40 protein-coding genes and 19 pseudogenes (2 of these 59 running past the window's edge) are annotated in these 56,976 nt (G+C 71.4%); 42 read left to right on the top strand and 17 right to left on the bottom strand.

The genetic code is table 11. From position 1 onward, the window contains the following. Both gltX and ABEB13_RS06865 read left to right on the top strand, forming a co-directional pair. Positions 1 to 1,110, top strand: partial view of a glutamate--tRNA ligase gene (gltX, locus tag ABEB13_RS06870; RefSeq protein WP_345704717.1) — the 3' portion only. 252 nt of this gene lie to the left of the window's left edge; only the last 1,110 of its 1,362 coding nucleotides appear in the window; its start codon lies off the left edge, out of view; its stop codon occupies positions 1,108 to 1,110. Between the two features lie 577 nt (positions 1,111 to 1,687). After that, positions 1,688 to 1,990 (top strand): annotated as a pseudogene (locus ABEB13_RS06865) (transposase); the annotation flags it as partial. 421 nt (positions 1,991 to 2,411) lie between these two features. Here the strand turns inward: ABEB13_RS06865 and ABEB13_RS06860 are convergent. Next, complete coding sequence (locus tag ABEB13_RS06860) at positions 2,412 to 2,555, bottom strand: hypothetical protein (RefSeq protein WP_345704716.1); 144 nt, start codon at positions 2,553 to 2,555, stop codon at positions 2,412 to 2,414. Positions 2,556 to 2,754: 199 nt separating this feature from the next. On the opposite strand from ABEB13_RS06860, the gene ABEB13_RS06855 reads away from it, so the two are divergent. The 3 genes and pseudogenes from ABEB13_RS06855 to ABEB13_RS06845 form a co-directional block, all read left to right on the top strand. After that, on the top strand, positions 2,755 to 3,540 hold the full coding sequence (locus ABEB13_RS06855; RefSeq protein ID WP_345704715.1) for a GNAT family N-acetyltransferase: 786 nt from the start codon (positions 2,755 to 2,757) through the stop codon (positions 3,538 to 3,540). 222 nt (positions 3,541 to 3,762) lie between these two features. Then, positions 3,763 to 4,712: pseudogene (locus ABEB13_RS06850) on the top strand (NAD(P)-dependent alcohol dehydrogenase). Positions 4,713 to 4,734: 22 nt separating this feature from the next. Then, positions 4,735 to 5,393, top strand: a pseudogene (locus tag ABEB13_RS06845) (transposase); the annotation flags it as partial. A gap of 157 nt (positions 5,394 to 5,550) precedes the next feature. Here ABEB13_RS06845 and ABEB13_RS06840 read toward each other — a convergent pair. Beyond that, the gene (locus ABEB13_RS06840; RefSeq protein ID WP_345704714.1) at positions 5,551 to 5,961 is read right to left on the bottom strand and encodes a winged helix-turn-helix transcriptional regulator; all 411 of its coding nucleotides are present in this window, start codon (positions 5,959 to 5,961) and stop codon (positions 5,551 to 5,553) included. 100 nt (positions 5,962 to 6,061) lie between these two features. Between ABEB13_RS06840 and ABEB13_RS06835 the strand changes: the two are divergent. Next, positions 6,062 to 6,918 (top strand): annotated as a pseudogene (locus tag ABEB13_RS06835) (alpha/beta fold hydrolase). 266 nt (positions 6,919 to 7,184) lie between these two features. On the opposite strand, the gene ABEB13_RS06825 reads toward ABEB13_RS06835, so the two are convergent. Beyond that, positions 7,185 to 7,643 carry a MarR family winged helix-turn-helix transcriptional regulator gene (locus tag ABEB13_RS06825; RefSeq protein ID WP_345704713.1) on the bottom strand — a complete coding sequence of 153 codons (459 nt, stop codon included), beginning with the start codon at positions 7,641 to 7,643 and terminating at the stop codon, positions 7,185 to 7,187. 61 nt (positions 7,644 to 7,704) lie between these two features. On the opposite strand from ABEB13_RS06825, the gene ABEB13_RS06820 reads away from it, so the two are divergent. The 7 genes and pseudogenes from ABEB13_RS06820 (at position 7,705) to ABEB13_RS06790 (ending at position 14,510) form a co-directional block, all read left to right on the top strand. Further along, entirely contained in the window at positions 7,705 to 8,073 is a 369-nt protein-coding gene (locus ABEB13_RS06820) for a VOC family protein (RefSeq protein WP_345704712.1), read from the top strand. After that, positions 8,060 to 8,923 carry an NAD(P)H-binding protein gene (locus tag ABEB13_RS06815; RefSeq protein WP_345704711.1) on the top strand — a complete coding sequence of 288 codons (864 nt, stop codon included), beginning with the start codon at positions 8,060 to 8,062 and terminating at the stop codon, positions 8,921 to 8,923. The genes ABEB13_RS06820 and ABEB13_RS06815 overlap by 14 nt, the downstream gene beginning before the upstream one ends. 168 nt (positions 8,924 to 9,091) lie before the next feature. Continuing rightward, a complete protein-coding gene (locus tag ABEB13_RS06810) occupies positions 9,092 to 10,447 on the top strand; it encodes a hypothetical protein (RefSeq protein ID WP_345704710.1) in 1,356 nt (451 codons plus the stop codon). Between the two features lie 232 nt (positions 10,448 to 10,679). Further along, the gene (locus ABEB13_RS06805; RefSeq protein WP_345704709.1) at positions 10,680 to 11,078 is read left to right on the top strand and encodes a hypothetical protein; all 399 of its coding nucleotides are present in this window, start codon (positions 10,680 to 10,682) and stop codon (positions 11,076 to 11,078) included. Between the two features lie 39 nt (positions 11,079 to 11,117). Continuing rightward, entirely contained in the window at positions 11,118 to 12,407 is a 1,290-nt protein-coding gene (locus ABEB13_RS06800) for an FAD-dependent oxidoreductase (RefSeq protein WP_345704708.1), read from the top strand. 93 nt (positions 12,408 to 12,500) lie between these two features. Further along, positions 12,501 to 12,846: pseudogene (locus ABEB13_RS06795) on the top strand (acyl-CoA thioesterase family protein). Between the two features lie 65 nt (positions 12,847 to 12,911). Next, positions 12,912 to 14,510, top strand: a complete 1,599-nt coding sequence (locus ABEB13_RS06790; protein ID WP_345704707.1) for an acetolactate synthase large subunit — start codon at positions 12,912 to 12,914, stop codon at positions 14,508 to 14,510. A gap of 180 nt (positions 14,511 to 14,690) precedes the next feature. Here the strand turns inward: ABEB13_RS06790 and ABEB13_RS06785 are convergent. Next, a pseudogene (locus ABEB13_RS06785) lies at positions 14,691 to 15,283 on the bottom strand (TetR/AcrR family transcriptional regulator C-terminal domain-containing protein). A gap of 244 nt (positions 15,284 to 15,527) precedes the next feature. Here ABEB13_RS06785 and ABEB13_RS06780 point away from each other — a divergent pair. Further along, on the top strand, positions 15,528 to 16,661 hold the full coding sequence (locus ABEB13_RS06780) for an FAD-dependent oxidoreductase (protein WP_345704706.1): 1,134 nt from the start codon (positions 15,528 to 15,530) through the stop codon (positions 16,659 to 16,661). 159 nt (positions 16,662 to 16,820) lie between these two features. Here ABEB13_RS06780 and ABEB13_RS06775 read toward each other — a convergent pair. After that, positions 16,821 to 17,728 (bottom strand): annotated as a pseudogene (locus ABEB13_RS06775) (LysR family transcriptional regulator). Positions 17,729 to 17,858: 130 nt separating this feature from the next. On the opposite strand from ABEB13_RS06775, the gene ABEB13_RS06770 reads away from it, so the two are divergent. Together ABEB13_RS06770 and ABEB13_RS06765 are read left to right on the top strand one after the other, a co-directional pair. Then, complete coding sequence (locus tag ABEB13_RS06770) at positions 17,859 to 18,677, top strand: 3'(2'),5'-bisphosphate nucleotidase CysQ (RefSeq protein WP_345704705.1); 819 nt, start codon at positions 17,859 to 17,861, stop codon at positions 18,675 to 18,677. Between the two features lie 41 nt (positions 18,678 to 18,718). After that, positions 18,719 to 19,315: an NADPH-dependent F420 reductase gene (locus tag ABEB13_RS06765; protein WP_345704704.1), complete on the top strand. Its 597-nt coding sequence runs from the start codon at positions 18,719 to 18,721 to the stop codon at positions 19,313 to 19,315. A 260-nt stretch (positions 19,316 to 19,575) separates the two neighbouring features. On the opposite strand, the gene ABEB13_RS06760 is transcribed toward ABEB13_RS06765, so the two are convergent. Next, on the bottom strand, positions 19,576 to 20,211 hold the full coding sequence (locus tag ABEB13_RS06760; protein WP_345704703.1) for a TetR/AcrR family transcriptional regulator: 636 nt from the start codon (positions 20,209 to 20,211) through the stop codon (positions 19,576 to 19,578). Between the two features lie 108 nt (positions 20,212 to 20,319). On the opposite strand from ABEB13_RS06760, the gene ABEB13_RS06755 reads away from it, so the two are divergent. Continuing rightward, on the top strand, positions 20,320 to 21,219 hold the full coding sequence (locus ABEB13_RS06755; protein ID WP_345704702.1) for an alpha/beta hydrolase: 900 nt from the start codon (positions 20,320 to 20,322) through the stop codon (positions 21,217 to 21,219). 234 nt (positions 21,220 to 21,453) lie between these two features. On the opposite strand, the pseudogene ABEB13_RS06750 reads toward ABEB13_RS06755, so the two are convergent. Further along, positions 21,454 to 21,597: pseudogene (locus ABEB13_RS06750) on the bottom strand (exodeoxyribonuclease III); the annotation flags it as partial. 364 nt (positions 21,598 to 21,961) lie between these two features. Between ABEB13_RS06750 and ABEB13_RS06745 the strand changes: the two are divergent. From ABEB13_RS06745 to ABEB13_RS06725, 5 genes are all read left to right on the top strand, one after another. Then, complete coding sequence (locus ABEB13_RS06745; RefSeq protein WP_345704701.1) at positions 21,962 to 22,474, top strand: hypothetical protein; 513 nt, start codon at positions 21,962 to 21,964, stop codon at positions 22,472 to 22,474. 1,175 nt (positions 22,475 to 23,649) lie between these two features. Beyond that, positions 23,650 to 24,375, top strand: coding sequence for a hypothetical protein (locus ABEB13_RS06740; protein ID WP_345704700.1), 726 nt, complete (start codon positions 23,650 to 23,652; stop codon positions 24,373 to 24,375). Positions 24,376 to 24,741: 366 nt separating this feature from the next. Continuing rightward, entirely contained in the window at positions 24,742 to 25,947 is a 1,206-nt protein-coding gene (locus ABEB13_RS06735) for an HD-GYP domain-containing protein (protein ID WP_345704699.1), read from the top strand. After that, complete coding sequence (locus ABEB13_RS06730; protein ID WP_345704698.1) at positions 25,944 to 26,315, top strand: response regulator transcription factor; 372 nt, start codon at positions 25,944 to 25,946, stop codon at positions 26,313 to 26,315. The genes ABEB13_RS06735 and ABEB13_RS06730 overlap by 4 nt, the downstream gene beginning before the upstream one ends. Before the next feature lie 108 nt (positions 26,316 to 26,423). Continuing rightward, a complete protein-coding gene (locus tag ABEB13_RS06725; RefSeq protein WP_345704697.1) occupies positions 26,424 to 27,110 on the top strand; it encodes a class I SAM-dependent methyltransferase in 687 nt (228 codons plus the stop codon). Between the two features lie 90 nt (positions 27,111 to 27,200). On the opposite strand, the pseudogene ABEB13_RS06720 reads toward ABEB13_RS06725, so the two are convergent. Then, positions 27,201 to 27,983: pseudogene (locus tag ABEB13_RS06720) on the bottom strand (exodeoxyribonuclease III); the annotation flags it as partial. Between the two features lie 181 nt (positions 27,984 to 28,164). On the opposite strand from ABEB13_RS06720, the gene ABEB13_RS06715 reads away from it, so the two are divergent. Next, positions 28,165 to 28,938, top strand: coding sequence for a GntR family transcriptional regulator (locus ABEB13_RS06715; RefSeq protein ID WP_345704696.1), 774 nt, complete (start codon positions 28,165 to 28,167; stop codon positions 28,936 to 28,938). 94 nt (positions 28,939 to 29,032) lie between these two features. Here ABEB13_RS06715 and ABEB13_RS06710 read toward each other — a convergent pair. Beyond that, positions 29,033 to 29,763 (bottom strand): annotated as a pseudogene (locus ABEB13_RS06710) (SDR family oxidoreductase). A 99-nt stretch (positions 29,764 to 29,862) separates the two neighbouring features. Between ABEB13_RS06710 and ABEB13_RS06705 the strand changes: the two are divergent. Next, positions 29,863 to 30,345 (top strand): RrF2 family transcriptional regulator, encoded by a 483-nt coding sequence (locus ABEB13_RS06705; RefSeq protein WP_345704695.1) that lies wholly within the window; start codon positions 29,863 to 29,865, stop codon positions 30,343 to 30,345. Positions 30,346 to 30,487: 142 nt separating this feature from the next. Here the strand turns inward: ABEB13_RS06705 and ABEB13_RS06700 are convergent, their stop codons facing one another. After that, positions 30,488 to 31,645: an ROK family protein gene (locus ABEB13_RS06700; RefSeq protein WP_345704694.1), complete on the bottom strand. Its 1,158-nt coding sequence runs from the start codon at positions 31,643 to 31,645 to the stop codon at positions 30,488 to 30,490. 402 nt (positions 31,646 to 32,047) lie between these two features. Between ABEB13_RS06700 and ABEB13_RS06695 the strand changes: the two genes are divergently transcribed. From ABEB13_RS06695 to ABEB13_RS06680, 4 genes and pseudogenes are all read left to right on the top strand, one after another. Then, the gene (locus tag ABEB13_RS06695; RefSeq protein ID WP_345704693.1) at positions 32,048 to 32,752 is read left to right on the top strand and encodes a class I SAM-dependent methyltransferase; all 705 of its coding nucleotides are present in this window, start codon (positions 32,048 to 32,050) and stop codon (positions 32,750 to 32,752) included. 107 nt (positions 32,753 to 32,859) lie between these two features. Further along, a pseudogene (locus ABEB13_RS06690) lies at positions 32,860 to 33,338 on the top strand (GNAT family N-acetyltransferase). Positions 33,339 to 33,363: 25 nt separating this feature from the next. After that, positions 33,364 to 33,684, top strand: coding sequence for an ArsR/SmtB family transcription factor (locus ABEB13_RS06685; protein WP_345704692.1), 321 nt, complete (start codon positions 33,364 to 33,366; stop codon positions 33,682 to 33,684). Further along, the gene (locus ABEB13_RS06680; protein ID WP_345704691.1) at positions 33,681 to 34,202 is read left to right on the top strand and encodes an SRPBCC family protein; all 522 of its coding nucleotides are present in this window, start codon (positions 33,681 to 33,683) and stop codon (positions 34,200 to 34,202) included. Before ABEB13_RS06685 ends, ABEB13_RS06680 begins: the two co-directional genes overlap by 4 nt. A 191-nt stretch (positions 34,203 to 34,393) precedes the next feature. Here ABEB13_RS06680 and bioD read toward each other — a convergent pair whose 3' ends face one another. Genes bioD through bioB form a run of 3 tightly spaced genes read right to left on the bottom strand, consistent with a single transcriptional unit; the run spans position 34,394 to position 37,715 of the window. After that, a complete protein-coding gene (gene bioD, locus ABEB13_RS06675) occupies positions 34,394 to 35,146 on the bottom strand; it encodes a dethiobiotin synthase (protein WP_345704690.1) in 753 nt (250 codons plus the stop codon). A 23-nt stretch (positions 35,147 to 35,169) separates the two neighbouring features. Continuing rightward, positions 35,170 to 36,462: an adenosylmethionine--8-amino-7-oxononanoate transaminase gene (locus ABEB13_RS06670; RefSeq protein ID WP_345704689.1), complete on the bottom strand. Its 1,293-nt coding sequence runs from the start codon at positions 36,460 to 36,462 to the stop codon at positions 35,170 to 35,172. Next, positions 36,462 to 37,715, bottom strand: coding sequence for a biotin synthase BioB (gene bioB / locus ABEB13_RS06665; RefSeq protein WP_345704688.1), 1,254 nt, complete (start codon positions 37,713 to 37,715; stop codon positions 36,462 to 36,464). Before bioB ends, ABEB13_RS06670 begins: the two co-directional genes overlap by 1 nt. Before the next feature lie 352 nt (positions 37,716 to 38,067). Between bioB and ABEB13_RS06660 the strand changes: the two genes are divergently transcribed. Beyond that, positions 38,068 to 38,742, top strand: a complete 675-nt coding sequence (locus tag ABEB13_RS06660) for a hypothetical protein (protein WP_345704687.1) — start codon at positions 38,068 to 38,070, stop codon at positions 38,740 to 38,742. 67 nt (positions 38,743 to 38,809) lie between these two features. On the opposite strand, the gene ABEB13_RS06655 is transcribed toward ABEB13_RS06660, so the two are convergent. Continuing rightward, positions 38,810 to 41,308, bottom strand: coding sequence for a DEAD/DEAH box helicase (locus tag ABEB13_RS06655; RefSeq protein WP_345709571.1), 2,499 nt, complete (start codon positions 41,306 to 41,308; stop codon positions 38,810 to 38,812). A 311-nt stretch (positions 41,309 to 41,619) separates the two neighbouring features. On the opposite strand from ABEB13_RS06655, the gene ABEB13_RS06650 reads away from it, so the two are divergent. The 5 genes and pseudogenes from ABEB13_RS06650 to ABEB13_RS06630 all read left to right on the top strand — a co-directional run bounded on the left by ABEB13_RS06650 (position 41,620) and on the right by ABEB13_RS06630 (position 46,807). Continuing rightward, positions 41,620 to 42,462 carry a nitrilase-related carbon-nitrogen hydrolase gene (locus tag ABEB13_RS06650; protein WP_345704686.1) on the top strand — a complete coding sequence of 281 codons (843 nt, stop codon included), beginning with the start codon at positions 41,620 to 41,622 and terminating at the stop codon, positions 42,460 to 42,462. 14 nt (positions 42,463 to 42,476) lie between these two features. Then, a pseudogene (gene hydA, locus ABEB13_RS06645) lies at positions 42,477 to 43,879 on the top strand (dihydropyrimidinase). 7 nt (positions 43,880 to 43,886) lie between these two features. Beyond that, positions 43,887 to 44,903, top strand: coding sequence for a TIGR03842 family LLM class F420-dependent oxidoreductase (locus ABEB13_RS06640; protein WP_345704685.1), 1,017 nt, complete (start codon positions 43,887 to 43,889; stop codon positions 44,901 to 44,903). Positions 44,904 to 44,971: 68 nt separating this feature from the next. Next, the gene (locus tag ABEB13_RS06635; RefSeq protein WP_345704684.1) at positions 44,972 to 45,196 is read left to right on the top strand and encodes a hypothetical protein; all 225 of its coding nucleotides are present in this window, start codon (positions 44,972 to 44,974) and stop codon (positions 45,194 to 45,196) included. 89 nt (positions 45,197 to 45,285) lie between these two features. Next, positions 45,286 to 46,807, top strand: a pseudogene (locus ABEB13_RS06630) (NCS1 family nucleobase:cation symporter-1). Positions 46,808 to 46,909: 102 nt separating this feature from the next. Here the strand turns inward: ABEB13_RS06630 and ABEB13_RS06625 are convergent. After that, on the bottom strand, positions 46,910 to 48,856 hold the full coding sequence (locus ABEB13_RS06625) for a potassium transporter Kup (protein ID WP_345704683.1): 1,947 nt from the start codon (positions 48,854 to 48,856) through the stop codon (positions 46,910 to 46,912). A 358-nt stretch (positions 48,857 to 49,214) separates the two neighbouring features. Between ABEB13_RS06625 and ABEB13_RS06620 the strand changes: the two genes are divergently transcribed. Next, a complete protein-coding gene (locus ABEB13_RS06620) occupies positions 49,215 to 50,159 on the top strand; it encodes an AEC family transporter (protein ID WP_345704682.1) in 945 nt (314 codons plus the stop codon). A gap of 73 nt (positions 50,160 to 50,232) precedes the next feature. Here ABEB13_RS06620 and ABEB13_RS06615 read toward each other — a convergent pair whose 3' ends face one another. Further along, positions 50,233 to 50,901 (bottom strand): hypothetical protein, encoded by a 669-nt coding sequence (locus tag ABEB13_RS06615; protein ID WP_345704681.1) that lies wholly within the window; start codon positions 50,899 to 50,901, stop codon positions 50,233 to 50,235. A gap of 157 nt (positions 50,902 to 51,058) precedes the next feature. After that, a pseudogene (locus ABEB13_RS06610) lies at positions 51,059 to 51,729 on the bottom strand (substrate-binding domain-containing protein). Between the two features lie 80 nt (positions 51,730 to 51,809). Here ABEB13_RS06610 and ABEB13_RS06605 point away from each other — a divergent pair. The 7 genes and pseudogenes from ABEB13_RS06605 to ligA form a co-directional block, all read left to right on the top strand. Beyond that, positions 51,810 to 51,944: pseudogene (locus ABEB13_RS06605) on the top strand (hypothetical protein); the annotation flags it as partial. Positions 51,945 to 52,084: 140 nt separating this feature from the next. Next, entirely contained in the window at positions 52,085 to 52,600 is a 516-nt protein-coding gene (locus ABEB13_RS06600; protein ID WP_345709570.1) for an IclR family transcriptional regulator, read from the top strand. Between the two features lie 54 nt (positions 52,601 to 52,654). Continuing rightward, a pseudogene (locus ABEB13_RS06595) lies at positions 52,655 to 53,749 on the top strand (4-hydroxybenzoate 3-monooxygenase); the annotation flags it as partial. Positions 53,750 to 53,989: 240 nt separating this feature from the next. Next, positions 53,990 to 55,013, top strand: a pseudogene (locus ABEB13_RS06590) (amidohydrolase family protein). A 16-nt stretch (positions 55,014 to 55,029) separates the two neighbouring features. Further along, a pseudogene (gene ligK / locus ABEB13_RS06585) lies at positions 55,030 to 55,748 on the top strand (4-carboxy-4-hydroxy-2-oxoadipate aldolase/oxaloacetate decarboxylase). After that, positions 55,745 to 56,680, top strand: coding sequence for an amidohydrolase family protein (locus tag ABEB13_RS06580; protein WP_345704680.1), 936 nt, complete (start codon positions 55,745 to 55,747; stop codon positions 56,678 to 56,680). Before ligK ends, ABEB13_RS06580 begins: the two are co-directional and overlap by 4 nt. A gap of 40 nt (positions 56,681 to 56,720) precedes the next feature. Then, a pseudogene (ligA, locus tag ABEB13_RS40340) lies at positions 56,721 to 56,976 on the top strand (protocatechuate 4,5-dioxygenase subunit alpha); it runs 1,050 nt beyond the window's last position.

Here is a 56,976-nt window from a genome sequence, read left to right as displayed (position 1 = left end):
GCCGCGTACTACTGCGACTGCACCCGGGAGCAGGTGGTCGAGCGCACCGGTTCGGAGCAGCGCGGCTACGACGGCCACTGCAGTGACCGTGGGCTGGAGTTCGAGCCGGGCCGGGCGCTCCGGTTCCGCACGCCCCGCGAGGGTGTGACCACGGTCGTGGACCTCGTCCGTGGCGAGCCCTCCTTTCCCAACGCGGCGATGGAGGACTTCGTCATCGCCCGTGGTGACGGCTCCCCGGTCTTCGTCCTCGCCAATGTCGTGGACGATGTGGACCAGCGTGTCTCCCACGTCATCCGGGGCGAGGAGCACCTGTCGAACACCCCCAAGCAGCAACTGCTCTGGGAGGCGCTCGGCGTCACTCCACCGGTGTGGGGCCATCTGCCGGTGATCGTGAACGAGAAGCGGCAGAAGCTCTCCAAGCGCCGGGACAAGGTCGCCCTCGAGTCCTATCTCGCCGAGGGCTACCTGCCCGACGCGATGGTCAACTATCTGATGCTGCTCGGGTGGGGCCCCAAGGACGACATCGAGATCCGGCCGTTCGCCGAGCTGGCGGGGCTCTTCCGGCTCGACGAGGTCACCTCCTCCCCGGCGTTCTTCGACGTCAAGAAGCTCTCGGCCATCAATGCCGAGTACATCCGCGCCCTCGGGACCGAGGAATTCGTCCGGGCCTGCGAGCCGTGGCTGAAGGCCCCGGTCGCACCGTGGCAGGACGAGGCGTTCGACCCGGCTGTTTTCGCCGAGGTCGCGGAGCTGGCCCGGACGCGGGTCACCGTCCTCGGCGACATCACCAAGAACGTCGATTTCCTCTTCCTGGACGAGCCCGCGATCGACGAGGCCGCTTGGGCGAAGACCATGGGGGAGACCGCCGCCGCGCTGCTCGTCGATGTCCGGAAGCGACTGCTGGACGTCGCGTGGGAGGCCGACGGGATCAAGGACGCCATCACCGAGGTCGGTACGGCGTACGGCCTCAAGCTGGGCAAGGCCCAGGCGCCCGTCCGGGTTGCGGTCACCGGGCGCACGGTCGGCCTCCCGCTCTTCGAGTCCCTGCAGGTGCTCGGTCGTGAGCGGGTGCTGGCCCGGATCGACGCGGCGCTGGCGAAGCTCGCCTGAGCCGCGGGTGGCCCTGGCCCGGGCCGCCCGTGCGTGGGTGCGGAGGCATTGGAGCCGACTCGTATGCCGTGAGCATGTTGGGGTGGCAGGACGGCCTTGGTCGGCGGATCGTGGACCGTGCGAAGGAGACCACGGGCCCATCAGCACGCGGCCGGGGCCCGCAAGCAGGGTGACCTGCAGAAGGAACCGCCGGCATTCTCACCGAGCCCGGTGACCATGGACCGCGGAGATCGCGCGGTGGGTTCACCACCAAGCTCAACCCGGCAGTTGAGCAGGGTCAGAAGCTCATGTCGAGCGTGGTGACTGCCGGGCAGCGCGGGGACTGACCGCAGTTCGAGGCCGTACTGGAGAGGTCCGGGTGCCCCGCATCGGCCCGGGCCGGCCGCGGGCCCGCCCTGATCGCGTGCGAGCGGACAGGGCCTACGCGTCCCGCAAGAACCACGACTACCTGCGTCGCCGCGGGATCCGCTGCACCGTCCCCGACAAGGCTGACCAAGCGCGCAACCGGCGAAAGCCCGGCTCCCGCGGAGACCGACCGCCGAAGGAGCGCGTGCCCCGTTACCTGGTGGTTTGTGACTTGGAGCGCGCCCGTGAGGACCTGCTGGCCTTCGCCGTCTTTCCGCAGACGGTCTGGAAGTCGATCTGCTCGAACAATCCGCAGGAACGGCTGAACAAGGAGATCGGGCGCCGCACCGATGTCGTCGGGATCTACCCCGACCGCGGCTCGGTCATCCGACTGGTCGGCGCAGTCCTGGCCGAGCGGAGCAACGAAGGGGCCGAACAGCGCCGCTACATCGGCTCCGAGGTTCTCGGCCGCTGCCGCCTTCACCCGATCGAGGGAGAACCCCACGAAACCGGCCCGACCGCACTCACCGCATAGCCTGAAGCCGGATCACCGAGTGGCCGTCGATACACCAGTCCAACGGACGTGACCGTTGTGCGGCTGCCTGGCCGTTCGCGATGCCGATCCGGCACCCGCACCCTGTTCGCCGTACTCGACCTCACCTTCCCGCACCCGGCGGCTCGCAGGAACGCGTGCCCCAGTCGCTGCACCTGTCCGTCAGTACCTACCGCGGCACCGGGACCTGGCGGTAACTCACATCACTGACCGGACGCGGGAGCGCGAAGTCTACGGCCACCAAGTGGACACCGCCTGACCTGTTCCTGGACACAAGTGCGCAACGAGCATTCGTCCTGTGCCGAACGAAAGTCGTCGGACCTGCGCACAACTACGCCCGTCCCGCCCGCTTGGCGGGGCTCCGCGTACCAAGAAGTCCAACCGACCGAGAGGATCCCTTGCCTCAGTCATGACCCATTACCCCGCCAGTCCTCCTGTGCTCGTCGTCCTTGCGGACATTGCCGGCGTCGTCGCCGGGATCCGGCCCGAGCAGATGGTCCTGCCGACTCCCTGTGACGACTTCAACGATGCTGCGCTCGAACAGCATCTGCTCGGCTGGCCGGACCTGTTCCGTTTGGCCTTTTTCGCCCCGACCGGGCAGGGACGTCCGGAGCCAATCACCTGTCGAGGGCCGACGGACCGGTCAGCCGCATTCACCGATCGCTCGCCAAGATCAGTACGCCAACCCAACCGAACAGCGGGGCCAAGCCCCCGGCCACATTGCCTGCGATCTTCAGGGTGGAATCATGAATGCTGCTGGATCGGAGGCAACTTCTCTGCATGAGATCTCCCTGCACATGGCCAATCTCCGGGCACACTGGCTCGCCTGGGGTGGATCCGACTCGATCCACGAGGATCTGATCGTTTACCGCAGCGGCCTCCAGCACGGACTGCTCAATGGTGTCCTGAGGCTCAGCGGTCGCAGTGTTCCCGAGGCCGCTCCTGAAGCCGAGCAGCAGCTCGCCGACTTGCCCTGGCGATGGTGGGTCGGCCCGGACAGCGACGCCGGCGTGGCAGGAGCATTGCTGGAACGCGGCTACAGCCGGATCGGCAGCATGCCAGTCATGGCGGTCCGGCTCGACCAGATGTCTGAACCGCCCCCGCCCGTCGGCCTCGTCATCGAATGCGTCGATGGACCGGACGGTGTGAGGGACTACGTCGTTGCCTACGCGTCATCTTTCGGCGTCGGCGCCACGCTTCAGAACTTGGTCGTGGATGCCGAATCCAGCCTGCGCACCGATCTCGGCCGCTTGATCCGCGTGGTCGGACGGATCGACGGTCGCGCGGTGGCAACATCGGCCGTGCTGATCAGCAGAGGTGTGGCAGGCATCTACTGGGTCGGGACCGATCCCACGTATCGTCGGCGGGGTATCGGCGCGGCGCTCACGGCGGCGGCCATGGCCATTGGACGCCAGCATGGAGCACTCGTCTGTACTCTGCAGGCCAGTGACATGGGCGCACCGGTCTACCGGCGGCTGGGATTCACCCCGGTGAGCGAAGTCGTCCTCTATTCGCCGCCATTGCGACCGTGACGACACCGCGCCGCGGGCCGGGTTCAGCGGGGCGCAGAAACTCCGCGAGTTCACGATGGGGGCTTCCCTCAAGGCGAGCAGGCCGTGGTCACTGCAGCAGTGTGACGCGGGCCGGGCCGACGAGGGTGGGTCTTCTGGACATAGGAAGAGGGGAACGGCCGTGATGTCGCGTCCGGGTTCCAGCATCAAAGGCACCATAGTCGGTCACGGAAGGATTGCGACATGAAGGCCGTTCAGATCATGAGTTACGGCGCGGCGGACGTCCTGCGCGTCAACGAGGTCGACCGTCCCGCTCCCGGTGCGGGCGAGGTACTGGTGTCGGTCGAGGCGACCAGCGTGAACGGCCACGATGTGATCTTCCGCACGGGGGAGTTGAAGATAGTGTCGGGACGTCGGTTCCCGATCGGCACGGGGCTGGACTTCGCGGGCACCGTCGCCGAGACCGGCGCCGACGTCCAGGGCTACCGGGCCGGCGACAGGGTCTGGGGCATCGTGCACCCCCGGCAGCGGCATGTCACCGCGGGTGCGGCCGAGTACGTCACGGTGGCAGCCAACCGTATCTCGCATGCTCCGGCGGGCCTCTCGTCGGTCGGCGCGGCTTCCTGGTCGTGGCGGGCGCCACGGCGCTGATCGCGCTGCGTGACAGCGTTCACGTCGCTGCCGGGGAACGGGTCCTGGTGCGGGGCGCGGCCGGCGGAGTCGGCACCGCCGCCGTGCAACTGGCCCACGCGATGGGCGGCCATGTCACCGCGCTGGCCCGCGACCATCATGCGGAACTTCTCACCGGACTCGGTGCCGACGAGGTCCTCGACTACCGCTCCACCACCTCGGACCGGATAGGCCCGTTCGACGTCATCGTCGACACCGTCGGCACGGAACTGCACCGCTACCGAGGCCGGTTGGCAAAAGGCGGCCGAATGGTCACGGTCGGACTGTCGCTGCCTGCGCTGGCTGCGATCGCCGCGTCGAGCGTGCACGGTCCCCGTCGCATCCGCACCTTCAGCGCCAACCCCGGCAGCGCCCTGTTGAGCGACGTGGCCGACCACGTCACCTCGGGTGCACTGCGTCCGGTGGTCGACAGCATGTACCCGCTCGCGGAAATCGCTGCGGCGCACGAGGCATTCGAGCGCGGTGGCGCCGTTGGCAAGCACGTGGTCACGCTGTCCGCATGACCTTGTCGTTCTCGCGGGACTTGTGATCGGCGAGCAATGCTCAAGACCTGTGGATCGACATCGGGGTGGAACGCTGCAGGCGTACCTTCCCGATCGATCCTGTGACGGTCACGGAGTAGGCCCACGTTGCAGCGCGGGTCGGGAAGGGACGCCCGCGCTCGACGTAGTCACCGACGACGGCTCCACCGAGTCCAGGGTCACCGCGCTGCGGGTCAACGACCGACGCGTCGACGAGGAGACCGGCGAGCGCAAGCGGTTCTCCTCCAAGATCCTCGCGCGGTGGTGCCACAAGTCCCCGAAAATCTCAGAAGCCTGCCGCTGCTCTACCTGTACGGCCTGTCCTCCGGCGACTTCGTCCCCGCCCTGGAGCAGTTCCTCGGCGGCACCGCCGGCCTGTCGGCCGCGACTGCTCACCCGGTGACGAAGCAGTGGACCGACGACCACGCTTCCTTCCAGGCCCGCGACCTGTCCGACCGCGACTTCGTCCACTTCTGGGCCGACGGGGTGCATCCCAAGGTCCGGCTCGGCCAGGCCCACTCATGCGTCCTGGTCCTGCTCGGCGTTCGCCTCGACGGCACCAAGGAGCTCATCGCCCTCGCCGAGGGCCTGCGGGAGTCCACCGAGTCGTGGGCCGACCTGTTGCGCGACTGCCGCCGACGTGGCATGCCCGACCCAGAGCTGGTCGACACTCCCGCAACGTCACCAACTGCCTGCCGAAGTCCGCCCAGCCCGAGGTGATGAAGGCGACGCAGGACACCAATCTCTACGTGGCACCAGACTGCGTCGCCGGCTGCATCGAGTACCCGAGTTACCAGTGCTGAGCGCGAAAGCGGCCTGCCTATCTCTCGTCGGCTTCCTGGTCGACGACTTCGTTGGCGCGGTCGATCTCGGCCATGTGCTCCTCGGCCCAGGTCCGAAGCCCTGCGAGCGCGGCTTCCAGGGACAGCCCGAGTCCGGTGATTCGGTAGAAGACCCGCGGCGGCACGGTCGGTTCGACCCGGCGCGACACCAGCCCGTCGCGGGTCAGGCTTCGCAACGTCACGGACAGCATCTTCTGAGAGACGCCAGGCATCCGGCGTCTGAGCTCCGCGAAGCCCACCTCGCCCGGTGTGGCCTCGGCGAGGGTCTTGACGGCCATGGATGTCCACTTCGTGCCGATGCGGTCCAGCAACTGCCGCGTCGGGCAATGGGGATCGAACAGATCGCCGCGTACCCCACGACCGGCGGCCCGAGCTCCTCGTGCGGTCACCTGTGGCTCACCACCTTCCCCGAAAGTGCCGTCTAGATGACAGGCAGACAGTTACCTATCGTTCTTAGGTAACCAATAGTAATCACATGAAGGAGTCGTCGTGCCCGCCACCACCGCACCGACACTGCACCGCGTCGCAACGAACGGCGTCGAACTCAACGTCGCAATCGCCGGCGAGGGACCTGCAGTTCTCCTCATGCACGGCTTCCCGCACACCTGGCAACTCTGGAGCGGCATCATTGATCGACTGGCCGGGCAGTACCGGGTCATCGCCCCGGACCTGCGAGGCTTCGGTGCCAGCGCGCGTCCCGTCGAGGGTTACGACGCAGGCACCCTGGCCGCCGACGCCGAAGGGCTCCTCGAAGCACTCGGCGAGCCGTCGGCGGCGGTGATCGGCATCGGTGCGGGCACCGCCCGGCCGTCCTGCTCGCGCTGCGCCGGCCTGGTCTGGTCCGGCGCCTGGTCGTGATGGAGGCACTGCTCGGCCGCCTGCCCGGAGCAGAACACGTCGTCGCGGGCGGCACCCCATGGTGGTTCGGCTTCCACGCTGTCCCCGGCCTCGCTGAGACAGTCCTGGCCGGCAACGAGGCCCCGTACATCGACTGGTTTCTCGACTCGGGGACGCTTGGGCGCGGAGTACCCGACGACATACGCGCGGCCTTCGTCCGCGCGTACACCGGAAGCGACGCGCTGCGCTGCGCGTTCTCCTACTACCGGGCCCTGCCCATCAGCGCGCAACAGATCCAAGACGCCGTCGCGACGGCACGGTTGACCATGCCCACCATGGCCGTCGGCTCTCACCCCGTCGGCACCGGGCTCGAACGCCAACTCCGTCCCATCGCAGATGACCTGGTCGGGCACCATCTCCAGGACTGCGGTCACATCATTCCCCTCGACCGCCCCGACACCTTGTTCGCGCTCCTTGCTCCCTTCCTCCGTGCCGATCTGCGGAAGTAACCAGAACGGAGCCGAAGGACCACGGCCGGCGGTTCGGGCGTAGGCCCAGCTGTGAGATGTCCCAGGACCGCCGGGTCAGACGACGCACGGCGATGGTTGTGTCGGCGAGGTCGAAGGAGGCATCAATGGTCAGCTTGAACTGGGCGAAATCGCCCAGCCGTATCCACTCGTGGCCGCGGCTGCAGATGGTGGTGGCCGACCTGGTCGTATCGGTGATTGCCTCATACTTGTGATCGCTGTGATCTGCGCCCCATCGGGAAGCCCGGTTATGTGCCGGTACTGCCATCGCGCAGGGAACGGATCATGCTCCGTAGTACTCGGAGTGCGTCCGACCGCTCGGCCTCGGTCAGGCCGGCCAGCATCCTGACTTCGACGGAGCGGACCGCCTTGCTCGCCTTCTCCAGGCTCTCTCGGCCGCTGAGCGTCAGTCGCGCAGGAAGAACCTTCCCGACTGGCGCCTCCGCGGGCCTGGTCACGTAGCCGTCTCGCTCCAGGGCCTGAAGCAGCACGTTCATCGACTGGCGTGTCACGAAGGCGCCTCGTGCGAGCTCGGAGTTCGACAAGCCCGGCCTCTGAGCCAGCAGTTCAAGGCACGAGTAGTGCGTGATCGTCATGCCGAGCGGCCGCAGCACCTCCTCCATGGCTGCGCGCAGGGCACTCGAAGCCTCCTTCAGTAGGTAGCCCAGTGACTTGTCCAGGTCGATGCCGTCGCCGCTTTGACTCATGTCAGTATTCTGACATACTCGCTCGTGTCAGTAAGCTGACACGAAGAACAAGGAGTCCGCCATGCCCGTCACCGGCCCCGATTTCATCTCGCTCCAGGTGCGCGACCTCGACGCCTCGCAGGCGTTCTACGAGCAGTACCTCGGCCTCGTCCGCTCGAAGGCGGGACCTCCGCACGCGGTCGTCTTCGAGACCAAGCCGATCGCGTTCGCGCTCCGCGACATCGTGCCCGGCACTGACCTCGACTCCGTGCCCCAGCCCGGTATCGGTGTCGCACTCTGGCTGCACGCCACCGACGCCCAGGCCATCCACGATGCTCTCGTCGCCGACGGCCACACCATCGTCTCCGCACCGATCGACGGCCCCTTCGGCCGCACCTTCACCTTTGCCGACCTCGACAGCTACCAGGTGACGATCCATGACCGTGCCTGAGAAGTCCCTCCTGGTCTTCGGAGCCACCGGCTCACTCGGCCACCACGTCCTGAACGCGCTGCTCGACCGGGGGACCGCTCCCGAGTCGATCACCGCGGTGGGCCGAAACCGGCTGCGCCTCGATGAGCTCGCGTCCGCGGGGTTCAACACTGTCGCCCTCGACCTGTCCGACGCGGCCGGCGTCGCCGAAGTGGTCGCCCGGCACACCGACGTGGTACTGATCTCCGGCAGCGACCCGAACCGCCTCGCGCAACACCGCTCTGTCATCGATGCCGCCAAGAGCGCGGATGTCCGGCACCTCTACTACACCAGTGGCGTTCGAGCCGACGATGACCGGTTCGAGGTCAACGCCGACCACAAGGCGACAGAGGATGCTCTGATCGCCTCAGGGCTGACGTACACGATCCTCCGCAACACCTGGTACATCGAGAACTACATCCATGCACTCGCGGGTTCTCGCCACACCGGAATCATGGCCGCGGCGGCCGGCGACGCCGTGGTCGCGGCAGCCAGCCGGATGGACCTAGCCGAGGCACTGGCCGTCGTTGCCACCACCGAGGGACACGACAACGTCACCTACAGCCTCTCCGGCGACACGGACTTCACCTACGCGGACATCGCGGAAGCGATGGCCGTCGTCCTGGAGCGAGACGTCATCTACAAGCCGGTCGCTCCGGACGAGCTGCGGGCGATGCTCACCGGCTCCGGGGTGAACGGGGAATTGGCGAGCTTCCTGGTGAATCTCGACGAGACCATCGCCGCAGGGACGTTCGCGCGTGTCGGTGACGATCTCTCCCGGCTCCTCGGCCGGCCGACGACCGGGCTCGTCGACGCACTGACAGCGCCGTGACGGGCAGGGGCGGCGGTCAGCCGAGGCGCCGCCCCTGCCGCGGATCCGCGCTTGAGGACCAACCCCGGCCGACGTGAGCACCGGAGTCCGGGCGCGGCCTGCCGCCCCTGTGGCAGTCGCCGCCAGGGCTGCGGGCACCTGCCGTTCGATGATGGGTAGTGTCGCGGTATGACGATCATCAAGCAGCGGCTGCGGGACCTACGGCGGCGAGCCTTCGTGGGGCGCAGCGGTGAGATCGAGCTGTTTCGGTCGATGCTGGGCGCCGGCGGTGTGCTGTTTCTTCATGGTCCTGGCGGCATCGGCAAGAGCGCGTTGCTGGATGTTCTGGCCGATGTCGCCGTGGCTGCGGGCGCTGATCCGATCACTGTCGACGGCCGCGATGTGCCGCCGGTCCCGGGTTCCCTCGAGGCGCACTCCATCGGCGGCGGGGCGGTGCTGCTGCTCGACACCTACGAGCTGCTCGCCCCGATCGACGACTGGGTGCGGGAGGAGTTCGTGCCAGGGCTGCCCGCCGATGCGGTCGTGGTGATCGCGGGGCGACGGCCGCCCTCGTCGGCGTGGCTGGCCGATCCCGCCTGGCGCGAGCTGGTCCGGGTCGTGGCGCTGCGCAACCTCGCGCCGCGTGACGGCCGGGCCTACCTGGCGGGGCAGGACGTTCCCGCCGAGTTCCACGAGCGTCTGCTCGAGATCAGCCACGGCCACCCGCTCACCCTGTCCATGCTCGTGGACGCGGTGCGGCGGGGCGGTGGCGTTCTGCCGCGCACGCTGGGGGATCTGCCCGACGTGGTGCGCGGTCTCCTGGCCCGCACCCTGGACGAGGTGCCGAGCCCGCGCCATCGGTTGGCGCTGGAAGTCTGCGCGCACGCCAACGTCATCACCGAGAACGTCCTACGGTCCGTGGTGGGCGACAGCGCAGGCGAGCTGTTCACGTGGCTGCGCACGCTGTCGTTCGTCGGGGAGGGTCCGTACGGCCTGTTCCTGCACGACACGGTCCGCGATGTCCTCGACGCCGACCTGCGGTGGCGTGACCCGGAGCGCTACGCCGAGATGCACGCCCACGTGCGGGCCGACCTGGTCGCGCGGATCCGCTCGGCGCCGGACCCACGCGAGCAGCAACGGCTACTGGCCGACGCCATCGTCGTGACCTGCCCGCGGACCAGGCTCGCGGCATACGTCGCGGCCGCACGGCCCGTCGATCACCACATCGATGTCCTGCGGCCGCAGGACGCGGCCGCGATCGTCGAGATGACGACCCGCGCTCAGGGGCGGAGCAGGCCGAGCTGGCGGCGCACTGGATACGGCGCCAGCCCGGAGCCTTCCGGGTCTTTCGCGGACCGGCCGGGGAGCCGCAGGGGTTCGCCGCATGCCTCGACCTGTGCACTGAGGATCTCGGGGTGGATCCGTGCGTCGACAGCATGTGGCAGTACATCCAGCAGCACGGCCCGGCACGCCCCGGTGAGCACGTACGGGCCTGGCGGTTCTTCCTCGACCGTGACCGGGGCCAGGCATCGTCACCGTCGCTGACTCTGTTCGCCGTGTGCCAGATCCTCGACATCCTCACACGCGACCACTTGGCCTGGACGTTGGTGGGGGCGTACGCGGATGCCGGACTGTGGGAGCCGACACTCGGCTACCTGGACTTCTGGCCGGCCGCCGAGGCGGCGTACACGATCGGGGGACCACCTACCCCGTCTTCGTCCACGACTGGCGGCGCACCGGCCTCACCGAGTGGCTCGAACTCACCGCGGCCCGCGAGGTGGGTGCCCCGGCCCGGCCGGCGCAGGAGCAGTCGGCCGAACTCGTCCTTTCCCAAGCCGAGTTCACCGATTCGGTCCGCGCGGCGCTGCGCGATCTGCATACGCCGCATGCACTGCGGCGCAATCCGCTGATGCGATCGCGGGTCGTGCGCTCCTCCGGCTCAGGGCTCGACGAGCTTCTCGCCATGGCCGCCGAGCCGTTGCGGGCCGACCGCCGCGGCCTGTTCGAACTCGTCGACCGCACCTTCCTGCACCCGGCCGGCTCGCAGGAGCACGTGGCCCAGTCGCTGCACCTGTCGTTCAGCACCTACCGCCGGCACCGGGACCTGGCGGTGGCTCACATCACGGACTGGATGTGGGAACGTGAGGTCTACGGACACCAGGTGGAAACCGTCTGACCTGTTTCTGGGCACGAGGAAGCGCCGAGCATTCATCCCGTGCCAAACGAAAACAACGAAAACGCAGTCGTCCTCGGTGCCGGCTTCGCTGGACTCCTCAGCGCCGCGGTGCTCACCAACTTCTACCGTCAGGTCACGGTCGTCGACCGCGATCCTGCCTCTGGCCAGTACCGCCGGGGCGTCCCTCACGGCCGGCACGCCCACAACCTCCTGCCGGCCGGGGCGCGAGTCGTCGACGAGGTCTTTCCCGGTCTGGTCGACGAGATGCGCGCCGACGGCGCGGTCGTAGCGGATGTGCTGTCGGACTACCGCTTCTACCTCTGCGGGAACGAACTGCCGCGGGTGCCGGTCGGTGCCCACTCCGTCCAGGCCACCCGGCCGTTCTACGAGCGCCACCTGCGCCGGCGGCTGGTCGAACAGGACGGCCTGCGGATGGTGCTCGGCGCCGACGTCGTCGGGCTGATCGGTGATGACCGGCGGATCACCGGCGTCCGTGTCCTGCGGCAGGAGCCCAGCAGCAGCGAAGAGACCTTGAACGCCGACCTGGTGGTCGACGCGATGGGCCGGGGCAGCCGTACGCCGGCCTGGCTCGAGCAACTCGGGCACGAACGTCCCGCCGAGCAACGCGTCAACATCGACGTCGCCTACGCCAGCCGGCTCGTCCGGCTCCCGCCCCAGCCCGGCCGGGCACTGCTCATCGGCGGCAACGTCAGAGCAGGCGGCCGCGGACTGCTGTTGCTGGCGGTCGAGGACGGCCGACACGTCCTGACCCTCACCGGGACCGGCCCTGCCTCGCGTCCGCCGACCGACGAGGCCGGCTTCGCGCAGTTCGTCGCCGCGGCGGCCCCGGACGACGTGGTCGCCGCACTGGAGAGTGCCGAGGCGCTCAGCGACATCGTCGCGTACCGCTTCCCCGCGACCCGCTGGCGCCGGTACGACCAACTCGCCGGCCTTCCGGACGGGCTGGTCGTCGTCGGGGACGCGCTGTGCTCGCTGAGCCCGGTCAACGCGCAGGGCCTGACGGTGGCGGCACTCGAGGCCCGCGCGCTGCGCGACACGCTCTCAGCCGGTCGGCGCGACGTCGCCGCCGACTTCTTCGCCCGGGCGACGAGCATTCTGACCGCGCCGTGGGGGATGGCCAACGAGCCGGGACACCCCGCGAACCTGACACAGAAGATGCAGGGCGCCATGATGAGCCGGCTGATGGCCGCGGCGGCCACCGACCCGACGGTCGCGGCCCAGCTCATCCGGGTCCTGGCCCTGCTCGATCCGCCGTCGAAGCTGTTGCGGCCGGCTGTGCTCGGGCGAGCGTTGCGCCGGGCGGCATGAGTCCGGAGCCCCTGGCCGCGGGCTTCGTCGGTCTGGTCCGCACCCGCATCCACCCCGTCAACTCGCCCAGGGTGGCGAATCGTGAGGAGAAACATGAACGATCAGCCGAGCACCGACATCGGGGTCCTGGTCCCCGTGGATGTCCACTTCGACGATCTGGACCTGATGGGGATGCTGCACAACAGCCGGTATCAGGTCCGGGTCGAGCGAGCGTGGGTGGAGTTCTGCCGTGGGCAGGGCTTCGGCCACCGCAGGCTTTCGGGTGTGTTCAGACGGGGGCAGGACCACGCACGCGCACGGTACTCGCACCGCCGTTCGTCTCGACAGCAGCACGTTGCGGCCCGCGCCGTGGTCCGACCGAGCTCGTGAGGTGTCCCGGGCGATCGAACTGCCGGAGAGCAGCGATCAGCCCCAGGCGAGGACGGGGCCCGTCTCTTGAGTGACAGGCCTCTACCAGCGAGAACAGCGCGGCTCAAAAGGATCAATGGAAGGTGATCGGCTTTTATGAACGGTGCCGAGACTCCCCTGCGCACCCTCCTCAACATTGGTGTGGACGTCTGCTTTGCCAATCCGGGTACGTCGGAGATGCAGTTCGTCGCGGCGCTCGACCGCCACCCGGCCATGCGCGGTGTGCTGTGTCTGTTCGAAGGAGTAGCCACCGGGGCTGCCGACGGCTACGCCCGCATGGCCGGCAGGCCGGCCGCGACCTTGCTCCACCTCGGCCCCGGCCTGGCCAACGGCCTGGCGAACCTCCACAACGCCCGCCGAGCGCACACCCCCGTCGTCAACGTCGTGGGCGACCACGCCCGCTCGCACAAGGAGCTCGACTCGCCCCTGGAATCCGACATCGATGCCGCAGCCGCGACCGTCTCCCACTGGGTGCGCCGACCACAGACCGCGGCGCACATCGGTCGCGACACCGCCGCAGCCGTGGCAGCAGCGATGAGCGCGGGGGTGCCCGGTGCCCCGGACCGGTCACACACCGGTACCTCCGGCGCGATCTCCACCCTCATCGTCGCCGCCGACCTCTCCTGGGAGGAGAGCGCCCCGCCCGTGCCACATCTGTCGGCACCGCCACGGCGTTGCGTCACCCGCGCAGACGTGGAAACCACGGCTGCACTGGTCGCCGGTGCTGAGCACGTCGCACTGCTGATCGACGGAGCCGGACTGGGCGAGCGCGGTCTGCAGGCTGCCGACCGAATACGGAAGGCCACCGGAACCGCCGCCTTCTGCCCGACCTGGCCCGCCCGGCTGCGGCGCGGCGTCGGCGTACCGGCGATCCAGTCCTTGGGCTACCGGGCTGAAACCGTCAACCAGCAGCTCGCAGGTATCAAGCACCTGGTCCTGGTCGGAGCACGCGAACCAGTGGCATCGTTCGCCTACCCGGGCCGTCCGGGCCTCCTCACTCCACCGGGGACGCGCGTGCACCGCTTCGTCCCCGACGAGGGCTTCGATGTCATCGACGCGCTGAGCGAACTGGCGGACACCGTCGCGCCGGACACCCTCGCAGTGCTGCCGGCGCAGGACACCCACCCTCCCGTCGCGGACGAGCCGTTGCGCACGGGCAACTGGGCCAAGGTCATCGGCGCCCTGCTCCCACCGGAAGCAATCGTCGTCGACGAGTCGATCACCGAGGGAATGAACACCCTCTTCTCGGCGACCGCCAACGCTGCACCACACGACGTGCTGGGCCTGACCGGACTGGCCATCGGGCAGGGCATTCCCGTGGCTGCAGGAGCAGCTATTGCATGTCCCGAACGGCCCGTCGTCTGCCTGCAGGCTGACGGCAGCGCGCTCTACACCATCTCCGGACTATGGACACAGGCGCGCGAGAAGCTCGACGTGACCACCGTCATCCTCAACAATCGCTCCTACGCAATCCTGCGCGCCGAACTTGACCGCGTCGGCGCCGGCCAGGCCGGACCGGCCGCCAACGCCCTCTTCGACCTCGGCCGACCGGACATCGACTTCACCGCCGTGGCCACCGGCATGGGCGTCCCCGCGACCCGGGCTGCCAGCACAGCCGAACTGGCCGAACAGTTCTCCACCGCGCTGGCCACGCCCGGGCCACACCTCATCGAGGCGATCCTCCAGCCGGCCTGAAGCATCCTCGTGACCAGCGACAGTCGAAGGCCTCGACGCGACTGCGACAACTGGCTTGGAGAGCGGTCGAAGAGGTGGTCAGCGCGGCGCCGTGGCCGTGTCGGGCGCTGACCGGGTGGTGGTCGCCGACTCGGGACAACCGGTGCCGTGGTGCGGAGCCCTGTCGGCGCTGCCGGATCGTCAGGGCCGGCCTGGGAGGTTGCTCTCCCACCCGTCGAGGAGCCGTTCGAGGCCCAGCTGGAATCCGCGCTCGGCGCTGTCGGCCGCGTGGGGGAGCTCGGCATCGCGAATGACGCGGGCGAGGTGTGGGTGGCGCCCGTTCTCGACGACCTGGTCGAGGTAGGGCTTGTGGGCGTCCATCCATTCCTGGTTGCCGACTCCGGAGCGTCGGACGGCCTCCTGCTGGGCGAGTTCGCCGATGGCGTAGCCGCGGACGAAGGCCTGCAGGGTGTCGACGACGGTGATCATGACGTCGATGTCGAAGCCGAGGGGATCGAGGGCGGCGAGTGCGTGTTCGGTGGCGTCGAGGAGTTCGGTCCGAGCGAGGGGCGCCCTGCCGCGAGGGAGGCCATCCAGGGATGCCGGTGGATGGTGGCCCGGGTTCGCTGGGCCAGGCTTCGCAGGTCGCTGCGCCAGTCGCCGGTGGGGGCGGGCTGGCCGCCGTCCTCGGCCGCCACGGCGTCGAGCATGAGGTCGATCAGGTCGTCCTTGGACGCCAGGTAGCGGTAGAGCGAGGCTGTGCCCGTTCCCAGGTCCTTGGCGACGCGCCGCATGGACAGTGCCTCGATGCCCTCGGCGTCGGCGATCGCGATGGCGGCGGCGGTGATCTCCGCTCGGGTGCGTGAGGGTGCGGGGCCCTTCGCGGCCCGCTCAGGCCGGTTCCAGATCACCGTGTGAGCGTCGTCCATCGGTTTCCTCCCCACTACTGCGTCCACTGTTCGCAGTAGTGCTATCGTGACGCCATTACTGCGAACACTGTACCCGAGTAGAGCGTGTCCAGCCGAAAGGAAAACCACCATGACCACTCCCGTCACGATCATCGGCGCCGGACTCGGCGGCCTGACCCTCGCCCGGGTCCTGCACCTGCACGGCATCCCCGCGACCATCCACGAAGCCGAGACATCGGCCCAGGCCCGCACCCAGGGCGGCCAGCTCGACCTCCACGAGTACAACGGCCAGCTCGCCCTCGAAGCGGCCGGCCTCACCGACGAGTTCCGCGCGATCATCCACGAAGGCGGCCAGGCCCTGCGCGTGCTCGACCAGGGCGGCGCGGTCCTGCTCGACCGGCCCGACGACGGCACGGGCGCGCGCCCCGAGGTGCTCCGCGGAGACCTGCGCCGGATCCTGCTCGACTCGCTGCCCGACGAGACGATCCGGTGGGGACACAAGCTCACCGGTGTCCGCCCCCTGGGAGACGGAAAGCACGAGCTGGCGTTCGCCGACGGGTCGATCGTGACGACCGACCTCCTCGTGGGCGCGGACGGCGCCTGGTCGAAGGTCCGGCCGCTGCTCTCCGATGCGCAGCCCGAGTACGTCGGCACCTCGTTCATCGAGACGTACCTGTACGACGCCGACCAACGCCACCCCGCAGCAGCCAAGGCCACCGGCGACGGTTCCCTGTTCGCCGTCACGGCCGGCAAGGGCATCCTCGGCCACCGCGAGACCGACGCCGTCCTGCACACCTACGTCGCTCTCACTAAGCCGCAGGAATGGATCACCGCCATCCTCGCCTGCCCCGAAACGGCGGCGGCCCGGATCGCGGCAGAATTCTCGGGATGGGCACCCGAGCTCACCGCACTCATCACCGACGGCGAAACCGCCCTCAACCCGCGCCCGATCAGCGCCCTGCCGATCGGCCACCGCTGGGACCGCGTTCCCGGAGTGACGCTGCTGGGCGACGCCGCCCACCTCATGTCACCCTTCGCCGGGGAGGGCGCCAACCTCGCCATGCTCGACGGCGCCGAACTCGGCAAAGCCATCGCCGCACACCCCCACGACATCGAAACCGCCCTCACGGAATACGAACACGCCCTCTTCCCCCGCAGCGCCCACTTCGCCGCCGAATCCGACAAGAACCACCGGCTCATCTTCGGCGACAACGCCCCCACCGCCCTGCTCAACCTCCTCAACGGCCACGAGCCGACCGAGTGAAGGGTTTACGGGACCGCCGTCGTGAGCGGCAGACGTCGGCCTGGCCGCCCCGCAGCGGTCGGCCGCTACGCCTGACGCCGGGCCCGGTGACCTGAGGGAAATCGCACAGTGACCGGCCGTGCGTCCAGGCGCACGGGTGGGGCGCCCGGACGGCGCCGACTACGACGGCGCTCCGCCTACGGTCAGCGCGATACGTGCCAGTCCGCGCAGCCAGGCGTGTCCGGGGTCGGTGTCGTAGCGCTGATGCCACGACAGGTAGACGGGTGCCGAAGGCAGTTCGAGCGGCAGGGGAAGCACCACCAGGCCGAGGTCGGTGACCGCGGAGCGCGTGGTGGCTCGGGGGACGCTGATCACCAGATCGGAGTCGCGCGCGAACGCCAGCGCGGCCGCTTCCGTGGGTGCGGTCGCCACCACGCGGCGGGTGAGGCCGAGGCGGGCCAGGGCGTCGTCGAGGGCATTGCTGAGGTTTCCGCGCCGCGAGACGGTGACGTGCTCGGCGGCGGCGTACTGCTGCGCGGTGACGGCCTTGACGCGGGTGAAGGGGTGCGCCGATCGCACGGCCATGACCAGAGGGGTCTCGCCCACGTTCTCGGCCCGGATGTCCGGTGCGCCGGGGCGGTTGGCGTTCGCCTCCAGGTCGACCTGGCCGCGCCGCAACTCGGGGGTGTCGGTGCTCGATTCGGCGACGAAGCGCAGGCGCACGCCCGGCGCCGCTTCACGCGCGGCCGCGAGCAGGGCGGGGCCGCTCATGGCGACCAGGGAGTCGTGCCAGCGCAGTGTGAAGGTGCGCTCCAGTGTGGCCAGATCGAGTTCGCGGCTCGGTGCCAGCACCCCTGGACCTGGTGCAGCAGCTCGTGCACCTGTGCCCGGACGGCGATCGCGTACGGCGTCGGCGTCATGGTGCGGCCGGTGCGCACCAGGATCTGATCCCCGGTCGTGTGCCGGATCCGGCCCAGGCTCCGGCTCATCGCCGGGGCGGTGACATGCAGGCGTGCAGCCGCCCCGGCCACGCTGCCCTCCTCCAGCAGTGCGTCGAGCGCGGCGAGCAAGTTCAAATCCAATTGCATGAGACTCATCCTAGCCGTGCTTGACATGCACTTGAGGTTAATCGGCCTGCCTTCTAATCTTCGAGAGCAGGCGCAAGAGCACGGATTCCGCCCGCACCACCTCATCCTTTACCGAGTCGGGAGCACCACCATGTCCACAATTCTTCAGACCGCCGGCGTCCCCGCCACCGACGCCGACCTGCTCGCCCGGACCGCGATCGCCGTCCGCGCAGCCGGCTCCGCGCTGCGCGAGCGTTTCGGCGACGTGGTCCGCTACCGGACCCGCGACGAGCTGATGCGGGCGCTCGCCGCCAACGACGACACGGCCCTGGCCATCCTGCGCCCCGCCCTGACGGAACTGCGCCCGCAGGCCGGCTGGGTGGAGGACGAGCTCGACGGCGGCGCGCTCCCGGCGGGCGAGTGGTGGGTCGTGGATCCGGCCGAAGGCAACGTCAACCACCTGCACGCCCTGCCGGATTGGGCGGTGACCGCCACCCTCGTGCGCGACAACCAGCCGGTGCTCACTGTGGTCCACCTTCCGTTGACCGGGGAGACCTACACCGCGCTCACCGGCGCCGGGGCCCACCTCGACGGCCGCCCGCTGCACGTCTCCGCGACCGCGGACCTCGGTCTGAGCATCGTGGCCACCAGCCAGGCCCGGCCGGACGAGGACGAGACGGTCGTGCGGCGCGTCGGCTCCTCGATCACCGCGATGCTTTTCGACGCGCTCGTGGTGCGCACCGCCGTGCCCGCCACCCTGCACCTGGTGAACGTGGCCGCCGGCCGGATCGACGCCTTCTGGCAGTTCGCCGGCGCCCGAGCCGACCTGCTGCCCGGGGTACTGCTGGTCACCGAGGCCGGCGGACAGATATCCGACACCCAGGGCCGCCCCTGGACCCCGCAGAGCGAGAGCCTGCTGGCCACCGCGCCCGGCATCCACGCCCACGCCGTCGCCACGCTCTCGCGCTGACCGCACGCCACGACTCACCCATACGGAAGGACCACCTCACCATGACCACGATCGCAGTTCTCGGAAACGGCCGCGTCGGCGGCAACCTGGCCACGGCCCTCACCCGGGCAGGTCACGAGGTGACGGTGGCGGACCGCGAGCCGGGCGCCGCCGCCGACGCCGCCCGCACGGCGGAGGTCGTCATCAACGCCACCCCGGGCGCAGGCTCCCTCGAGCGGCTCGTCGCCCTGCGTGCCGAACTGCAGGGCAAGATCCTCGTCGACGTCTCCAACGCCACCACCGACGGACCGGACGGACTGCCCGCCGACCTGCTCTACCCGGGCTCCAGCCTCGCCGAGCAGCTCCAGGAAGCGCTCCCCGGAACCAGTGTCGTCAAGACTCTCAACACCATGCTCTTCCCGGTGATGACCGCGCCGGCGATCCTCACCCAGGCCCCGACCGCGTTCCTCTCCGGTGAGGATCCGCAGGCCAAGCAGACCGTCCGCGACCTGCTCACCGGCCTCGGCTGGCGCACGGAGTGGATCACCGACCTCGGCGGAATCCGGACCGCCCGCGCCACGGAGGCCGCGATCCTGTTCGTCCCCCACGTGATCCGGTCCAGCGGGTTCACCCCCTTCGCGATCTCGATCGCCCGCTGATCAGAGCCCAGGACCGCGCCCCGGACGGACGCGGTTCCGGGGCTGATGTCCGCGCGCGTCGTGGCCGGGGTTCGCTTTCCGGGGTCGGGATTTCTGTCCAGGTCGTCCGATGCCTACCAACGCAGGGAGGCCAACGCGCCCCGCACGATGGTCACCTGGCGCGACCTCGCCATCAGAGCCCTCCTGGCCCGGGGCTTGTCCTTCGGATGCGGGGCCCTCGCCGGGCCAACCTCCATCCCGGAGGAGGTGGGCGTGTCCGGTTACGGAATGACGTAGCTCTCGATGTGGTCGATCACCGCCGAAACGGCATGCCGGTACGCGGTGCTCGACCGGCGGACCTGGGACAGCAGCATGCCGCCTTGGACGGCGGCCAGCAGGGCGGTGGCCAGTGCGGCGACATCGGCGCGCTCGCTCAGTTCGCCGCGAGCCTGCATGCGGGCGAGCCCCGACCTGATGGGTCGTTCCCATCGGTCGAAGGAAGCGGAGAGGTCCGTGCGGGCCGAGGGGTCGGTCTCGGCGAGTTCGCTGGCGAGTGAGCCGATCTCGCAGCCGCCCGCGCACCCCATGGCGTCCTGCCGGTCGGCCGCCGTGTCACACCAGGCCCGCAGCGCGTCGATGCTGTCCAGGTTGTCCAGTAGGGGGCGCTGCTGGTCGAGCTTGGTGTCGGTTTGGAAGTTGATCACCGCCAGGACCAAGCCCCGCTTGTCGCCGAAGTAGTGGTAGATCTGCGATGCGCTGACTGCAGCGGCCGCCTGGATGTCCGGGATGGTCGTGCCCCCGACGCCGTGGTGGAACATCAGCTCCGCGGCGGCCTCGATGATGCGCTCACGCGTCTTTCGGCCGGGCTTGGTGAGTCGACGCTGCTCTGGCTCCTCGAGCTCTGCGGACGCGTTCATGCGCGCACTCTACCCGGATTGGAATTGCTATTCCAGATCTGGAGGACATAGAACTTGGAACGCTGATTCCAATCTGCCGTTCCGGCGGCCTTCAGGAGGGTGCTCACCATGTCGCTCGACCCCCAGATCGACGCCCTGCTCGCACAGTTGGCCGAAGGAGGTGGACCCGCGCCGGAGAGCCTGACGGTCACCGAGAACCGTGCTTTCGCGCGCAGCCTCACCGCCCTCGCCGGTGACCCCGAACCGGTCGGCGGCGTGCACGACACCACGGCCGCCGCCGAAGGCATCGAGGTCCCGATCCGTATCTACGCCCCCGCCGGCGTGTCGCGCTCAGGGCCGCTGCCCGTGACGGTCTTCTTCCACGGCGGCGGATGGGTCCTCGGGGACCTGGACAGCCAGGACCACATTGCCCGCATCATCGCCAACCGCTCCGGCACGATCGTGGTCTCCGTCGACTACCGGCTGGCCCCGGAGCACCGCTTCCCGGCGGCGATCGAAGACGCCTACGCCGCCGTCAGCTGGGTCGCGGCCAACGCCGGCAGCTTCTGCGGCGACGGTCAGCACATCGCGGTGTTCGGTGAGAGCGCCGGCGGCAACCTCGCCGCCGCCGTAGCGCAGGAAGCCCAACGGCGTGGTGGCCCGCGGATCGCGCTCCAGGTGCTGGCGTATCCGGCGGTCGACCGGTTCGACGACAGTCCCTCGATGTACGAAAATGCGGCCGGACCGCTGCTGACCCGCTCATGGCTCGAATGGTTCTGGGGCCTCTACCTCTCCACTCCCGACGAAGGGCTCGACCCGCGAGTCTCGCCGGCGAGGACCGACGACCTGGCCGGGCTGCCCCCCGCCGTCATCCTCACCGCCGAGCTCGATCCGCTGCGGGACCAGGGGGTCGGTACGCGCAAAGGCTCGCCGACGCCGGCGTTCCGGTCACCTACGTCCCGGTCAAGGGTGCCACCCACGCCTTCTTGTCGTTCACCGGCTCGGTGCAACTCTCACGGGACGTCCTGAACCAGCTCGGAGGCACCGTGGCCGCGGCGTTCAACGACTGACCCTGCCCGCCGTCGCCACTTGCCGGGCCCCGCCGAGTATCTGCACCACCCGCGTCTGCCCTCTCTCGCGAACGGTGTGACCTTCGCCGGGTGGCGTGCGGTGCGGTGATGGGAGAGCGCCCAGGTTCTGCCCCGGCCCCGGAATCGGCTGTGACCGAGGAGTCTCACGGGCCCTCTCCATCTTCGATCAGCGCTAGCGGAGTTGGCCGATGTCGAACATCGCCATGACGGGTGCGTGTTCGGACCAGCGCTCGCCGTGGGAGGCGGCGCGTTCGACGGACGCATCGATGCAGCGGGCGGCCAGGCCCGGGGTGGCGATCGGATGGTCGATCCGCCAGCGGATGGGCGCCTGTTGGAAAAGGTCCATCCGTTCGAGCACAGCCGGTTCGACGGTGCCTGTCGGCCTGTCAGGACGGGCGGATTCGGGGAATCCTGAGCGCCGAACGACTCGAACGCGCGCGACCGGTGGATCCTGCCGTGACCCGCGTGCGGGTTCACCGTCGGACGTGCCGTCAGGCGGTCCGAGGGGCGTCGGCGAGGCGAGCCGGGCCTCGCTCCGGCTGGGATATCGCCATTCGTGTGGCGCAACGCGGCGCGCGTCGCCTTGTGCAAACAGGTCGGGCCGGATTGCCTGAGTCGCGTCAACCAGCATGTCCGCCGTCAGTCGGGATGTCCTCTGGCGGGCTACTCCGGGAGCCATCATGCGTACACGAAGCCTGTCTGTCGCGGCCGCAGCCGTCATTCTCGCCCTGGTCCAGCCGGGCATCGCCACCGCGGACGACCCCAGCACCACAGTCACGTTCACCGTCACGACCGGTGCATTGTCGATGTCGGTACCGGCCAGCGCCAGCCTCGGCTCGGGAGCGCCCGGCACCACGATCAGTGCACCGATCGGCCCCTGTACCGTCACCGACGACCGCGCCCTCCTCTCGGCCTCCTGGACGGTGACCGCGGCGGAGACGGACTTCGCGAACGGATCGTTGACCATTCCCGCCACCAGTGCCACCTACTCGCCCGGGACGGTGACGACGACCGGCACCATCACCGTCACCACGACGAACGTGACGCTGAGCAACTCCGCGCAGACGGTGGTCACCGGGAGCGCCGGTGTCGGGGACAACACCGCGAGCTGGGACCCGACGGTCGCCGTGGACGTGCCCGCCAGCGCCGTCGGCGGGGCCTACACCGGAACGCTGACCCAGTCCGTTGCCTGACGGATCGAAGGGTGTGCGCCGGTACGGGATTCTCCTGCTGATGCTGGCCTTCGTGCAGGCCGCCGGGGTGATGCCGGCGGCGGGGCACGCACCCGGGGCACCCTCCCCCAGGGCCCCGCTGCGGGCAGGTCCATCGCCATCAAGCTTCTCGACGCTCCGGAGGACCGCCGTGCCGATCCCAGGGCGCATGCCTACATCGTCGACCATCTCGCACCCGGCTCGACCATCGAACGGCGAGTGGAGATCACCAACGAGTCGTCCGCACCGATGCACGTCGACGTCTACGCCGCGGCGGCCACCATCGCGAAGGGTGAGTTCACCTTCGCACCGGAGCGCACCCCCGACGAGCTGACCGGCTGGACGTCATTCGATGCGGCGGACCTTGAGCTGGCGGCCTCCGAAACGGCGCGGGTGCGCACCAGCATCCGAGTGCCGGGTGACGCCGCCGCCGGGGAGCGGTACGGCGTCATCTGGGCGCAGACGAGCGCCCCTGCGGATCGCTCGCACACTCTGACGGTGTCGGGCCGGGTGGGCGTCCGCATGTACGTCGACGTCGGTCGCGGTGACGAGCCACCCTCGGACTTCACGATCGAACGGCTCTGGCCGGCCCGAGCCGGCGACGGGCGTGGAGAGGTTCACGCCCGGATCCACAACACGGGGGTCGCGCCCTGGACATCGGCGGGACACTGTCCCTCCTCTCCGGGCCGGCCGGACAGCACGCCGGACCGTTCTCGACTGCCAGGACGGGCGCCACACTGGCTCCGGGCGACAGCGGGGAGGTGGTCGTCCCACTGGACGCAACGCTGCCGAACGGCCCGTGGGCCGGGGAGCTCACGCTCAGTAGCGGCCTGGTCCAGCACAACGCCCGCGCCACCCTCACCTTCCCGTCGACTCCCGGCAGCGTCGGAGCGGACGTCGCGTCGGTCGCCCTGCAAGGGGACTTCCCCCCTCGTTGGTCGCCTGGCTCTCGGCCCTCGCCCTCGCCGCTCTCTGCCTTCTGCTCTCCAGGTTCCTCCGGCGCCGTCGATGACGACTTCGGCCGGATGCTTGAAGTTTTGTCGGCGTCACCATGAGTGTCCACAGCTTGTTATCGACGGTTGGAAGCGGAGATGTCGGTGTTCAGACACGGGAGAGGGCGGGCCGGAGCAATCCGCGGCACGGGAGGTCCGGGCGGCATGTTCCGATCCGGGCTGAGGGTGTGGGTCCGGAGGGCGGGAGCGGTCACGCTGACCGGGCTGGCCGTCCTGGCGATCGTCCTGGCCACGGCCTGGACCGCGACGGTTCAACCCACCTACGTCGCCCGGGCCGGCGATGCGACGACGCCGGTGGTCGAGCCTTTCACCGCCATTGGCCTCACCGAACCCAGGGGCACCACAACTGGCCCCGGCAGCAAGCCGAGAAGCAGCAGTATCGGCAATACCAGCCTCACGTTCACGGTCGTCCCGGTCGGCCTGACCATCGCCAAGAGTCACACGGACCCCTTCGTTCAGGGCGAGGACGGCGTTTACATCATCACTGTGGGTAACCTTGCGACGGCCAGTCCGACCAATGGCACCACGGTCACCGTCCACGATCGCCTCCCCGAAGGTCTTCGGGCCGAGAGGATCACCGGCGCGGGATGGAACTGCGTTCCGGCCACCCTCACCTGTACGCGCAGCGACACCCTGCCGGCCGGTCACAGCTACCCACCCATCACCCTGAACGTCGATGTCTCCTGCCACGCCCGTGAGCGGGTCACCAACACCGCTACCGTCACCGGAGGAGGTGACAGCACCACCCGCACCGCCATCGACCCCACCACGATCGAGCACCACGGGCATGACGGCGACGGGCATGACGACGACGGGCACAGCGGCCACGACGGGCATCATGACCACTGCGACGGCCACGACCACTGGTAGAACTCGGCCCGCTGGACGGAGCGGGAGGTGGTACAGGTCCTCCGGCTCTGCAGCGGTCCTCCACCACCTCCCGCCCCGCCGACCTCCAGGCCTGGCAGTCCGTCACGTCGGTTGTGATCGTGATCGTGATCGTGTGCTCGTGCCGTCCCGACGGCCCGGTGGACGGTGCCCGGCTGCTGGCGAGTCCATCGTCACCGGTTCGGCCCGCTCGGCACGTCGCCGATCCGGGTGACCCGGCGGTTCGAGCTCCGGCCGGTGGCGGCGAGGGCCCGCCGGGCGGCGGTGCCGTCGTGGCGGACGTGGAAGCCGGGGGCCGGACCCGGACGCCGCGCCGCAGCCCGCTCGGCGGCGGCGTAAGGTCGTGGTGTGAGCGGTGGCGATGCCGGTCCGCGGTTGCGACTGGCCGAGCTGGTCGCCGCGCTGTCGTTGGGCGTCGACCTCGGCTTCGGCCAGCCGATGGAGCACGTGCTGCGCCAGTGCCTGATCGCCCTGCGCCTGGCCGAGCGGATCGGCCTGGACGACGAGGAGCGGGTCGCCGTCTACTACACGGCACTGTTGGTGAACGTGGGTTGCCACTCGGATGCCCACGAGCAGGCGAAGTGGTTCGGCGACGACATCGCGTTGAAAGCCGGCAAGTACCGGTACGAGCAGCGCAGCCTGGCCGGTGCCGTTGCGGCGGTGCGGCTGATCGGCTCGGGCAATCCGCCGCTGCACCGGTTCCGGGTCGGCCTGGAGTTCGCGCTGGGCGGTTTCCACGAGGTGGACCGGATGATCAGCGGCCATGCCGCCCTGGCGACCTCGCTGGCCGGGCGGCTCGGACTGCCGGACTCCGTCCGGCGCGCGGTGGCCGCCTCCTACGAGCAGTGGGACGGACGCGGCTGGCCCGGAGAGGTCAAGGGCGAAGCCGTACCGATCGCGTCGCGCCTGGCGCAGTTGGCCGAGTTCACCGAGGTCGCGCACCGGGTGGGCGGCACCGCGGCCGCCACGGCGCTGGCCGAACGGCGCGCCGGATCCCAGTTCGATCCCCGTCTCGTGGCCGTGCTGTGCCGGGACGCCGACGCGGTGCTCGGCGAGCTGGACGAGGTGCACACCTGGGAGGCGGTGATCGCCGCCGAACCGGCGCTGGGGGTGTGGCTGGGCGGAGAGCAGTTCGAGCGGGCGCTGCTGGCCGTCGCCGACTTCGTCGACCTGAAGTCGCCCTACACCCTGGGACACGCACGGGCCGTGGCCGACCTGGTCGACGCGGCCGCCGCCGGACTGGGCCTGGCCGAGGACCAGCGGACCCAACTCCGCCGGGCCGCCCTGCTCCACGGTCTGGGACGCCTGGGTGTGTCGAACGCGATCTGGGACAAGCCCGGGCCGCTCGGCACGGGCGAACGGGAACGGGTGCGCCTGCAGCCCTACCTGACGGAACGCATGCTCTGCCAGTCACCGACGCTGGCTCCGCTCGGCGCGATCGCCGTGCAACACCGGGAGCGGCTGGACGGCTCCGGCTACCCGCGCGGACTCACGGCGCCCGCCATCTCCCGGGGGCCCGGATCCTCGGCACGGCTGACGCCTACCGGTCCATGATCGAGCCACGGCCGCACCGCGACGCCCTGACCGCACCGCAGGCCGCCGCCGAGCTGCGCGCCGAGGCGGCGGCCGGCCGACTCGACGCGGAGGCCGTCACGTCGGTGCTTGCCGCAGCGGGCCATCGCGTCCCCCGTCGAACCACTGGACCCGCCGGTCTGACCGGCCGTGAGGTCGACGTGCTGCGGCTGCTGGCCCGCGGCCTTTCCAACAAGGCGATCGCGAGCCGCCTGGTCATCTCCCCGAAGACCGCCCGCAACCACGTCGAGCACATCTACGCCAAGATCGACACCTCCAACCGCGCCGGCGCCTGCCTCTTCGCCCTGGAGCACGGGCTGCTGCCGCAGGCCGAGGCGGCCACCGAGTGAGGACGCCGCGAAAGATGGGGCAACCGCCCCACGCGATGCCCGCCCCCGGTCCGTAGCGTCGAAGGTGTACCGGGCGCGTGAGCCCGGTGGTGACGAATCGAGGCAGCCATGAGCATCCACACGGCGTTCTTCGCACTGGTCTACGACCGTGCCATGGCCCGGGCCGAGGAGGCGGGGCTGCGCGAGCGGCGGCGCCGGCTGATCGCGCGGGCAACCGGCGAAGTCCTGGAGATCGGTGCCGGGACCGGCGCCAATCTCGAGCTGTACGGCCCCGCCGTGCGCTCCTTGACCGTCACCGAACCCGGGGCCGCGATGCTCCGCCGACTCGACCGACACGTCCGAGCAGCGGCACCGCACACCACCGTGCTCCGCGCCCCGGCCGAGGACCTCCCCTTCGAGGACGACAGCTTCGACACGGTCGTCTCCACCCTGGTCCTGTGCGGCGTCGCCGACCAGCAGCGCGCCCTGCGCCAGATCGGCCGAGTACTGCGTCCCGGCGGACAGCTGCTCTTCCTGGAACACGTGCGCTCCCGGGACCCGCAGCTCGCCCGTACCCAGGACCGCTTCAACTGGTTCAACCGCCTGGTGGTCTGCTGTGAATGCAACCGCCCGACCCTCGACTCGATCGAGGCTGCCGGCTTCGACATCGGGTCCGTCGAGCACGGCGAACTGCCCAAGGCGCCTCCGTTCGCCCGCCCCCTCGTCCTCGGCACCGCGCGGTGGCCGCAGGAGGTCGACGCCCCGAGCCCGCGCCCGCACGGAACCACCAGAACGCGAACCCGTGAGGCGCCCTGACGTCTCCGGAGACAGGCCGCGCAGTGGATGCCCCGGTCGCCGGCTGCCCGATCTCCCGTGGGCGCTACAGAAGTTGGCCGAGATCAAGCCGATGGTCACCGGCGCGTGGTCGCTCCACCGCTCCGCGTGGTCGGCGGCGCGTTCGACGTGGGCCTCGACGGCCTTGGCGGCCAGGCCCGGGGAGGCGATCTGGTAGTCGATCCGCCAGCCGGCGTCGTTGTCGAAGGCGCGACCGCGGTACGACCACCAGGTGTAGGGGCCGGCCTGGTCGGGGTGCAGGGCCCGGACGACGTCCACGTACCCGACCTCGTCGAACAGGCGGGTCATCCAGGCGCGCTCCTCGGGGAGGAAGCCCGCGTTCTTCTGGTTGGAGCGCCAGTTCTTGAGGTCGTCCTCGCGGTGGGCGATGTTCCAGTCGCCGCAGACCAGCACCTCGCGGCCGTCCTCGGCGGCCCGGCGGCGCAGCGCGTCCAGGTGGACGATGAACTCCGCCATGAAGCGTTCCTTCTCGTCCTGGCGCTCGGTGCCGACCTCGCCGGACGGCAGGTAGAGGCTGGCGACGGTCAGGCCCGGGAGGTCGATCTCGGCGTAGCGGCCCGAGCCGTCGAACTCGGCGGAGCCGAAGCCGACGGCCGTCCGCTCCGGCTGCCGGCGCGAGAGCACGGCGACACCGGCGCGGCCCTTGGCGGCGGCCGGCGCCCAGACCGCGTGCCACCCGTCGAGCTCGCGGACCTCGGCGGGGATCTGCTTCTCCTCGGCCCGGACCTCCTGGAGGCAGACCACGTCGGCCTTCGTGCCGGCGAGCCACTCCACGAGGCCCTTCTTGGCGGCCGCCCGGATGCCGTTGACGTTCACTGTCGAAACCACGATCACCCGGCGAGGCTACCCGATCCGGTAAGCCCCGTTCATTGGTCTTGACCATCTCCGCGGCCAAGCCCTAGTGTCCCTTACTGCAAAGACCTTTAATAAAGAAGGACGGATAAAGCTCGCCCTCCCCACCTGCCGAAACCCCGGGGGCGCCGGGCGGCCCGTAGCCTTCAGGGCGGAGGACACGGTGGGGCAAGCACAGCTGGCGGCGGTTCCGGAGCCGAAGTACTGGCACCTGCGCACGGTGCTCCTGCGCACCATCGACACCGAGTTCTCCACCGGTCAGGTCATCCCCAACGAGCGTGAGCTGTCCGCCCGCTTCGGGGTGGCCCGGGCGACCCTGCGGCAGGCCCTCGACCAGCTGGAGCTGGAGGGCCGCCTGGTGCGCCGCCGCGGCATCGGCACGCTGATCGCCGCCCCGCGCGTCGGTGTCCCGGTCAGCAGCAGCGAGGAGGGCTGGCCGAGCACCTCGCGCAGCCAGGCCTGGCGGATCGTCGACTGCACCAGCGCCCCGGCCTCCCCGCAGCTGGCCACCGCCCTCGGCGTCCCGGCCGGCGAGACCGTGCACACCGTCCGCCGACTGCGCCTGGCCCAGGGCCTGATCGTGGCGACCGAGTCGCTGCACGTCCCCGACTCGGCCGTGCCGCACCTGCCCGCGCTGCCCCAGCTGGTCGGCTCCACCGAGGGCGAGCGTGCCCGGTCCGTCCTGCGCCAGCTGGAGCGGGTCGGCGTCGACGGCGAGTCCCGCTCGGTCGAGCTGGGTGTCGCCGAGGCCGACCAGGCCGTCCTGCTGGAGCGTCCGCCGGGCACCCCGGTGCTGGTGGTGACCACGCAGTACGCGGCGGCCGGCCGCAAGGTCGCGGTGGCGGTCTGCACCTACCGTGCCGACACCTGCAAGCTGACCTTCGGCGAGTCCGGCGGCGTCGAGGTGAGCCCGGTCACCGCGGTGCGGTCCGCCTGACCGCTGACCGCTGACCGCTGACGGTCGGGGCCCCGCGCCCGCTCGTGGCGGGTGCGGTGTCGCTCCAAGCGCCGTGCCCCGGGCCGGGGCGCGGTCAGCCGGCGAGCCAGTCCTGGTAGCGGGTCGGTGCCAGGCGCGCGCCGGGGCCCGGGTGAGGACGTCGCCGCGGACGGCCGCGAACAGGCCCGCCCGGTCGTCGACGACGACGGGGCGCCGGTCGCCCCGCGCGGCCAGCGTCATGCGGCCGATCTCGTCGAGCGTGAACGTGTCGGGGCCCGCGATCTCGAGGATCCCGCCGAGCGGCGTGCCGGTGGCCACCTCGGCGAGGACGTCGACGATGTCGCGGCTGGCGATCGGCCGGATCGGCGTCGCGGGCAGTCGCACCGCGGTCTCGTCCGAGGTCCACGACATGGTCGGCTCCATGAACTCGAAGAACTGCGTGGCGCGCACGATCGACCAGGGCGTCGGACCGCCGCGCAGCAGCTCCTCCTGGAGCGCCTTGGCGCGGTAGTAGTCCAGTTCGGGCACCTGGTCCACGCCGACGATGGACAGAACCACCTGGTGGCGTACGCCGGCCCGCTCGCCCGCGGCGAGGAGATTGCCCACCGTGGTCCGGAAGAACTCGATCGACTGCTCGTCGAACGTGGGGGAGTTGGTCACGTTCACCACGGCCTCCGCGCCGGCGAGCGCCGTGTCGAGGCCGACGCCGGTGAGCAGGTCGACGCCGGAGGACAGGGACGCGGCGGCCACCTCGTGGCCTCGTGCGGTCAGCTCGGTGGCGAGCTGCGAGCCGATGAGTCCGGTGCCGATGACGGTGATCTTCATGATGCGCCTTCCTTCCTGGGGGCGAGCCCCAGCAAACTCGGACAGCTGATATCCGAGATAGTACTCGGATATCCTTTGTCCGAGTCAAATGGAGGTGGCATGAAACTGTCCGGTGGCGTGGAGTGGGCACTGCACTGCTGCGTGGTGCTGACCGCGGCCGGCGATCCGGTGCCGGCGGCTCGGCTGGCCGCGCTGCACGACGTGTCGCCGAGCTATCTGGCCAAGCAGATGCAGGCGCTGTCCCGCGCGGGCCTGGTGCACTCGATCCAGGGCAAGACCGGCGGCTACGTCCTCACCAGGAAGCCCGAGGAGGTCAGCCTGCTGGACGTGGTGCAGGCCGTCGACGGGGCGAGCCCCGCGTTCGTCTGCACCGAGATACGTCAGCGCGGACCGCTGGGGACGCCGCCGGACCAGTGCACGAAGCGGTGCCCCATCGCCCGGGCGATGGGAGCGGCCGACGCGGCGTGGCGCGCGTCGTTGGCCGCCGTCACGATCGCCGACCTCGCCGCATCCGTGGAGGGCGACAGCGGGCCCGAGGCCCTGCCGAGGATCGGCGCCTGGTTGAACGCGGACCCCGGGTGATCGGCCCCATTGATCGTTTTCCGCATGAGTGGAGCCGCCGGTCCCGTACGGTCGGCGTCCGGCCCTGCCCGCACGCCGCTCCGCCGGGCGGACTGCGTCGGCGGACGTGCCGGACCCGGGGTCGGGGCCGGGCTCGGGGGCGTCAGCGCGGACCGGTGGTCGGCGGGTCGACGGCGAACAGCTGCTCCTCGACGTGGTCGAGTGCCACCCGCAGGGCGCCCATCGACACCACCTCGGTGCCGAGCGCGGCGAGCACCACGTCCGGCGAGCGCAGGGTGAACTGCGCGAGCCGCTCGCGCAGCGGCTCCAGGACACCGCCGATCCCGGCCGCCCAGCCGCCGACCACCACGAGCTGCGGGTCGAGCGCGAGCACCAGCGCGGCGACGTCGTGCACCAGCCGCCGCAGGAAGCGGTCCATCGCGACCTGGGCCACCTCGTCGCCCTCGCGGGCGAGTTGCAGCACGCGGGCGACGGCTGCCTCGTCCAGCGGGTCGAGGGGCTTGCCGGTGGTGGACAGCAGCCGTTCCGGGAACGCCTCCTGGCCGAGCAGGTGCAGGGCGCCGATCTCGCCGGCGGCGCCGCCGTAACCGCGGTGCAGCCGGCCGTTGATGAGGGAGCCCGCGCCGGGGCTGAGCCCGGCCATCACGAAGACCACGTCGCCCTTGCCGACCGCGGCGCCCTTCCAGTGCTCGGCGATCGCGGCGAGGTTGGCGTCGTTCTCGATCACCACGGGGCAGCGGAACGAGCGGCGCAGCCGGGCCCCGAGGTCCAGTCCCGTCCAGCCCGGCATGGCGGTGGACAGCTGGACGGTGCCCTCGGCGTCGACGATGCCGGGGGTGCCGACCGCGACGGCCCACAGGCTGTCCCGGGAGACCCCGGCCTTGCGCAGGAGTTCGGCGACGGCCGTCCGCATCAGGCCGAGCCGCTCCTCGGCGTCGAGGGTCTCCTCGGCGGGCTTGGCGTGGCTCCCGAGGATGTCGCCGGTGAGATCGGCGAGGGTGACCCGGACGTCGTGCACGCCGATCTCGATGCCGAGCACGTGCCCGGCCTCGGCGCGGAACCGGTACCAGCGGGCCGGCCGGCCGCGCCGTCCGTTGTCCTGGGCCTGCTCGACTTCGGCGACCAGTCCGGACTCCACCAGGCCCTCGATGACGCCCTCGACGGTGGGCCGGGAGAGCCCGGTGTCGCCGACGAGCCGGGTGAGGGTGACGGACTGTCCGTCGCGCAGCGCCCGCAGGGTGACGGCCGCGTTGATGCGACGCAGCAGCGAGGAGTCCCCTCCGGTGAGCCGATCCGCCAAGACGCTGCCCTTCCCGCGTTCGCGCGACAGCTCTGGCGCGCGGTGCCGAGTGCGCGGTGACCTCCTTGCCCCGCGAGAGTCCGCCGCGGGGCAGCACGGCACACGGCGGTGCGTTCTGCCCGGGGCGTCAGCCGGATCGTACTCGGGCACCCTCGGGGCCGCGAGCGTTTCCGCAGCTCATCACGGCTTCGGTATGGAAACGGTACCAACGTGGTGACGCTGGGGTGAGGGGCCCGGCGGTGGCCGCCCGGTGGGCACTCGATGGGCGGGCCGCGCGGCCGGGCCGGACGTCACCGGTCCGGGGTCACCGCCGGGCCGTCCGCGGGCCGGTGGCGGGTCGGGCGGTCGCCGACGGGCCCGTCGGTCGGCCCGGGCGGGTGTCCGGGGCCCTATGCTGCGGGCATGCCGAACCAGAGTTCCGCCCTGCTGCCGGATGCCGCCGACCGCGCGGACGCGGCCTTCGTCCGGGCGGCGACCCGGCCGGCGGACGTGCCCTTCGTGCCCGAGGTCCGGCTGCAGATGGCCGAGGACGCCATCGCCCTGTGGGAGACGACCGAGACGGCGCGCGGCGAGATCGGGCTGCCGCCGCCGTTCTGGGCGTTCGCCTGGGCCGGCGGCGTGGCGGTCGCCCGGTACGTGCTCGACCACCCGGAGCTGGTGGCGGGGCGGACGGTGCTGGACGTGGCCGCCGGGTCGGGGCTGGTGGGGATCGCGGCCGCGCTGCGCGGCGCGGCGTCCGTGCGGGCCGCCGAGATCGACGCGTACGCGGTGGCGGCCGTCGGCATCAACGCGGAGCTGAACGGGGTCCGGGTGGATGCGGCGGTCGAGGACCTGCTCGACGGCGACGGCGGCCCGGCCGAGGTGGTGCTGGCCGGGGATGTCTTCTACGAGCGGGGCATGGCCGCCCGGTTCCTGCCGTTCCTGGAGCGGGCGCAGGCGCGGGGTGCGCTGGTGATCGTGGGCGACCCGGGCCGCGCCTATCTGCCGCGGGAGCGGTTCACCGCGCTGGCCGCCTACGAGGTGCCGGTGGTCGCGGACCTGGAGGACGCCGCGCTGAAGACGACCACCGTCTGGCAGCTCACGGCCGCGGCGCCGCCGGCGGTCTGACGGCCGCGCAGGGGCAGCACACCGGCGGCCCGGCACGGCGTCCCGGTGTGGTGTCCCGGGATGTGGAATTCGCGGCCGCGGCGGGTGCGTGCTGTTAGACAGGCGCCATGAGTGACATCACCGTGCGCACCGCCGATCCGGCGGAGATACCCGACCTGCTGGCCTTCTGGGCGCGTGCCGCCGAGGGCGCCAGCATCACCGACGACCCGGCCGGGGTGGCCCGGCTGCTGGAGCGCGACCCGCAGGCGCTGATCGTCGCCGAACTCGACGGGGCGCTGGCCGGCACGGTGATCGCCGGGTTCGACGGCTGGCGGTGTCATCTGTACCGGCTGGCGGTGGCCCCGGAGCTGCGGCGGCGCGGGATCGGCGGGGCGCTGGTGGCGGCGGCCGAGGAGCGGTTCGCCGCGCTCGGGGCCGGCGGGCCGACGCCATGGTGCTGGAGCGCAACGAGGAGGGCCGGGCCGCCTGGGCGGCGTCGGGGTACCACCGGGAGGACCAGTGGCGGCGCTGGGTGAAGCCGCTGGGTGAGGGCGGTGCGACGGGTCGCGACACACCGGCCGGGGACTCCGCAGCGCTGGACATGTGACCAATTGGTCACCTATTCTGGAGCCGTGTCCGACGACGACCTGGTGTTCAAGGCCCTCGCCGACCCGACCCGCCGGTTCCTGCTCGACCTGCTGTTCGCCCGCGACGGGCGGACGCTCACCGAGCTGGAGTCCGAGCTGGAGATGAGCCGGTTCGGCGTCATGAAGCACCTGCGCGTCCTGGAGGACGCAGGACTCGTCGTCACGCGGAAGTCCGGCCGCGAGAAGCTGCACTTCCTCAATCCCGTGCCGATCCGGCTCGTCCACGACCGCTGGATCGACAAGTACACGGAACGGCGCGTGGCGGCACTGACCGAGCTCAAGGCAGACTTGGAGAAGGACTCATGACCGTCAACCAGCCCGCGGCGACCACGCAGGTCTACCGCGTGTACATCAAGGCCACGCCCGAGCAGGTCTGGGAGGCCATCACGAAGCCCGAGTGGACGGACCGCTACGGCTACGGCGGCCTCACCGACTACAACCTGACCCCCGGCGCCCCCTACGCGACCCGGCCCGGCCCGGCCATGGTCGAGGGCGCCGCCGCCCAGGGGTTCGCGATGCCCGACACCATCATCGACGGCGAGGTCGTCGAGGCGGACCCGCCGCGCCGCCTGGTGCTGACCTGGCGGATGCTGATGGAGCCGCAGCTCAAGGAGGAGGGCTTCACCCGCCTCACCTACGAGCTCGCCGAGAAGGACGGCTCCACCCGTCTCACCGTCATCCACGAGCTGGCCGACGCGCCGCAGCTCGCCGCACTGGTCAGCGGCCGGTACGACGACGAGGCGATGGGCGGCGGCGGTGGCTGGAGCTGGGTGCTCAGCGACCTGAAGTCCCTGCTGGAGACGGGCAAGACGCTCGCCCAGTGAGGCCCGGCACCCGCCGGCGGGTGTCGCGGGTGGCAGGGGCGGGCGGCCGGACCGGGGAAGGGGGCCGGCCGCCCGCCTCGCCCTTTCTCGGACCCTCCGCATGCCGATGACCCGTCACCGAATCCGGGGCGCGTGGAGGCGGCGCGCTCGTCCTGCGACCGGGCCACCGGCCCGCAACCGCCCGGTCCGTCCTACGGCGTACCCGGCGCCGGCACCGCGTGCGTGCGGGTGAAGGCCGCCGCGTCCCAGTCGCCGCCGAGGGACGGCGCCAGTGCGGCGTGCGCGAGGGCGCGGAACGGCTCGCCGCCCTCCCCGGTCGCGCCCGCCGGCAGGGCGCCGAGCAGCGGCGCGTCGGCGACGAGCGGGAGGTCGGCGAGGTTGCAGCAGGAGGCCAGGTCGGCGGCGTCCGGCCAGGAGCCGACCACCACACCGGCGAGCGGCAGGCCCCGGGCCCGCAGTGCCTCTGCGGTCAGCGCGGTGGTGTTCAGCGTCCCGAGCCCGGCCGAGGCGACCAGCAGCACCTCCACCCCCGGCACCCGCTCGGCGGTGGCCAGGGCGAGATCGGCGAACGTCCGGCCCTGCTCGTCGTAGCGGACGAGCAGCCCGCCCGCGCCCTCCACCAGCACCAGGTCGTGATCGGCCGCCAGTTCGGCGACCGCGTCGGCGACCTGCTCGGGAGCGACCGGCGGCAGCCCGGAGCGCCGCGCCGCGGTGTCCGGGGCGAGCGGCTCCGGGTAGCGGGCCAGCTCCCGGACGGTGACCGGCCGGTCGGGCCGGGCGGCCAGCCGCAGCACCTCGGCGGCGTCACCCGGCTCGCCGGGGGCGACCCCGGTCTGACCGGGCTTCAGCACGGCCACCGACCCGGTGGCCACCGCGGCGACGGCCGCCGTCACGGCGGTCTTGCCGACCTCGGTGCCGGTGCCGGTGACGAACAGGACGGTCATGCGGAACTCCTCACAACAGGGGGTCAGCCCGCCGCCGCGGCGGCGGTGACGCCTGCCGCGATCCGGGCGAGGTCGTCGTCCCCGGTGACGTACGGCGGCATCGTGTAGACCAGGTCGCGGAACGGCCGCAGCCAGACGCCCTCGCGGGCGGCCGCCGCCGTGGCGGCCCGCATGTCGACGGGGTGGTCGAGCTGGACGACGCCGATCGCCCCCTGTACCCGCACGTCGAGCACGCCGGGGGTGTCGGCGGCCCCGGCGAGCCCCGCCCGCAGGCCGGTCTCGATCCGCTTCACCTCGACCTGCCAGTCCTGGTCGAGCAGCAGGCCCAGGGAGGCGTTGGCGACGGCCGCCGCCAGCGGGTTGCCCATGAACGTCGGCCCGTGCGCCAGCACCGGCATCTCACCCCGGCTGATCCCGTCCGCGACCTCGGCCGTGCAGAGCGTCGCGGCCATCGTCAGGTACCCGCCGGTCAGCGCCTTGCCCAGGCACATCACGTCCGGCGAGACCCCGGCGTGGTCGGCGGCGAACAGCGCCCCGCTGCGGCCGAAGCCGGTGGCGATCTCGTCGAAGACCAGCAGCACCCCGTGCGCGTCGCAGAGCTCGCGCAGCAGCCGCAGGTACGCGGGGGAGTGGAAGCGCATGCCGCCCGCGCCCTGCACCACCGGCTCGACGATGACGGCCGCGAGCTCGTCCGCGTGCCGCTCGACGAGGTCGGCGAGCGCGGCCGCGTACGCCGGGTCCACCGGTGCGTCGAAGCCGGCCGGCGGCTCGGCCGCGAACAGCTGCTGCGGCAGCACACCGCCCCACAGGTGGTGCATCCCGCCGTCCGGGTCGCAGACCGACATCGGGTGGAAGGTGTCGCCGTGGTAGCCGCCGCGCCAGGTGAGCACCCGGCGCTTGGCGGGCCGCCCGACGGACTGCCAGTACTGCAGGCACATCTTGAGGGCGACCTCGACCGCGACCGAGCCGGAGTCGGCCAGGAAGACGTGCCGCAGCGGCTCGGGGGTGATCCCGACGAGCGTGGCGGCGAGCCGGACGGCGGGCTCGTGGGTGAGCCCGCCGAACATCACGTGGCTCATCCGGCCGAGCTGGTCCCGGACGGCCTCGTCCAGGACCGGGTGCCGGTAGCCGTGGATGGCCGCCCACCAGGACGACATCCCGTCGACCAGCTCGCGGTGCCCGGCCACCGGCTCGGCCAGCCGCAGCCGCACCCCGGACGCCGACTCCACCACGAACGGGTCGACGGTGCCCGGCATCGGCCCGTACGGGTGCCAGACGTGTGCCCGGTCGAGGCCGAGCAGCTGGGGGACCTCCATCAGGCGTTGGGAGCGAGCTCGGTGCCGGCCCCGCGGCGGCGGACCCGGACCAGGTCGGTCCTGGCCTCGTCCGTGCCGGCCGCGTCGTCCGCGACCGGCTCCGACGCCGGTGCGTCGGCTGCCGCCGCGGGCCCGCCGCACGGCCCGCAGCCGCCGCCGGTGCCGCACGCGTGCTCCGCGGCGCCGTCCGCGCTGCCGCAGGCGGACGTGCCGCCGCCGCAGCCGTGCCCGGCCGCCGCCGCGGCGTCCGCGCGGTGGCGCGGCAGGGTCGCCTCGCCCGCACCCTCGACGGTGAAGCCGGCGTCCTTGATCATGTCGAGGTCGGCCTGGCCGGCCTGGCCCTCGCTGGTGAGGTAGTCGCCGAGGAAGATCGAGTTGGCGACCTCCAGGCCGAGCGGCTGAAGCGACCGCAGGTGGACCTCGCGGCCGCCGGCGATCCGCACCTCGACGTCCGGGCAGACGAACCGCACCATCGCCAGGATCCGCAGGCAACGCTGCGGCGAGAGGTTCCACTCCTGGGCGAGCGGCGTGCCCTCGAACGGAATCAGGAAGTTCACCGGCACCGAGTCCGAGCCCAGCTCGCGCAGCGCGTACACCACGTCGACCAGGTCCTCGTCGCTCTCGCCCATGCCCGCGATCAGGCCCGAGCAAGCCGACAGGCCGGCGCCGTGCGCCTTCTGCACGGTGTCCACCCGGTCCGCGTAGGTGTGGGTGGTGGTGATGTCGCCGTAGGTGGCCTCGGAGGTGTTCAGGTTGTGGTTGTACGCGTCGGCGCCGGCAGCCTTCAGGCGCTCCGCCTGATTGTCCGACAGCAGCCCCAGACAGGCGCAGACCTCGACCTGCTCGTTGGCGTCCTTGATGGCGGAGATGGTGTCGGCGACCCGGTCGATGTCGCGGTCCGTCGGCCCGCGGCCGCTGGCCACCAGGCAGACCCGCTTGGCGCCGCCGGCCAGGCCCGCGGCCGCCGCCTCGGCGGCCTGCTCCGGCTTCAGCCAGGTGTACTTGAGGATCTCCGCCTTGGAACCGAGCCGCTGCGAGCAGTACGAGCAGTCCTCCGGGCAGAGGCCGCTCTTCAGGTTCACCAGGTAGTTGAGCTTCACCCGCCGGCCGAACCACTGCCGGCGGACCTTCCCGGCGGCCGCGACGACGTCCAGCAGGTCGTCGTCGGTCGTGGCGAGGACGGCCAGGGCCTCCTCACGGGTGGGGAGTTCCCGGCGCAGGCCCTTGGCGATGAGGGTGTCGAGCAGATCCATGGGCCCGATCCTGCCCGGGGCACCTCGCGTTCCGCCAGAGGGAACCCGCCAGAAGATCCGTCCGGCGGTGTGCGAGTTGTCACAGTGCCGCAGCTCAGGGTAGTGGCGCAGGTCACGTGCGCCCCCACCGGGCCCCGTCACGCCCCGTCGCACCCCCGGCCCGGACCCGGACTGCTCGGACAGCTGATCATCTGCTTACAATCTCCGCCATGACGACCCAGGGGAGCGCCCCGCGCCACCGGCAGGCCAGGACACCGTCGCGCCCGCCGACCGGCGCGGACACGGGCCCGGGCGGCGCCGTGCCGTCCTCTGGTGCGCCGTCGCGGTCGTCGCCGTCGGCGCCGGCTGGGTGGTGAGCCGCCCCAACCCCGGTGATCTGATACCCGGCCTGGGCCCGACCAGCGGCCAGTCCAAGAAGGCCCAGCCCGCCCCGGGCCTGGCCTCCGCGCAGCCCCTGACGGAGGCGCAGGCCTTCACCTCCGACCACTACTTCCCGGCCGCGGACACCGTCGACCTCGGAGCCTTCCAGGCCGCCCGCACGGCCGCCCGGGACGGCGCCGACTGCACCGAGACGCTGACCGACCGCGGCCACGACCCGCTGCACGGCACCGGCTGCCAGGGCTACGTCAGCGTCGGCTACACCCGCACCGACGACCAGATCGTCAGCAGCGTGACGGTGCTGCGCTTCGCCGACGCGCAGAGCGCGCTCAAGGCCCGCCAGGCCCTCACCGACCCGACCGTGCTGGCCTTCCTCGCGGCCGACACCGCACCGTCCGGCGCCGTGCCGTCCGGTGCCGCACCGTCGGCCTCCGCGCCGGCCTCCCCGGCCTCGTCCGCGAGCCCCTCCGGCGCGCCCGCCCCGCGGCCGGCCGAGGTGCTCCGGGTCGAACCGGTCGGCCACTACCTGACCATCGCCGTCTCGCGCTACGCCGACCGCCGCACCACCGCCCCGGTCGGCGACACCGCCCTCGCCGACGCGACCCGCGCCGTGTCGTACACCGCGCGGGCCCCGTTCGTCTGGATGTAGCCGTCCGGCCGCAGCGGAGCCCCGTACGGGGCTCCGCTGCGGCCCGGTGGCGGTCCGCGGCGGCCCGTCAGCCGCCCAGCCGGTTCACGGCGGTGACCCGCAGGACCGCCCGGCCCTCCTCGTCGGAGCCGTACAGGTCGACCTCGGCGCCGATGCCCCAGTCGCGGTCCCCGGCCGGGTCGTCGAAGATCTGCCGGACCCGCCACAGGCCCTCGTCCTCGACCTCTTCGATGAGGAGCATCTTCGGACCGCGGGCGTCCGGGCCCGTCCCCAGGTCGTCGTACTCCTCCCAGTACCCGTCCATGGCGTCCGCCCAGCGGTCGGCGTCCCAGCCGTACTCGCCGTCCAGCTCGCCCAGCGTGCCGTAGTGCTCCAGCGCGGCGAGCTCGACCCGGCGGAACATCTCGTTGCGCACCAGCACCCGGAAGGCGCGGGCGTTGGCGGTGACCGGCGCCGGCTTGTCGTCCAGCCGGACTTCCGCGGCGGCCGGCTCGGTCGGGTTGGCCAGCGCCTCCCACTCGTCGAGCAGCGAGGAGTCGACCTGGCGGACGAGCTCGCCGAGCCAGGCGATGACGTCCTTCAGGTCGTCCGTCTTCAGGTCGTCCGGGACGGTCTGCTCCAGCGCCTTGTACGCGCCCGCCAGGTACCGCAGCACGATGCCCTCGGTGCGGGCCAGGTCGTAGTGGCCGACGAAGTCCGTGAACGTCATCGCCCGCTCGTACAGGTCGCGGACGACCGACTTGGGCCGCAGCGGGTGGTCGCCGATCCACGGGTGCGCCCGCTGGTACACCTCGTAGGCGTGGCCGAGCAGCTCCTCCAGGGGCTTCGGGTAGGTGATCTCCTGGAGCCGGGCCATCCGCTCCTCGTACTCCACGCCGTCGCGCTTCATCTCGCCGATGGCCTCGCCGCGGGCCTTGTTCTCCTGCGAGGCGAGGATCTGCCGCGGGTCGTCCAGCGTCGCCTCGACGACCGAGACCACGTCCAGCGCGTACGAGGGCGACTCCGGGTCGAGCACGTCGAAGGCGGCCAGCGCGAAGGTGGACAGCGGCTGGTTCAGCGCGAAGTTCTCCTGGAGGTCGAGGGTGAGTCGCACCGTGCGGCCCTCGGCGTCCGGCTGCTCCAGGCGCTCCACCACGCCGCCCTCCAGCAGCGAACGGTAGATCGCGATCGCGGAGCGGATGTGCCGGCGCTGCGCCGCGCGGTCCTCGTGGTTGTCGGTCAGCAGCTTGCGCATCGCCTGGAACGGGTCGCCGGGGCGGCCGATCACCGACAGCAGCATCGCGTGGCTCACCTTGAACCGGCTGACCAGCGGCTCCGGGTCGGCGGCGATCAGGCGCTCGAAGGTCTCCTCGTTCCAGCCGACGAAGCCCTCCGGTGCCTTCTTCCGGACGACCTTGCGGCGCTTCTTCGGGTCGTCGCCCGCCTTGGCGAGCGCCTTGTCGTTCTCCACCACGTGCTCGGGGGCCTGCGCGACGACCTGGCCGACGGTGTCGTAGCCCGCGCGCCCGGCCCGGCCGGCGATCTGGTGGAACTCGCGGGCGCGCAGCACCCGCACCCGCTGCCCGTCGTACTTGGACAGCGCGGTGAACAGCACGGTGCGGATCGGCACGTTCACGCCGACGCCGAGCGTGTCGGTGCCGCAGATGACCTTCAGCAGGCCGGCCTGGGCGAGGCGCTCCACCAGCCGGCGGTACTTGGGCAGCATGCCGGCGTGGTGCACGCCGATGCCGTGCCGCACGTACCGGGAGAGGTTGCGGCCGAACTTGGTGGTGAAGCGGAAGCCGCCGATCAGGTCCGCGATGGCGTCCTTCTCGGCCTTGGTGCACATGTTGATGCTCATCAGCGACTGCGCCCGCTCCACCGCCTCCTTCTGGGTGAAGTGCACGACGTACACCGGCGCCTGGCCGGTCGTCAGCAGCTCCTCCAGGGTGTCGTGGAGGTTGGTGCGCCGGTACTCGTAGAACAGCGGCACCGGTCGGGTCGCGGAGCGCACGGTGGTGGTGGGCCGGCCGGTGCGGCGGGTCAGGTCCTCCTCGAAGCGGCGGACGTCGCCGAGGGTGGCGGACATCAGCAGGAACTGCACCTGCGGCAACTCCAGCAGCGGGATCTGCCAGGCCCAGCCGCGGTCCGGCTCGGCGTAGAAGTGGAACTCGTCCATCACCACCTGGCCGATGTCGGCCCGGTCGCCGTCGTGCAGCGCGATCTGCGCCAGCACCTCGGCGGTGCAGCAGATGATCGGCGCGGTCGGGTTCACCGAGGCGTCGCCGGTCATCATGCCGACCTGCTCGGTGCCGAAGATCTTGCAGAGGTCGAAGAACTTCTCCGAGACCAGGGCCTTGATCGGCGCGGTGTAGAACGTCCGCTTGCCCTCGGCCAGCGCGGCGAAGTGCGCACCCGCCGCGACCAGGCTCTTTCCCGAACCGGTGGGGGTCGCCAGGATCACGTTGTTCCCGGAGACCAGCTCGATCAGCGCCTCCTCCTGGGCGGGGTAGAGGGAGATGCCGCGCTCCATCGCCCACTCGGCGAAGGTCTCGAACAGGGCGTCGGGGGTGGCGGGCTTCGGCATCAGGTCCAGGAGGGTCACCGGCCCATCTTGCCTGGTCGGGATCACCCCGGGCAAAGCCCGTGCACGATCACCCCGCTCCGGGCGGGCTCCGGGCCCGCCCGGCGGCGACGGAAAGCAACGCAGCATTCCCGCTGGAAACCCGGGTTTAACGCGTTTCGAGCCGCTCCGTCATATGCATGGGATTTACATCCGATCATGGTTTCGCGGCGGAACGCGAAACGCCGGGTTGCGTTACAGCGTGGTACTCCACCCGACGGCTCCCGGACTCCTAATCTCGACGGTCTACACCGCCTTCTGCGAGGAGACGAGCGATGAGCCGAGTGATCAGGGCCGCCCTGTATCAGACCGCGTGGACGGGGGACAAGGAGACGATGATCGCGGCCCACGAAAAGGCCGCCCGGGACGCCGCCGCCCAGGGCGCGCAGATCATCGGATTCCAGGAGGTCTTCAACGCCCCCTACTTCTGCCAGGTCCAGGAGCCGGAGCACTACGACTGGGCCGAGGCCGTCCCGGACGGCCCCACCGTGCAGCGGATGAGCGCCCTCGCCCGGGAGCTCGGCCTGGTGATCGTCGTCCCGGTCTACGAGGTCGAGCAGTCCGGCTTCTACTACAACACCGCCGCCGTCATCGACGCCGACGGCAGCTACCTCGGCAAGTACCGCAAGCACCACATCCCGCAGGTCAAGGGATTCTGGGAGAAGTACTACTTCAAGCCCGGAAACCTCGGCTGGCCGGTCTTCGACACCGCGGTCGGCAAGGTCGGCGTCTACATCTGCTACGACCGGCACTTCCCCGAGGGCTGGCGCGCCCTCGGTCTGGCCGGCGCGGAGATCGTCTACAACCCGTCCGCCACCAGCCGCGGCCTCTCCGCCTACCTCTGGCAGCTGGAGCAGCCCGCCGCCGCCGTCGCCAACGAGTACTACATCGCCGCGATCAACCGGGTCGGCGTCGAGGAGTACGGCGACAACGACTTCTACGGCACCAGCTATTTCGTCGACCCGCGCGGCCAGTTCGTCGGCGAGGTCGCCTCCGACAAGGACGAGGAACTCGTCGTCCGCGACCTCGACCTGGACATCATCGAACAGGTCCGCCAGCAGTGGGCGTTCTACCGGGACCGCCGTCCCGAGGCCTACGGCCCGCTCACCGAGGCCTGAGAGGAGAACGGCCCATGACCCGTACGGTCATCCGCGGCGGCCTCGTCGTCACCGCGGCCGAGGAACTGAACGCCGACGTCCTCATCGAGGACGAGCGGATCGTCGCCCTCGCCACCACCGGCAGCACCGTCGCCCAGGGCTGGACGGCCGACCGCGTCATCGACGCCACTGGGGCCTACGTCATCCCCGGCGGCGTCGACGCCCACACCCACATGGAGCTGCCCTTCGGCGGCACCTTCGCCTCCGACACCTTCGAGACCGGCACCCGCGCCGCCGCCTGGGGCGGCACCACCACCATCGTCGACTTCGCCGTCCAGTCCGTCGGCGCCTCGCTCCGCGAGGGCCTCGACGCCTGGCACACCAAGGCCGAGGGCAACTGCGCGATCGACTACGGCTTCCACATGATCCTCGCCGACGTCAACGACGCCAGCCTCAAGGAGATGGACCTCCTGGTGGGGGAGGGCATCACCTCCTTCAAGCTGTTCATGGCCTACCCCGGCGTCTTCTACAGCGACGACGGCAGGATCCTGCGCGCCATGCAGCGCGGCGCCGACAACGGCGGCCTGGTCATGATGCACGCCGAGAACGGCATCGCCATCGACGTCCTCGTCGAGCAGGCCCTCGCCGCCGGCCGGACGGACCCCGCTACCACGGCGAGGTCCGCCGCGAACTCCTGGAGGCCGAGGCCACCCACCGCGCCATCAAGCTCGCCCAGGTCGCGGGCTCCCCGCTCTACGTCGTGCACGTCTCCGCCGCCTCGGCCGTCGCCGAGATCGCCGGCGCCCGCGACCAGGGCCTGCCGGTCTTCGGCGAGACCTGCCCGCAGTACCTCTTCCTCTCCACCGACAACCTCGCCGAACCCGGCTTCGAGGGCGCCAAGTACGTCTGCTCCACCCCGCTGCGACCCAAGGAGCACCAGGCCGAGCTGTGGAAGGGCCTGCGCACCAACGACCTCCAAGTGGTCTCCACGGACCACTGCCCGTTCTGCTTCACCGGTCAGAAGGACCTCGGCCGCGGCGACTTCTCCAAGATCCCGAACGGTCTGCCCGGCGTCGAGAACCGGATGGACCTGCTGCACCAGGCCGTCGTCGACGGCCACATCACCCGGCGCCGCTGGATCGAGATCGCCTGCGCCACCCCCGCCCGGATGTTCGGCCTCTACCCGCGCAAGGGCACCATCGCGCCCGGCGCCGACGCCGACGTGGTGATCTACGACCCGACGGCCGTCCAGACCATCTCCGCCGAGACCCACCACATGAACGTCGACTACTCGGCGTACGAGGGCAAGGAGATCACCGGAAAGGTCCGCACCGTCCTCTCCCGCGGCACCGTCGTCGTCGACGACGGCACCTACCACGGCCGCGCCGGCCACGGCCGCTTCCAGCGGCGCGACACCTGCCAGTACCTCGACCGCTAGGAGACCCGTGGACATCGGCCTCGTCCTGCAGAGCGACCCGCCCGCCCAGCTGCTCATCGACCGGATGAAGCGCGCCGAGGCGGCCGGCTTCACCCACGGCTGGACCTTCGACTCGGTGGTGCTCTGGCAGGAGCCCTTCGTCATCTACAGCCGCATCCTCGCCGAGACCGAACGCCTGGTCGTCGGCCCGATGGTGACCAACCCCGCCACCCGCACCTGGGAGGTCACCGCCTCCCTGTTCGCCACCCTCAACGACATGTACGGCAACCGCACCGTCTGCGGCATCGGCCGCGGCGACTCCGCGCAGCGCGTCGCCGGCCGCCGCCCCGCCACCCTCGCCCGCCTCGGCGAGGCCATCCACGCCATCCGCGACCTCGCCGAGGGCCGGACCGTCGAGATCGACGGCACCGACATGCACATCCCCTGGGTCAAGGAGGGCGCCCGGCTGCCCGTCTGGATGGGCGCGTACGGACCCAAGGCACTCCACCTCACCGGCCAGGCCGCCGACGGCTTCATCCTCCAGCTCGCCGACCCCTACCTCACCGAGTGGATGGTCAAGGCCGTGCGCGACGCCGCCGCCGAGGCCGGCCGCGACCCGGCGTCGGTGACCGTCTGCGTCGCCGCCCCCGCCTACGTCACCGCGGACGACTCGCCCGAGGCCCTCGCCCACGCCCGCGAGCAGTGCCGCTGGTTCGGCGGCATGGTCGGCAACCACGTCGCCGACCTCGTCTCCCGCTACGGCGAGCACTCCGCGATGGTCCCCGAGGAGCTCACCGCCTACATCAAGGACCGGCACGGCTACGACTACAGCCACCACGGCCGCGCCGGGAACCCGGACACCGCCTTCGTCCCCGACGAGATCGTCGACCGCTTCTGCCTGATCGGCACCCCCGAGCGGCAGCTCGCCAAGCTCGAACAGCTCCGCTCCCTCGGCGTCGACCAGTTTGCCGTCTACGCCATGCACGACGCCATCGAGCCCACCATCGACGCCTACGGCAAGGGCATCATCCCCGCGCTGTCCTGACCCACCGTGACCTTCGGAGGCCACCCGGCCCGGGTGGCCTCCGGCCTTCCCCCACAAGGCGGTTGCCCATGTCCATAGCCCCGAGCGCACACCCTGACGGCAGAGTCGAACTCCCCGCCGGCGCCGACCTCACCGACCCCCGATTCGCCAACGCCGACCTCCGCCCCGTCCCCGTCGCCGTCGCCGTCGCCGTCGCCGTCGCCGTCGCCGTCGCCGTCGCCGCGCGACGCTGGACCACCTACCACTTCCTCGCCCTCTGGGTCGCGCAAGAGAGAACACGACCATCGCGTTAGGGCTTTGACCTGCAGGTCTGCCAGCTTCCTCTGTTCTCCTCTGTCGATGTCTTCCCCCGCGAGATCCTGCGACCCCGAGGTGGCCCGCCATGTCCTCCGATGCCCCATCCATAGCCGGAACGTCCATGACCCAGCAGACCTACCCCGACGGCCGGGTCGCCCTCGCCGAGGGGGTCGTCCTCGACGACTCCCGGTTCGTCAACGCCGACCTCGCGCCCGTCCCGGTCGCCAGACGCACCTGGGGCGTTTACAACTATCTGAGCCTCTGGGTCGGCATGGCCCACAACATCCCGTCCTGGACGCTGGCGTCCGGGCTGGTCGCGCTGGGCATGGACTGGAAGCAGGCCATCCTCACCATCGCGCTCGCCAACCTGATCGTGCTGGTGCCGATGCTGCTCACCGGGCACGCGGGCACCAAGTACGGGATTCCGTTCCCGGTGTTCGCCCGGGCCTCGTTCGGACTGCGGGGGCGAACCTGCCGGCGATGGTGCGGGCGGCGGTGGCGTGCGCGTGGTTCGGCATCCAGACCTGGATCGGCGGCGAGGGCATCTTCCTGCTGGCGGGCAAGCTGATCGGCAACGGCTGGCTGACGGCGTCCCATGTCGGTGGCTACCCGTGGACGCAGTGGCTGTCCTTCCTGGTGTTCTGGCTGATCCAGATGGCGATCATCGCCCGCGGCATGGAGACGCTGCGCCGGTTCGAGAACTGGGCGGCGCCGTTCGTCATCGTCGGCGCGATCGCCCTGCTGGTGTGGATCAGCGTGAAGGCGGGCGGCTTCGGGCCGCTGCTGGACCAGCCGTCCAAGCTCGGCTGGGGGAGCGGCTTCTGGAAGGTCTTCTTCCCCGCGCTGATGGGCATGATCGGCTTCTGGTCCACGCTGTCACTGAACATCCCGGACTTCACCCGCTTCGGCGGCTCGCAGAAGGCCCAGATCCGCGGCCAGGCGTTGGGCCTGCCGACCACGATGACGTTCTTCGCGTTGCTGTCGGTGCTGGTGACCTCCGGCTCGCAGGCGGTCTACGGGACGCCGATCTGGGACCCGATCGCGCTGGCGGCGAAGATGGACTCCACGGCGGGCATCCTGTTCGCCCTGCTGACCGTCATGATCGCCACCCTGTCCGTCAACATCGCGGCCAACGTGGTGTCGCCTGCGTACGACCTGTCGAACCTGCTGCCGAAGTGGGTCACGTTCCGCACCGGGGCGCTGATCACCGGTGTGGTCGGGATCGTGATCTTCCCGTGGAAGCTGATCTCAGATCCGCAGATCTACATCTTCACCTGGCTCGGCGTGGTCGGCGGCCTGCTCGGCACGGTCGCGGGCATCCTGATCGCCGACTACTGGATCGTCCGCCGTAGCACCCTGGACCTCGCCGACCTCTACCGCCCCGGCGGCCGCTACTGGTACGTGGGCGGCTGGAACTGGCGCGCTGTCACCGCCTTCGCCGTGGGCGGCCTCCTCGCCGTCGGCGGCTCCTACGGCGGCCCGTTCCCCACCGACGGCCTGATCCCCTCCTCAAGCCGCTCGCCGACTACGGCTGGGCGGTGGGGCTGGCGTCGTCGCTGGCGCTCTACGTCGCCCTCAGTGCGGGAAGCCGCCGCACCACCGCGTGACCTCGGGGCAGGGCTGCCAAGTCATCTGGTGGCCCCGCTCCCCGACGTCCGTACCGGCGCAGCACGGCTCGGGCGTGGGGCATCCCCTGCGGGGCGGGATGCCTACACCTCGATGTGGGAGCCCATGATGATCGTGCGGTCGCGGGGGAGGCCGAAGTACTCGGCGGCGTCGGCCGTGATGTAGGAGGTGGCGATGAACAGGCGCTTGCGCCACGGCGCCATCGTCGCCTCCTTCCCGCGCCGCAGCTCGATCTTCGACAGGAAGTAGGACGCCTGGTCGAGCTCCAGCCGGCCTTCCGTCTCGGCCGGGTCGAGCAGTGCGAGCGTGCCGGGCACGTCCGGGGTCTCCATGTAGCCGAAGCGGGCGGTGACGTGGATGATGCCGTCCTCGGCGTAGCCGAGGTCGTCGACGAGGATCCGCTGTTCGGCGGGTACCCGGGGCACGGTCTCGGTCCTGATGGAGAGGATCACCACCTGGTCGTGCCGCACCCCGTTGTGCTCGACGTTGGCCCGCAGGGCCAGCGGGGCCGTCTGTTTCCCCCGGTTGAGGAAGACGGCGAGCCCGGGGACGCGGAGCGCCGCCACCTCGCCGCTGTGGAGGTCGTCGACGAACTGCCGCAGCGGGCCCTCGTGCCGTGCCCGTTCCGCGGTGACGATGGCGCGGCCGCGCTGCCAGGTCGTCATGACGGTGAACGCCGTGAGGCCGATCAGCAGGGGCAGCCAGGCGCCGTGCAGGAACTTGGTCGCGTTGGCCGCCACGAACAGCAGGTCGACGAAGAGCAGCACCGTCGCGCCGACGGCGACCAGCCACTTCGGCGTGCTCCACCTCGCGCGGGCGACGTAGAAGAAGAGCAGGGTGGTGATGGTGATGGTGCCGGTGACCGCCATGCCGAACGCGAAGGCCAGCGCCGCGGAGCTGCGGAAGGCGAAGACCAGGGTGAGCACGGAGACCATCAGCAGCCAGTTGATCCACGGCACGTAGATCTGACCCATGGTCGACTCGGAGGTGTAGGCGATCCGCAGCCGTGGCAGGTAGCCGAGCTGGGCCGCCTGTGAGGCGACCGAGTACGCGCCGGTGATCACCGCCTGGGAGGCGATCACCGTCGCCGCGGTGGCCAGCACGACCATCGGCAGCCGACCCCAGCCGGGCGTGAGCAGGAAGAACGGGCTGCTGATGTTGGCCGGGTCGGCGAGGATCTTCGAGCCCTGACCGAGGTAGCTCAGCACGCATGCGGGGAAGACGAGGAACAGCCAGCCGCGGGTGATCGACCGGCGGCCGAAGTGCCCCATGTCGGCGTAGAGCGCCTCGGCGCCGGTGACCGCGAGCACGACGGCCGCCAGGGCGAAGAACGCGGTGCCGAAGTGGCCGAACAGGAAGGTCAGGGCATAGGTCGGTGACAGGGCCTTGAGGATCTCCGGGTGGTCGGCGATGCCGGTGGCGCCGCACGCGCCGATGGCCGTGAACCAGACGATCATCACCGGTCCGAACACCCGGCCGACCGCCGCGGTGCCCCTGCGCTGGACGAGGAACAGCACCACGATGATCGACGCGGTGATCGGCACCACCGCGTCCGCGAGCGACGGCTCGACCACCTTGAGGCCCTCGACCGCGGACAGCACGGAGATCGCCGGGGTGATCATGCTGTCGCCGAAGAACAGCGACGCGCCGAAGATCCCCAGCGCGGCCAGCACGACGGTGGTCCGCCGGCTTCGCTGGGAGCTCGACCGCCGCAGCAGGGTGATCAGCGCCATGATGCCGCCCTCGCCGTCGTTGTCGGCGCGCATCGCCAGCAGCACGTAGGTGACCAGGACGATGATCACCACCGACCAGAAGACGAGCGACACCACCCCGTACACGTTCGCCGTGGAGACCGGGACGGGGTGCGGGTCGTTCGGGTCGAACACCGTCTGGAGCGTGTAGATCGGGCTCGTCCCGATGTCACCGAAGACCACGCCGAGCGCACCCACCACCAGCGCGAGGCGCGCCGTGTCGTGGGCGAGCGAGTGCCCGGTCACCGGTGGCCCGGGGGCGGCGTCGCGATGGGCCATGGTGGTCCTCCTCCGGGCATGCCATTCGGCCGCGGGCCGGGCGCGGCGGCGGGACGGGTGCCAGTGGGGCGGACATTACCCATCCCGTCGGGCAACCGGCAGCAGGCTGCGCCGTGCCTCTGGGGTGTCGGACGGCGCCACGGCCGGCGTCTTGACGGTCGCGGTCGGCGCCTTGACGGTCGAAGCCGGCGCCTTCGAGGTCGGGGCCGCGCCGGATCCGCCGGCGGGTGGGGGCCGGGCAGGCAACGGGACGGCAGGACCGGGCAGGCAACGGGACGGGTGGGCCGCCTGGTTGAATGCCTTTCGGGGCGCGGAGATCCCGGGCCCCGGTTGTACCGCCGCGCCCGACCGAGGTCCGATGCCCACCCTGCAGCCGCTCGTCACCGCCTTCGCCCCGATCTGGATGCTGACCGCGATCGGCTACCTGGTCGCCCGGACGGGGCTGCTCGGCACCCAGGCGGAGCAGGTGCTGAGCCGCTTCGTGTTCCACGTGGCCATGCCGGCGGCACTGTTCACCACGGTGGCCCGCACGCCGCTCAGCGCGTTCGCCGACACCTGGATGGTGGCGTTCGCCGCCGGCACCCTGGTCGCCTCCGGCCTCGGCCTGGCCGCGGGCCGCTGGATCTTCGGCCGCGAGCCCGCCGACCAGGCGATCAGCGGCATGGCGGCCGGCTACGTCAACTCGGGCAACCTGGGCATCCCGGTGGCCGTCCAGGTGCTCGGCGACGCCTCCTTCGTGGCCCAGGTCCTGCTGTTCCAGGTCCTGGTGGTCACCCCGCTCGTCCTCGCCGTCCTGGACGCGGGCACCGGCACCGAACGGGGCCCCGGCGCGCGGCTGCGCCGGGCGCTGGGGCTGCCGCTGCGCAATCCGATCATCCTCGGCGCGGGGCTCGGCGCGCTGTTCTCGGCGACCGGCCTGCACCTGCCACAGGCCGTCGGCCACTCCTTCGACCTGCTCGGCGCGGCCGCCGTGCCGACCGCGCTGGTGACGCTGGGCATGTCGCTGTGCGGCCGGGCGGCGCCCGCCGCCGTCATCTCCGCCGAGAGCGGGGTCGCGGTCGCGATCAAGACGGTGGTCCAGCCGCTGACCGCCCTCGCGGTGGGTGCCCTGCTGCTCCGCCTGCCGCCGCATCACCTGCTCGCCGTTGTCCTGCTCTCCGCGCTCCCCACCGCGCAGAACGTCTTCGTCTACGCCCGCCAGTACGGGCGCAGCACCACGCTTGCGCGGGAGTCCGTGGTCGGGTCGACGCTGCTGTCGATGGCGACGCTGTCCACGATCGTCTGGGGGTTCGGCGGTCACTGAGCGGCGGATCGGGCGGCGGATCGGGCGGCGGCCCTGCCGCCCCGGCCGAGGCAGACGCGGGGCAGAGGCGGCGTCAGAGGTCCTCCGCGCCCTCCGCGCCGTAGAGCTCGTGGATCTCCAGACCGTCCGCTCCCAGGCCCGTCAGTTCGGCGTGCTCCTGCATCCGGCCGGCGTACGCGGAGTGTTCGGCCGGGCCGTCCCAGGCGTCGAGGCCGAAGTCGAGGCCGGCCGCCGCCGCGAGGTAGACGTCCAGGCCCGGGTACTCGACCCCGACGTACGGGATGTCGTCCATGTCGGCGACGAGGACGGGGTACTCGCCGTGGGAGTCGGGCTCGCCGCCCAGGTAGAGGAAGCGCCGCGAGTCGCGGCCGCCGAACAGGGGCAGGCACGGCCCCGGCAGCAGGGTCTCGAACGCGGCGAACGACTCCGTCCAGGCGCGTTCGGCGGACCCGAAGCCGAACATCCCGGCCACGACCGCCGAGAGCGACCCGCCGCGGAGGTCCGGACGGGCCGGATCCGCGTACCAGCCGAGTTCGGCGAGCCAGCCGGCGTCGAACGCGAGCCAGCGGCGCAGGCTGGGCGGCAGCGGTCGCCCGTCGGGCAGCGCCAGGGACGTCAGGACGTCGGGCGGCAGCGGCACCGGCGTGTCGAGATCGGGCGCATCGGTCGTGTCCCACCCGTCCCGTCGCACCCGTTCGACGACCTGGTCGATGAGTGCCGTGCCGTGCATGCTCGCGTCCATGCCCGTACTGTGGCACGCCCCTCCGACATCGCCTGCGGTCCTCCGGCGTCGCCGCCACGGATCCGACGCCACGGATCCGACGCCGGGCGCGGCCGCCTTCCGGGCTGCGGTACCCACAACGGCGGTGGCGGCGGGGCCGGGCAGGTCCGCGGCGTCGTCAGGCGAGGTCCCGGGCGGCCCGCATGCCCTTCGCGCGCGCGGCCGCCCACGTCCCGTCGGAGCCGAGCAGGTCGAGGATCCCGGCGGCGCCGGCGGGACGGGTGGAAGCGGCCAGCACGGCCCCGCTGAACGTCGTGCTGATCGCGGCGCCGCCGGGCAGCGGCCCGACGACCACGACACCCGGCAGGTCCATCAGCTCGCTCTGCTGCTGGAACGCCAGCTCGGCCCCGCCGGAGGCCAGCAGGCTGCCGGCCGGCACCCCGGCGGTGCCTGGACGAGCCGCGGTGCGAGCACCTCGGACAGGCCCAGCCGCGCCGTCAGATCGACCAGGGCCGTACCGCTGGGGCCCGTGGAGTACGCGATCCGCCGCGCGGCCAGGAGGACGGCCCGCAGGTCGGACTCCGAGTCGAGGGCGGGCACCGGCGATCCCGCCGGGACGGCGGCGACGACCTGGGAGACCCACAGCGGGCGCAGCGTGTCCGCGAGGAGGTGTCCCTCGCCCGCGAGTCGCGCCAGGGCGTCGTCGGCGAGCACCAGCAGGTCGCCCTCGGCCCCCTCGCGCACCCGCCGCGCGACCTCGACCCCGCCGGCCGACTCGAACCGCACCGCGGTGCCGTGGGCGCGCCGGATGTGTGCGGACAGCTCGGCCAGCAGCTGTCGCGTCGCCATCGAGGACAGCCCGGAAAACGCTCGGTTCATGGTGCCTCCGTGTGCGCGGCCGATGCTACGACGGGCGGACGGGCGGCTCAATGCCCTTCTGGGACACTGACCGCGTGAGCACAACCCGGAGCACGGCGGCTGGAAAAGTTCTCGAAGTCCTCTCGACGTTCGGCCGCGATTGCCAGTCGCAGACGCTGTCGGAGATCGCCCAGCGTACGGGCCTGCCCCTGAGCACCGCCCACCGGGTGGTCGCCGAGCTGGCGTCATGGGGCGCCCTGGAACGCGCCGAGGACGGCTCGTGGCACGTCGGCCTGCGGCTCTGGGAGATCGCCGCGGGCTGCCCCGCGCGCAGATCCTGCGCGATGTGGCGCTGCCGTTCATGCAGGACCTGTACGAGGCGACCCACGAGAACATCCAGCTCGCGGTGCGCGAGGGCACCGAGCTGGTCTTCGTCGAACGGATCGCCGGGCACCGGTCGGTGGAGCTGGTGACCATGGTCGGGTCCCGGTTCCCGATCGGCTCGACCGGGATGGGCCGGGTGCTGCTGGCGCACGCACCCGGCGACATCCAGGAGGCCGTCCTCGACGCGCCGCTGCGGGCCTGGACCCCGCACACCGTCACCGACCCGAGGACGCTGCGCGCCCAGCTGGACCGGATCCGCCGCGAGCAGGTCTTCGTGAGCGACCGGCAGCTCTCGGAGACCACGGTCGCGGTGGCCGCACCCGTGCGGATCGGCCGGACCGGACCGGTCGGCGCCGCGCTGGGGATCGTCATCGAGGCACGCAGCGCGAGCCGCGCCCGCGGGCTGCGCGAGCCGCTGCTGAGGGCCGTCCAGGGGATCTCCGAGGAGCTCGGCCGACGGGCCCGAGGGGCGGTCTGATCTCCGGACCCACTTCCGCCTGGCGGAAGTGCTGCTGACCGGCCGCGGTCGCGGATGCCAGCGTTCGGGGTGTTCCCGGACGCCCGCAGCCGTACAGGAGATGCCATGGCCGAGGCCACCATCGACACCGTCACCTCGGTACCGGTCGCCGTCGTCGGCGCCGGCCCCGCCGGCCTCATGCTGGCGCACCGGCTCGGCCGCGCCGGCGTCGGCACGGTCGTGGTCGACACCCGCACCCGGCACGGGATCTCCACCACCCAGCGGGCCGGCATCCTGGAGGCCGACGCGGCCCGGGACCTGGTCGAGACCGGCGTGTCCGACCGCGTCCTGCGCGAAGGCCACGAGCACGAGGGCATCGAGCTCCGCTTCGGCGGCCGCCCGCACCGCATCGACTTCAAGGACCTCGTGGGCGCGTCGGTGTGGCTCTACCCGCAGACCGACGTGTTCACCGACCTGGCCGACGCCCGCGACCGCGACGGCGGCACCGTCCTCTACGGCATCCGGGACACCGAGGTCCTCGACGTCACCACCGACGCTCCCCGGGTGCGCTGCACCGCGCCCGACGGCACCCGCCACGAGATCCGGGCGCGGTACGTGGTCGGCGCCGACGGGTCGCGCAGCATGTGCCGCGACCTGGTGCCCGAGGAGCGGCGGGTGCGCTACGGCAAGGAGTACCCGTTCGCCTGGTTCGGCATCATGGCCGAAGCCCCGCCGAGCGCGGCCGAGTTGGTCTACGCCCACTCCGAGCACGGGTTCGCGCTGATCAGCCGGCGCACCGACCGCGTGCAGCGGATGTACTTCCAGTGCGCCCCCGACGAGTCCGTCGACGCCTGGCCCGACGACCGGATCTGGGAGACCCTCCAGGCCCGGGTCGCCGGCGAGGACGGCTTCCGCCTCACCGAGGGGCCGGTCCTGGAACGGACGGTGCTGCGGTTCCGCTCGTTCGTCCAGGAGCCGATGCGCTGGGGCTCGCTGGCCCTCGCGGGCGACGCCGCGCACACCGTGCCGCCGACCGGCGCCCGCGGGCTCAACCTCGCGCTGCACGACGCGAAGGTGCTCGCCCACGTCCTGCTGCGGGCCCTCGGCGGCGAGGGCGACACCGCGCTGGACGACTACCAGCCGCGCGCCCTCCGGCGGATCTGGCGGGCCCAGAACTTCTCCTCCTGGATGACCCGCCTGCTGCACACCGAGCCCGGCGGCACCCCTTCGACCTGCGCCGCCGGCTCGGCGAGCTGGAGAACGTGGCGGGCACCCGCGCCGGCCGCACCTACCTCGCCGAGCAGTACACCGGCTGGCCCACCGGCGCCTGAGCCCGCCCCCGCCCCCGCCCCCGCCCCCGCCCCCGCACCCGCGCAAGCCCCGACCTCGTACGACCACCGGGAGAACACCGTGATCATCGACTGCCACGGCCACTTCACCACCGCACCGGCGCAGTTGGCCGCCTGGCGGGACCGCCAGATCGCGGCGGTCGGCACCCCGGCCGACGCCCCCGACCCCGACGACCTGGTCATCACCGACGACGACCTGAGCGAGGCGATCGAGGGCAACCAGCTGCGCCTCATGGACGAACGCGGCATCGACCTGACGGTCTTCTCCCCGCGCGCCAGCTTCATGGCCCACCACATCGGCGACTTCGAGGTCTCCTCGGTCTGGGCGCGGATCTGCAACGACCTCGTCCACCGCGTCAGCAGGCTCCACCCCGGCCGGTTCGCGATGGGCGCGATGCTGCCGCAGTCGCCGGGCGCCGACCCCGCGACCTGCCTGCCCGAGCTGCGCCGGGCGGTCGAGGAACTCGGCGCGGTGACCGTCAACCTCAACCCCGACCCTCGGGCGGCCGGTGGACGGCGCCGCCGCTGACCGACCGCAACTGGTACCCGCTCTACGAGGCGATGGCCGCGTACGACGTCCCCGCGATGGTCCACGTCAGCACCTCGTGCAATCCGGCCTTCCACACCACCGGCGCCCACTACCTCAACGCCGACACCACCGCCTTCATGCAACTGCTCCAGGGCGACCTGTTCGCCGACTTCCCGACCCTGCGGTTCGTGATCCCGCACGGCGGCGGCGCCGTGCCCTACCACTGGGGACGGTTCCGGGGCCTGGCGGCGGCGCTGGGCAGGCCCGACCCCGAGACGCTGCTGGAGAACGTCCTCTTCGACACCTGCGTCTACCACCAGCCGGGCATCGACCTGCTCACCGAGGTGATCCCCAGCCGGTCGGTCCTCTTCGCCAGCGAGATGATCGGCGCCGTCCGCGGCATCGACCCGCGCACCGGCCACCACTACGACGACACCAAGCGGTACGTCGACGCCACCCCCACCTCTCCGAGGACGAGCGGGCCGCCGTGCACGGCGGCAACGCCCTGCGCGCCTACCCCCGCCTCGCCGCGCACCTCGCCGCGGCCGGCCACTGACCCAGGAGCAGAACGCATGGAACACACCGAGATCGGCGTCGTCCACACGTCGATCACCCGCGCCGATCCCGAGGCCGTCGCCGCACTGTCGGCGTTCGGCGTGGCGACGATCCACGAGGCCATGGGCCGGACCGGCCTGATGCGCCCCTACCTGCGCCCCGTCCACCCGAAGGCCCGCCTGTGCGGGACGGCGGTGACCGTGCTGCTCCAGCCCGGCGACAACTGGATGCTGCACGTCGCCGCCGAGCAGATCCGCGACGGCGACGTCGTGGTCGCGGCCTGCACCACCGAGAGCGAGGACGGCTTCTTCGGTGACCTGCTCGCCACGTCGTTCCGCGCCCGGGGATGCACCGGCCTGGTCATCGACGGCGGCGTGCGCGACGTGGCCGACCTGGAGCAGATGGACTTCCCCGTCTTCGCCCGGGCGGTCAACGCCAAGGGCACGGTCAAGGCCACCCTCGGCTCGGTCAACGTGCCGGTCGTCTGCGCCAACGCCCTCGTCCGGCCCGGTGATGTCGTCGTGGCGGACGCCGACGGGGTCGTCGTGGTGCCGAGGAGCGGGCCGCGGAGGTCGCCGAGGCGTCGGCCCGGCGCGAGGCCGCCGAGGAGGGCAAGCGCGCCCGCTTCCGCGCGGGCGAGCTCGGCCTGGACATGTACGGCATGCGCGGCCCGCTGACGGAGCTCGGACTGCGCTACGAGACCCGCCACGAGACCCGCCACGAGACCCGGGGATGACGATGGCCTTCGAGAAGACCCCGGGCTGGCTGGACTGGTACGCCCGGCCGAGCCGCCCGCAGTTCCGGCTGCCCGAGGGCGCCGTCGACGCGCACTGCCACGTCTTCGGCCCGGCGGCGGAGTACCCGTACGCCCCCGAACGGAAGTACACCCCCTGTGACGCCTCCAGGGACCAGCTCTTCGCGCTCCGGGACCACCTGGGCTTCGCCCGCACCGTCGTCGTGCAGGCGACCTGCCACGGCGCCGACAACGGCGCCATGGTCGCCGCCCTGCGGGCCTCCGGCGGCCGGGCCCGCGGGGTCGCCACCGTGCGGCCCGGGATCCCGGACGCCGAGCTGCGCGACCTGCACGAGGCCGGCGTGCGCGGCGTCCGGTTCACCTTCGTCAAGCGGCTCGTCGACGCGGCGCCGCGGCAGGATCTGCTCGCCGTCGCCGAGCGGATCGCGCCGTACGGCTGGCACGTCGTCCTCTACTTCGAGGCCGCCGACCTCGCCGAGCTGCGCGAGTTCCTGCTCGCGATCCCGGTGCCGCTGGTCGTCGACCACATGGGCCGGCCCGACGTCACCAAGGACCCGCACGGCCCCGAGTTCGAGGCGTTCCTCGACTTCCTGCGGGCCCGGCCCGACATCTGGTGCAAGGTGACCTGCCCGGAGCGGCTGTCCGCGAGCGGGCCGCCGGCCCTCGACGGCGAGCGGCGGGCCTACCGCGACGTCGTCCCGTTCGCCCGGCGGGTGGTCGAGGAGTTCCCCGACCGGGTGCTGTGGGGCACCGACTGGCCGCATCCCAATCTCACCGGCCACATGCCCGACGACGGCCTGCTCGTCGACTTCGTCCCGCACATCGCGCCGACACCGGAGCTGCGACACCGGCTCCTCGTCGCCAACCCGATGCGCCTCTACTGGCCCGACGTCGACCGACCCGACGCCGACTGACCCGCCACCGACCGACCCGCCGCACGATGGGAGCCGCACCATGTCGCTGGACAAGTCCTACAAGCTCGTCCCGGGGACGACGATCTTCGATGCCGAGCAGTCGGCCAAGGGGTACCACCTCAACCAGTTCTGCATGTCGCTGATGACCGCGGAGAACCGCGAGCGCTACCTCGCCGACGAACGCGCCTACCTCGACGCGTGGCCGCTGCGCGAGGAGCAGAAGCGGGCCCTGCTCGACCGCGACCTCAACGCCGCGATGCGCGAGGGCGGCAACATCTACTTCCTCGCCAAGTGGG

Source organism: Kitasatospora paranensis (assembly GCF_039544005.1).
Classification (GTDB): Bacteria; Actinomycetota; Actinomycetes; order Streptomycetales; family Streptomycetaceae; genus Kitasatospora; species Kitasatospora paranensis.
The sequence above is the reverse complement of the archived record's forward strand: the minus strand, read 5'-3'. Positions and strand labels throughout refer to the sequence as shown.

Excerpts from the sequence above, each read along its gene's own strand:
- ABEB13_RS06860 (WP_345704716.1), bottom strand. The coding sequence starts at position 2,555 with ATGCTGTTCGAGCGCAGCATCGTTGAAGTCGTCACAGGGAGTCGGCAG.
- ABEB13_RS06855 (WP_345704715.1), top strand. The coding sequence starts at position 2,755 with ATGAATGCTGCTGGATCGGAGGCAACTTCTCTGCATGAGATCTCCCTG.
- ABEB13_RS06825 (WP_345704713.1), bottom strand. The coding sequence starts at position 7,643 with ATGAGTCAAAGCGGCGACGGCATCGACCTGGACAAGTCACTGGGCTAC.
- ABEB13_RS06820 (WP_345704712.1), top strand. The coding sequence starts at position 7,705 with ATGCCCGTCACCGGCCCCGATTTCATCTCGCTCCAGGTGCGCGACCTC.
- ABEB13_RS06815 (WP_345704711.1), top strand. The coding sequence starts at position 8,060 with ATGACCGTGCCTGAGAAGTCCCTCCTGGTCTTCGGAGCCACCGGCTCA.
- ABEB13_RS06810 (WP_345704710.1), top strand. The coding sequence starts at position 9,092 with ATGACGATCATCAAGCAGCGGCTGCGGGACCTACGGCGGCGAGCCTTC.
- ABEB13_RS06790 (WP_345704707.1), top strand. The coding sequence starts at position 12,912 with ATGAACGGTGCCGAGACTCCCCTGCGCACCCTCCTCAACATTGGTGTG.
- ABEB13_RS06780 (WP_345704706.1), top strand. The coding sequence starts at position 15,528 with ATGACCACTCCCGTCACGATCATCGGCGCCGGACTCGGCGGCCTGACC.
- ABEB13_RS06770 (WP_345704705.1), top strand. The coding sequence starts at position 17,859 with ATGTCCACAATTCTTCAGACCGCCGGCGTCCCCGCCACCGACGCCGAC.
- ABEB13_RS06765 (WP_345704704.1), top strand. The coding sequence starts at position 18,719 with ATGACCACGATCGCAGTTCTCGGAAACGGCCGCGTCGGCGGCAACCTG.
- ABEB13_RS06760 (WP_345704703.1), bottom strand. The coding sequence starts at position 20,211 with ATGAACGCGTCCGCAGAGCTCGAGGAGCCAGAGCAGCGTCGACTCACC.
- ABEB13_RS06755 (WP_345704702.1), top strand. The coding sequence starts at position 20,320 with ATGTCGCTCGACCCCCAGATCGACGCCCTGCTCGCACAGTTGGCCGAA.
- ABEB13_RS06745 (WP_345704701.1), top strand. The coding sequence starts at position 21,962 with ATGCGTACACGAAGCCTGTCTGTCGCGGCCGCAGCCGTCATTCTCGCC.
- ABEB13_RS06740 (WP_345704700.1), top strand. The coding sequence starts at position 23,650 with ATGTTCCGATCCGGGCTGAGGGTGTGGGTCCGGAGGGCGGGAGCGGTC.
- ABEB13_RS06730 (WP_345704698.1), top strand. The coding sequence starts at position 25,944 with ATGATCGAGCCACGGCCGCACCGCGACGCCCTGACCGCACCGCAGGCC.
- ABEB13_RS06725 (WP_345704697.1), top strand. The coding sequence starts at position 26,424 with ATGAGCATCCACACGGCGTTCTTCGCACTGGTCTACGACCGTGCCATG.
- ABEB13_RS06705 (WP_345704695.1), top strand. The coding sequence starts at position 29,863 with ATGAAACTGTCCGGTGGCGTGGAGTGGGCACTGCACTGCTGCGTGGTG.
- ABEB13_RS06695 (WP_345704693.1), top strand. The coding sequence starts at position 32,048 with ATGCCGAACCAGAGTTCCGCCCTGCTGCCGGATGCCGCCGACCGCGCG.
- ABEB13_RS06680 (WP_345704691.1), top strand. The coding sequence starts at position 33,681 with ATGACCGTCAACCAGCCCGCGGCGACCACGCAGGTCTACCGCGTGTAC.
- bioD (WP_345704690.1), bottom strand. The coding sequence starts at position 35,146 with ATGACCGTCCTGTTCGTCACCGGCACCGGCACCGAGGTCGGCAAGACC.
- ABEB13_RS06670 (WP_345704689.1), bottom strand. The coding sequence starts at position 36,462 with ATGGAGGTCCCCCAGCTGCTCGGCCTCGACCGGGCACACGTCTGGCAC.
- bioB (WP_345704688.1), bottom strand. The coding sequence starts at position 37,715 with ATGGATCTGCTCGACACCCTCATCGCCAAGGGCCTGCGCCGGGAACTC.
- ABEB13_RS06655 (WP_345709571.1), bottom strand. The coding sequence starts at position 41,308 with ATGCCGAAGCCCGCCACCCCCGACGCCCTGTTCGAGACCTTCGCCGAG.
- ABEB13_RS06650 (WP_345704686.1), top strand. The coding sequence starts at position 41,620 with ATGAGCCGAGTGATCAGGGCCGCCCTGTATCAGACCGCGTGGACGGGG.
- ABEB13_RS06635 (WP_345704684.1), top strand. The coding sequence starts at position 44,972 with ATGTCCATAGCCCCGAGCGCACACCCTGACGGCAGAGTCGAACTCCCC.
- ABEB13_RS06625 (WP_345704683.1), bottom strand. The coding sequence starts at position 48,856 with ATGGCCCATCGCGACGCCGCCCCCGGGCCACCGGTGACCGGGCACTCG.
- ABEB13_RS06620 (WP_345704682.1), top strand. The coding sequence starts at position 49,215 with ATGCCCACCCTGCAGCCGCTCGTCACCGCCTTCGCCCCGATCTGGATG.
- ABEB13_RS06615 (WP_345704681.1), bottom strand. The coding sequence starts at position 50,901 with ATGGACGCGAGCATGCACGGCACGGCACTCATCGACCAGGTCGTCGAA.
- ABEB13_RS06580 (WP_345704680.1), top strand. The coding sequence starts at position 55,745 with ATGACGATGGCCTTCGAGAAGACCCCGGGCTGGCTGGACTGGTACGCC.